Annotated in this window: 48 protein-coding genes, 1 tRNA gene and 1 pseudogene; 17 read left to right on the forward strand and 33 right to left on the reverse strand. The window is 62.4% G+C overall.

Features of this window, described 5'->3' with window-relative positions; translation table 11 throughout:
- Positions 1 to 286: 286 nt before the first annotated feature.
- Both ATY78_RS18610 and ATY78_RS18615 read right to left on the reverse strand, forming a co-directional pair.
- Positions 287 to 1,117 carry an aldo/keto reductase gene (locus tag ATY78_RS18610; protein ID WP_088683799.1) on the reverse strand — a complete coding sequence of 277 codons (831 nt, stop codon included), beginning with the start codon at positions 1,115 to 1,117 and terminating at the stop codon, positions 287 to 289.
- A 235-nt stretch (positions 1,118 to 1,352) separates the two neighbouring features.
- Complete coding sequence (locus ATY78_RS18615) at positions 1,353 to 1,874, reverse strand: L,D-transpeptidase family protein (RefSeq protein ID WP_088683800.1); 522 nt, start codon at positions 1,872 to 1,874, stop codon at positions 1,353 to 1,355.
- Positions 1,875 to 2,042: 168 nt separating this feature from the next.
- Here ATY78_RS18615 and ATY78_RS18620 point away from each other — a divergent pair, with 168 nt between their 5' ends.
- Entirely contained in the window at positions 2,043 to 2,726 is a 684-nt protein-coding gene (locus ATY78_RS18620; protein WP_088683801.1) for a response regulator transcription factor, read from the forward strand.
- 138 nt (positions 2,727 to 2,864) lie between these two features.
- Positions 2,865 to 3,320 (forward strand): cyclic nucleotide-binding domain-containing protein, encoded by a 456-nt coding sequence (locus tag ATY78_RS18625; RefSeq protein ID WP_088683802.1) that lies wholly within the window; start codon positions 2,865 to 2,867, stop codon positions 3,318 to 3,320.
- A gap of 18 nt (positions 3,321 to 3,338) precedes the next feature.
- On the opposite strand, the pseudogene ATY78_RS18630 reads toward ATY78_RS18625, so the two are convergent.
- The 7 genes and pseudogenes from ATY78_RS18630 to tesB all read right to left on the reverse strand — a co-directional run bounded on the left by ATY78_RS18630 (position 3,339) and on the right by tesB (position 11,734).
- Positions 3,339 to 4,124: pseudogene (locus ATY78_RS18630) on the reverse strand (ATP-grasp domain-containing protein).
- Entirely contained in the window at positions 4,124 to 4,927 is an 804-nt protein-coding gene (locus ATY78_RS18635) for an exodeoxyribonuclease III (protein WP_088683837.1), read from the reverse strand. Before ATY78_RS18635 ends, ATY78_RS18630 begins: the two are co-directional and overlap by 1 nt.
- A gap of 151 nt (positions 4,928 to 5,078) precedes the next feature.
- Positions 5,079 to 5,747, reverse strand: a complete 669-nt coding sequence (locus tag ATY78_RS18640) for an outer membrane lipoprotein carrier protein LolA (protein ID WP_088683803.1) — start codon at positions 5,745 to 5,747, stop codon at positions 5,079 to 5,081.
- A gap of 139 nt (positions 5,748 to 5,886) precedes the next feature.
- Positions 5,887 to 8,556 (reverse strand): DNA translocase FtsK, encoded by a 2,670-nt coding sequence (locus tag ATY78_RS18645; protein ID WP_088683804.1) that lies wholly within the window; start codon positions 8,554 to 8,556, stop codon positions 5,887 to 5,889.
- Between the two features lie 279 nt (positions 8,557 to 8,835).
- On the reverse strand, positions 8,836 to 10,260 hold the full coding sequence (locus ATY78_RS18650; protein WP_088683805.1) for an ammonium transporter: 1,425 nt from the start codon (positions 10,258 to 10,260) through the stop codon (positions 8,836 to 8,838).
- A 28-nt stretch (positions 10,261 to 10,288) separates the two neighbouring features.
- Positions 10,289 to 10,639, reverse strand: a complete 351-nt coding sequence (locus tag ATY78_RS18655) for a P-II family nitrogen regulator (protein WP_003543684.1) — start codon at positions 10,637 to 10,639, stop codon at positions 10,289 to 10,291.
- Positions 10,640 to 10,849: 210 nt separating this feature from the next.
- Entirely contained in the window at positions 10,850 to 11,734 is an 885-nt protein-coding gene (gene tesB / locus ATY78_RS18660) for an acyl-CoA thioesterase II (protein ID WP_088683806.1), read from the reverse strand.
- Between the two features lie 84 nt (positions 11,735 to 11,818).
- On the opposite strand from tesB, the gene ATY78_RS18665 reads away from it, so the two are divergent.
- Positions 11,819 to 13,033 (forward strand): ubiquinone biosynthesis hydroxylase, encoded by a 1,215-nt coding sequence (locus ATY78_RS18665; RefSeq protein ID WP_088683807.1) that lies wholly within the window; start codon positions 11,819 to 11,821, stop codon positions 13,031 to 13,033.
- A gap of 14 nt (positions 13,034 to 13,047) precedes the next feature.
- Here ATY78_RS18665 and ATY78_RS18670 read toward each other — a convergent pair whose 3' ends face one another.
- The 4 genes from ATY78_RS18670 to ATY78_RS18685 form a co-directional block, all read right to left on the reverse strand.
- Positions 13,048 to 13,236, reverse strand: coding sequence for a Trm112 family protein (locus tag ATY78_RS18670; protein ID WP_003567459.1), 189 nt, complete (start codon positions 13,234 to 13,236; stop codon positions 13,048 to 13,050).
- A 9-nt stretch (positions 13,237 to 13,245) separates the two neighbouring features.
- Positions 13,246 to 13,932 (reverse strand): LON peptidase substrate-binding domain-containing protein, encoded by a 687-nt coding sequence (locus ATY78_RS18675; RefSeq protein WP_190237490.1) that lies wholly within the window; start codon positions 13,930 to 13,932, stop codon positions 13,246 to 13,248.
- 161 nt (positions 13,933 to 14,093) lie between these two features.
- The gene (gene trxA / locus ATY78_RS18680; protein WP_088683808.1) at positions 14,094 to 15,068 is read right to left on the reverse strand and encodes a thioredoxin; all 975 of its coding nucleotides are present in this window, start codon (positions 15,066 to 15,068) and stop codon (positions 14,094 to 14,096) included.
- Positions 15,069 to 15,225: 157 nt separating this feature from the next.
- On the reverse strand, positions 15,226 to 15,735 hold the full coding sequence (locus tag ATY78_RS18685; protein ID WP_088683809.1) for a prolyl-tRNA synthetase associated domain-containing protein: 510 nt from the start codon (positions 15,733 to 15,735) through the stop codon (positions 15,226 to 15,228).
- A gap of 258 nt (positions 15,736 to 15,993) precedes the next feature.
- Here ATY78_RS18685 and ATY78_RS18690 point away from each other — a divergent pair.
- Positions 15,994 to 16,068 (forward strand) — tRNA-Gly (locus ATY78_RS18690).
- A gap of 74 nt (positions 16,069 to 16,142) precedes the next feature.
- Here ATY78_RS18690 and ATY78_RS18695 read toward each other — a convergent pair.
- The gene (locus tag ATY78_RS18695) at positions 16,143 to 16,757 is read right to left on the reverse strand and encodes a TetR/AcrR family transcriptional regulator (RefSeq protein WP_088683810.1); all 615 of its coding nucleotides are present in this window, start codon (positions 16,755 to 16,757) and stop codon (positions 16,143 to 16,145) included.
- A gap of 167 nt (positions 16,758 to 16,924) precedes the next feature.
- On the opposite strand from ATY78_RS18695, the gene ATY78_RS18700 reads away from it, so the two are divergent.
- The 4 genes from ATY78_RS18700 to ATY78_RS18715 all read left to right on the forward strand — a co-directional run bounded on the left by ATY78_RS18700 (position 16,925) and on the right by ATY78_RS18715 (position 22,615).
- Entirely contained in the window at positions 16,925 to 17,581 is a 657-nt protein-coding gene (locus ATY78_RS18700; protein ID WP_245313601.1) for an NIPSNAP family protein, read from the forward strand.
- Positions 17,582 to 17,751: 170 nt separating this feature from the next.
- On the forward strand, positions 17,752 to 19,194 hold the full coding sequence (locus tag ATY78_RS18705) for a M81 family metallopeptidase (RefSeq protein ID WP_088683812.1): 1,443 nt from the start codon (positions 17,752 to 17,754) through the stop codon (positions 19,192 to 19,194).
- Positions 19,195 to 19,240: 46 nt separating this feature from the next.
- Entirely contained in the window at positions 19,241 to 21,025 is a 1,785-nt protein-coding gene (locus ATY78_RS18710; RefSeq protein WP_088683813.1) for a gamma-glutamyltransferase family protein, read from the forward strand.
- Between the two features lie 255 nt (positions 21,026 to 21,280).
- Positions 21,281 to 22,615 (forward strand): glucoamylase family protein, encoded by a 1,335-nt coding sequence (locus tag ATY78_RS18715; protein ID WP_088683814.1) that lies wholly within the window; start codon positions 21,281 to 21,283, stop codon positions 22,613 to 22,615.
- A gap of 2 nt (positions 22,616 to 22,617) precedes the next feature.
- On the opposite strand, the gene ATY78_RS18720 is transcribed toward ATY78_RS18715, so the two are convergent.
- The 5 genes from ATY78_RS18720 to ATY78_RS18740 form a co-directional block, all read right to left on the reverse strand.
- The gene (locus ATY78_RS18720) at positions 22,618 to 23,655 is read right to left on the reverse strand and encodes an ABC transporter ATP-binding protein (RefSeq protein WP_088683815.1); all 1,038 of its coding nucleotides are present in this window, start codon (positions 23,653 to 23,655) and stop codon (positions 22,618 to 22,620) included.
- Positions 23,652 to 25,319 carry an iron ABC transporter permease gene (locus ATY78_RS18725; protein ID WP_088683816.1) on the reverse strand — a complete coding sequence of 556 codons (1,668 nt, stop codon included), beginning with the start codon at positions 25,317 to 25,319 and terminating at the stop codon, positions 23,652 to 23,654. The genes ATY78_RS18720 and ATY78_RS18725 overlap by 4 nt, the downstream gene beginning before the upstream one ends.
- 63 nt (positions 25,320 to 25,382) lie before the next feature.
- The gene (locus ATY78_RS18730) at positions 25,383 to 26,405 is read right to left on the reverse strand and encodes an iron ABC transporter substrate-binding protein (RefSeq protein WP_088683817.1); all 1,023 of its coding nucleotides are present in this window, start codon (positions 26,403 to 26,405) and stop codon (positions 25,383 to 25,385) included.
- A 203-nt stretch (positions 26,406 to 26,608) separates the two neighbouring features.
- Positions 26,609 to 28,147, reverse strand: a complete 1,539-nt coding sequence (locus ATY78_RS18735) for an aldehyde dehydrogenase family protein (RefSeq protein WP_088683818.1) — start codon at positions 28,145 to 28,147, stop codon at positions 26,609 to 26,611.
- Positions 28,148 to 28,212: 65 nt separating this feature from the next.
- Complete coding sequence (locus tag ATY78_RS18740; RefSeq protein ID WP_088683839.1) at positions 28,213 to 29,496, reverse strand: FAD-binding oxidoreductase; 1,284 nt, start codon at positions 29,494 to 29,496, stop codon at positions 28,213 to 28,215.
- Positions 29,497 to 29,574: 78 nt separating this feature from the next.
- Between ATY78_RS18740 and ATY78_RS29005 the strand changes: the two genes are divergently transcribed.
- The 4 genes from ATY78_RS29005 (at position 29,575) to ATY78_RS18755 (ending at position 32,235) form a co-directional block, all read left to right on the forward strand.
- Positions 29,575 to 29,703, forward strand: coding sequence for a hypothetical protein (locus ATY78_RS29005; protein WP_280950453.1), 129 nt, complete (start codon positions 29,575 to 29,577; stop codon positions 29,701 to 29,703).
- Positions 29,700 to 30,608, forward strand: coding sequence for a LysR family transcriptional regulator (locus tag ATY78_RS18745; protein ID WP_088683819.1), 909 nt, complete (start codon positions 29,700 to 29,702; stop codon positions 30,606 to 30,608). Before ATY78_RS29005 ends, ATY78_RS18745 begins: the two co-directional genes overlap by 4 nt.
- A gap of 69 nt (positions 30,609 to 30,677) precedes the next feature.
- Complete coding sequence (locus ATY78_RS18750; protein WP_003567502.1) at positions 30,678 to 30,914, forward strand: Lrp/AsnC ligand binding domain-containing protein; 237 nt, start codon at positions 30,678 to 30,680, stop codon at positions 30,912 to 30,914.
- Positions 30,915 to 31,059: 145 nt separating this feature from the next.
- Entirely contained in the window at positions 31,060 to 32,235 is a 1,176-nt protein-coding gene (locus ATY78_RS18755; RefSeq protein WP_088683820.1) for a glycosyltransferase family 4 protein, read from the forward strand.
- Positions 32,236 to 32,254: 19 nt separating this feature from the next.
- Here the strand turns inward: ATY78_RS18755 and ATY78_RS18760 are convergent, their stop codons facing one another.
- The 9 genes from ATY78_RS18760 to epmA all read right to left on the reverse strand — a co-directional run bounded on the left by ATY78_RS18760 (position 32,255) and on the right by epmA (position 45,080).
- Complete coding sequence (locus tag ATY78_RS18760) at positions 32,255 to 35,566, reverse strand: alpha/beta fold hydrolase (protein ID WP_088683821.1); 3,312 nt, start codon at positions 35,564 to 35,566, stop codon at positions 32,255 to 32,257.
- A 108-nt stretch (positions 35,567 to 35,674) separates the two neighbouring features.
- Positions 35,675 to 36,853, reverse strand: coding sequence for a glycosyltransferase family 4 protein (locus ATY78_RS18765; RefSeq protein WP_088683822.1), 1,179 nt, complete (start codon positions 36,851 to 36,853; stop codon positions 35,675 to 35,677).
- Positions 36,854 to 36,895: 42 nt separating this feature from the next.
- Positions 36,896 to 39,376 carry a glycoside hydrolase family 2 protein gene (locus tag ATY78_RS18770; RefSeq protein WP_088683823.1) on the reverse strand — a complete coding sequence of 827 codons (2,481 nt, stop codon included), beginning with the start codon at positions 39,374 to 39,376 and terminating at the stop codon, positions 36,896 to 36,898.
- Between the two features lie 16 nt (positions 39,377 to 39,392).
- Positions 39,393 to 40,352, reverse strand: a complete 960-nt coding sequence (locus ATY78_RS18775) for a DUF1839 family protein (RefSeq protein ID WP_088683840.1) — start codon at positions 40,350 to 40,352, stop codon at positions 39,393 to 39,395.
- An 8-nt stretch (positions 40,353 to 40,360) separates the two neighbouring features.
- Positions 40,361 to 41,269 carry an amino acid--[acyl-carrier-protein] ligase gene (locus tag ATY78_RS18780; protein ID WP_088683824.1) on the reverse strand — a complete coding sequence of 303 codons (909 nt, stop codon included), beginning with the start codon at positions 41,267 to 41,269 and terminating at the stop codon, positions 40,361 to 40,363.
- Between the two features lie 5 nt (positions 41,270 to 41,274).
- Positions 41,275 to 42,456 carry an acyl-CoA dehydrogenase family protein gene (locus tag ATY78_RS18785; RefSeq protein WP_088683825.1) on the reverse strand — a complete coding sequence of 394 codons (1,182 nt, stop codon included), beginning with the start codon at positions 42,454 to 42,456 and terminating at the stop codon, positions 41,275 to 41,277.
- Positions 42,456 to 42,707 carry an acyl carrier protein gene (locus ATY78_RS18790; protein WP_003567517.1) on the reverse strand — a complete coding sequence of 84 codons (252 nt, stop codon included), beginning with the start codon at positions 42,705 to 42,707 and terminating at the stop codon, positions 42,456 to 42,458. Before ATY78_RS18790 ends, ATY78_RS18785 begins: the two co-directional genes overlap by 1 nt.
- Before the next feature lie 262 nt (positions 42,708 to 42,969).
- Positions 42,970 to 44,022 carry a lysine-2,3-aminomutase-like protein gene (locus tag ATY78_RS18795; RefSeq protein ID WP_088683826.1) on the reverse strand — a complete coding sequence of 351 codons (1,053 nt, stop codon included), beginning with the start codon at positions 44,020 to 44,022 and terminating at the stop codon, positions 42,970 to 42,972.
- Entirely contained in the window at positions 44,019 to 45,080 is a 1,062-nt protein-coding gene (gene epmA / locus ATY78_RS18800) for an EF-P lysine aminoacylase EpmA (RefSeq protein ID WP_088683827.1), read from the reverse strand. The genes ATY78_RS18795 and epmA overlap by 4 nt, the downstream gene beginning before the upstream one ends.
- Positions 45,081 to 45,228: 148 nt before the next feature.
- Between epmA and efp the strand changes: the two genes are divergently transcribed.
- The gene (efp, locus tag ATY78_RS18805; RefSeq protein WP_008528334.1) at positions 45,229 to 45,798 is read left to right on the forward strand and encodes an elongation factor P; all 570 of its coding nucleotides are present in this window, start codon (positions 45,229 to 45,231) and stop codon (positions 45,796 to 45,798) included.
- Between the two features lie 137 nt (positions 45,799 to 45,935).
- Here the strand turns inward: efp and ATY78_RS18810 are convergent, their stop codons facing one another.
- A complete protein-coding gene (locus ATY78_RS18810) occupies positions 45,936 to 46,610 on the reverse strand; it encodes a GntR family transcriptional regulator (protein WP_088683828.1) in 675 nt (224 codons plus the stop codon).
- Between the two features lie 147 nt (positions 46,611 to 46,757).
- Here ATY78_RS18810 and ATY78_RS18815 point away from each other — a divergent pair, with 147 nt between their 5' ends.
- From ATY78_RS18815 to ATY78_RS18830, 4 genes are read left to right on the forward strand one after another with little or no spacing between them, the layout of a single operon-like run.
- Positions 46,758 to 47,684, forward strand: a complete 927-nt coding sequence (locus tag ATY78_RS18815) for a transporter substrate-binding domain-containing protein (protein ID WP_088683829.1) — start codon at positions 46,758 to 46,760, stop codon at positions 47,682 to 47,684.
- A 9-nt stretch (positions 47,685 to 47,693) separates the two neighbouring features.
- Complete coding sequence (locus tag ATY78_RS18820; protein ID WP_088683830.1) at positions 47,694 to 48,437, forward strand: amino acid ABC transporter permease; 744 nt, start codon at positions 47,694 to 47,696, stop codon at positions 48,435 to 48,437.
- Positions 48,438 to 48,440: 3 nt separating this feature from the next.
- The gene (locus ATY78_RS18825; RefSeq protein WP_088683831.1) at positions 48,441 to 49,241 is read left to right on the forward strand and encodes an amino acid ABC transporter ATP-binding protein; all 801 of its coding nucleotides are present in this window, start codon (positions 48,441 to 48,443) and stop codon (positions 49,239 to 49,241) included.
- Positions 49,242 to 49,292: 51 nt separating this feature from the next.
- Positions 49,293 to 50,489, forward strand: coding sequence for an FAD-dependent oxidoreductase (locus ATY78_RS18830; RefSeq protein WP_088683832.1), 1,197 nt, complete (start codon positions 49,293 to 49,295; stop codon positions 50,487 to 50,489).
- Positions 50,490 to 50,542: 53 nt separating this feature from the next.
- Here ATY78_RS18830 and ATY78_RS18835 read toward each other — a convergent pair whose 3' ends face one another.
- From ATY78_RS18835 to ATY78_RS18850, 4 genes are read right to left on the reverse strand one after another with little or no spacing between them, the layout of a single operon-like run.
- The gene (locus tag ATY78_RS18835) at positions 50,543 to 51,271 is read right to left on the reverse strand and encodes an SIS domain-containing protein (RefSeq protein WP_088683833.1); all 729 of its coding nucleotides are present in this window, start codon (positions 51,269 to 51,271) and stop codon (positions 50,543 to 50,545) included.
- A gap of 17 nt (positions 51,272 to 51,288) precedes the next feature.
- Positions 51,289 to 52,440, reverse strand: coding sequence for an N-acetylglucosamine-6-phosphate deacetylase (gene nagA, locus ATY78_RS18840; RefSeq protein ID WP_088683834.1), 1,152 nt, complete (start codon positions 52,438 to 52,440; stop codon positions 51,289 to 51,291).
- Complete coding sequence (locus tag ATY78_RS18845; protein ID WP_088683835.1) at positions 52,440 to 53,471, reverse strand: SIS domain-containing protein; 1,032 nt, start codon at positions 53,469 to 53,471, stop codon at positions 52,440 to 52,442. The genes nagA and ATY78_RS18845 overlap by 1 nt, the downstream gene beginning before the upstream one ends.
- Positions 53,468 to 54,241, reverse strand: coding sequence for a GntR family transcriptional regulator (locus ATY78_RS18850; RefSeq protein ID WP_088683836.1), 774 nt, complete (start codon positions 54,239 to 54,241; stop codon positions 53,468 to 53,470). Before ATY78_RS18850 ends, ATY78_RS18845 begins: the two co-directional genes overlap by 4 nt.
- Positions 54,242 to 54,450 lie beyond the last annotated feature (209 nt).

The raw sequence follows: 54,450 nt of genomic DNA on the forward strand, positions 1-54,450 counted from the left end.
CCGCCAGATCCGCTTACCTCCCTGCCGGATCGAGATCGCAGTCTCTTTCAATGAAACATCAAGCCCGATATATTGGTCCATGGTTGCCTCCATTCGATGTTTGGGCCCGGTTCAATCGTGAGCCCGTTTTGCCATCTTACCGGGGGCAACCACCCCAGACAGCCATCATCTGATAAATATGACATGGGGTGATCGCGCCGCGATTACCCCATGTTTTGCGATAACGACATGCGTAAAAACAAAGAACTAAAGCGCGAGGAGCGAATCTGAAAGATCGCGACGCGCTTTAGAAGGCCGCCGTCATCGGATCCGGACCCATGCGGGCGGAGGCACTGTCGAGCTTGGCGATCGCGGCCATGTCACCGGCATCGAGCTTGAAGTCGAACACTTGGAAGTTCTCCTCGATGCGCGACGGCGTGACCGATTTCGGGATGACGACGAGGCCGGTATCGATGTGCCAGCGGATGATGACCTGGGCCGGCGTCTTGCCATGCTTCCTGGCGATCTCGCCGATGGCGGGGTTCGAAATGAACTTGCCCTGGCCGAGCGGGCTCCAGGATTCGGTGACGATATTCAGTTTCTTGTGAACCTCCTGCGCCGCCTTCTGCTGGAAGTCGGGATGCAGTTCGATCTGGTTGATGACCGGAACAACACCCGTTTCGCCGATGATTCGCTCCAGATGTTCGGGATAGAAATTCGACACGCCGATCGAGCGGGCCCGGCCCTCTTCCCGGATGCGCACGAAGGCCTTCCAGGTCTCCGTGTAAAGGCCGCGATGCGGCGACGGCCAGTGAACGAGATAGAGGTCGACATAATCGGAGCCGAGCTTCTTCAGGCTGCCGTCGAAGGCGCGCAGCGTATTGTCGTAGCCCTGGTCGGTGTTCCTGAGCTTCGTGGTGACGAAAATGTCCTTGCGGTCGAGACCGGAGGAACGGATTCCTTCGCCGACGCCTTCTTCGTTGTCGTAACCGGACGCCGTATCGATATGGCGATAGCCGGCGGCGATGGCGGTGCGCACCGTTGGAGCAGCAATCTCCTGCGGGGTCTGCCAGACGCCGAGGCCAACCTGCGGAATGGAATGTCCGTCATGGAAAGTGATGATGGGTTGAGCGGTCACAATATATCTCCGGGAGTTTGAAGAATTGGACGAGGCATGAATTGCGCCCCTTTACAGCGCCGCGCGTCTTTTAAGACGCGCAAAGGACGCTGTAACACTTTAATTGCTGCATAATTTGAATCCTTAAATCGATTCCGATTTAAGGAATTAGGCAGATCGGCGGACGTCCCGGAACGCATTTCAGCCTGAGCGTTCGGTCACCGAAAACATATAGGCGGCCGCTTTCACAAAACAATCAGAGCACCCGGACAATCGTACCCTTTCGAAGGTGGGGCAGAAGGCGGCGCATGTCGCGGAGCGCCACCGCCACGCATCCTGCCGTCGGCTCGTAGCCCGGCCGGATGAGATGGAAGAAGATCGCCGAGCCGCGGTTGCGCGCCCGCGAGGAAATGTTCCAGTCCATGACAAGGCAGATATCGTAGAGCCCGTCGCTGCGCCGCATCTCTTCGTGGCTTGCACCAAGCGGCGCCCTGACAAGACGGTTATAACTGGCGTTCTCAGGCTGATCGCACCAGAGCATGTCGGCACGAATGCGGCGAAGAGCAAGCGGCGTGACCAGAAGACCGTTCCGTTCGCCGCGCCGAAAGCCTGATATCAGCCTCATCGATGCGATCGGCGTGGCGCCGTCGCCCTCGCGTTTCATGATGGTGCGCCCGGAGCGGCCGATCGCGGCAGGCACGGTGATCGAGCCGAGCCGGACGATCGCACGGCTCTTCTTTCCCGGCGCCGGGCGCACCATGATCGTGGGCGGCTTCATCCCTCGGTTCCGCCTTGCTTTTTCCATTTTTCTCGCATGTCTTGCATTGCTTGAGGCCTTGATTGAAATCATATGAAAACCTGCCCGGCAACAGCCCCGCCGGCCGATCCTTGCCAAAGCTGCAATTTGGCGTAGGACTAGGGGACTTAACTTTGAGGACGCAACGGCATGACCGCACGCACCATTCTTCTGGTGGATGACGACGAGGACCTTCGCCAGACCCTGACGGAGCAATTGTCGCTTTATGAGGAATTCACGGTTCTGCAGGAAGCCAACGCCGGCAAGGGTGTTGCGACCGCACGCTCGACGCCCATCGACCTCTTGATCATGGATGTCGGCCTGCCCGATATGGACGGCCGTGAAGCGGTAAAGCTCCTGCGCAAGGGCGGCTTCAAGGCGCCGATCATCATGCTGACCGGCCACGACACTGATTCGGACACGATCCTCGGCCTCGAAGCCGGCGCCAACGATTATGTCACCAAGCCCTTCCGTTTCGCCGTGCTGCTGGCGCGCATCCGTGTGCAGCTGCGCCAGCACGAGCAGAGCGAGGACGCGACCTTCACCGTCGGTCCCTACCTCTTCAAACCGAGCCAGAAGCTGCTCACCACCGATAACGGCCAGAAGATCCGCCTGACGGAAAAGGAAGCGGCGATCATCCGCTATCTCTATCGCGCCGAACAGAAGGTCGTCACCCGCGACGTGCTTCTCGAAGAGGTCTGGGGCTATAACTCCGGCGTGACGACGCATACGCTGGAAACCCATGTCTACCGGCTGCGCCAGAAGATCGAACGAGATCCCTCCAATGCCGAAATCCTCGTGACGGAAAACGGCGGCTACAAGATCATACCCTAGGGCATTTCCGCGTTTTCCGAATCACGGAAATGCTCTATCTCTTTGTTTTCATGCAATTCTCGGCAAAAGCGCTTCACGTTTTGCCTGGCAAGACCGCTAGGCACTTTTGCTGGAATTGCTCTAAGGCGAAAAGCCCGCATGGCGCTGACCGACGACATTCACCTGCTTTCCCAGCTTCCGCTGTTCAAGGACATGAGCGAGGACCAGCTACGGCTGATCGCCTTCGGCGCCGACCGGCGGATGATCGCCGCCGGCCAGATGCTGTTCCGCCAGGGCTCGCCGGCCGAAAGCGCTTATGTCGTCATCAGTGGCAGCCTGGAACTGAGCACGACGAGCAGCGACGGCATGCAAAGGGCCGAAGCCGTCGCCGGCCCGGGAACGCTGATTTCGGAGCTCGCGCTGGTCACGCTGGTGGAGCGCAAGTTCACCGCAATTGCGCGCGAGGACACGAGCATCATCCGCATCACCCGCGCCCTCTTCCATCGCTTGCTCGAGGAATATCCGGACGCGGCCCGGCTGATCGAAAACCGCATCCGCGACAACCTCGCCGAACTTGCGGCAAAAGCCGCAAGCCAGTTCCACCGCTTCAGTTGATCCTACTGTATCAAGGCGTCAACTGCGGGATAGGCCGTCGATCGCTGCGGCGAGCTTCATGAGATCAGCGGCATAGAAGCCGGCAGCGTTGAGGCAGTTCGTCTCGAGCAGCCTCAGTCCCTCTTCGGTGCGGCAGATATCGAGGACATAAGCCGGCGAGTAGCCGGGATTGATGTCCACCATGCTTTGCCCGAACGCCAGCGCATCGTCGTCGATCTCATGGCGGTGGACGACACGCGATCCGTCCTTATAGAGCGAATAGGTGACGATCCGCCCGCCGACGGCCCACAGACGCCATTCGCGCATGATACGAACTGGCTTGGTGAGCATCAGAAGCGTGTCATGACGAAGCGATCCGCCAGGGATTTCATCTTCGTCAAGCGCCAGAACCCTCTCTGCCATTCGGATGATCTCGTCGGTCGATTTGACATTGCCCGGCTCCTCCTTGCTGTCATCGACGGGGCGCAGGAACCATTCTCTCCCATCATCCGCCAAGCGGGCAGGGATCTCTCGGAGAGTGAGAAACAGCGCGTCGGCTCCATTCAGGAGATAGGGATGCCATGCTTTTTCCTGGACGAAAGGACGCAGCTTGAACACACCAGGCCAATAGCCGTTCGCCTCGGCGTTTCTCTAAAGCGTGTAGGAACCGAACATGACGACGGAGCTTGGATCGGCGACGACGGGTTTGGGGATGAGCTCACCGACGAACGGCACGACCTTGTGCCATGTGTACGGGATGCCGAGCCGGTCGAGCGCCTCGGCCAGCTTATGGGTGTCGTCGAATTCCTGGAGAAGCCACTGCATCACAAATCGAAATGCGCCGTCACCGGCACATGGTCCGAGGGCCGATCCCAGCCGCGTGCTTCCTTCAGGATCTCAATCCGCTTGAGATGCGGCCCGAGATCCGAGGACGACCAGATGTGGTCGAGACGGCGGCCGCGATCGGCCGCTTCCCAGTCCTTGGCGCGGTAGCTCCACCAGGTATAGAGCTTTTCGCTCGCCGGCACGTGATGACGCATGAGATCGAGCCAGGCGCCGCGCTTCATCACCTCCAGCAGCCCATCGGTTTCGACAGGCGTATGGCTGACGATCTTCAGGAGCTGCTTGTGCGACCAGACGTCGTGCTCCAGCGGCGCGATGTTGAGGTCGCCGACGAGGATGGCTGAGGTGTTGGTCTCGCCATTGGCTTTCAGCTGCTTCATCTCCTCGATGAAATCGAGCTTGTGGCCGAATTTCGGATTGATCGTACGGTCAGGCTCGTCGCCGCCGGCCGGGACATAGAAGTTGTGCAGCCGGATGCGGCGATTGCCGCGCTCGAAGATTGCCGAAATGTGGCGGGCATCGCCGACGCCGCAATAATCCTGCCGGTGATCCTCCGTCAGCGGAATGCGCGAGGCGATCGCAACGCCGTGATAGCCCTTCTGGCCGTGGATGATGATATGATCATAGCCCATCGCCCGCAAAGGTGCGGCCGGAAAGAGCTCGTTCGGCACCTTGGTTTCCTGCAGGCAGAGAATGTCGGGCCTGTGCTTGAGGACGAGCTGCTCGACGATCGGCATGCGCAGCCGCACCGAGTTGATGTTCCAGGTGGTAATCGAAAAGCCCATGCCCATACCCTCTTGCGTCTCATCCCGCATGCCAGCCGAGCCAGAGAACCGTGGCTCGACGCGACGTGCTTCATGAAAGGGCTTTAGAACAAAGGCGCACGAGAGGGAACCGGCCGCTTGCGAAAGCGGCCGAAGATCAACCGAAAAGGCTTCAGTCGCGTGAGGCCGCCGTGCCCGGGATGCTCTCGTAGGGAACCCGGAAGACGCGGTCGTCGAACTGCATGCCCGTCTTGACGTTGAAGATCATCACCGACGTATCCTTGCCCTGGTTGTCGGTGATCGTCCACTGGCGCAGATCATAGGTCTTCGGGTCGAACATCATGGTGATGGTCGAGTTTCCGAATACGGTATTGTTGCCGAGCGCGATCGTCGTCAGGTCCGACTCCTCCTTCACGCCCTTCACCATGCCGGCCGAAAGGTCGATGCGCTGCGCCAGGAGCAGGCTGAGCGGGGTCTTGGAGAGCGGATAGAGATCCCAGGTCTTCAGCTTCATATTGCCGATGGCGACATTCTTGCCGTCGGCGATCACCCGCATCGGCGACGGGTCGTCATAGTTGAAGCGCAGCTTGCCGGGGCGTTGAATGAAGAATTTGCCGCCGGTCTGCTCGCCGCGCGGGCCGAACTGCACGAATTCCCCCTGCATCGTCGTGACGCCGGAGAAATGGTCGGCGATCGCCTGGGCCGTGCCGGAAGCAGGCGCCGCCGCCTGCGCAAAGGCGCCCAAGGGCACGGCACTCGCAGCGGCCGCGACGGCAAAGGCGCCCAGAAGTTCGCGGCGCGTCACGGTCAGGCCGGAGAGGAAGGAATCGGAGTTGGTCATCTAAATCTCCTTTATGCGATCTGCATGCCGCCGAATGGCGGCGTCTTCAAGGCGCCGCGATCGTCCTCGCGAGAAGCAACGGCTTCCATGCTCTCAGCTTCCGCGAAAACCGCCGTATGGGAAATATATGGCTGTTATTTCAGCGGTCGAGGATGTCGGCCTCGGTCGGAACGAGAATTTCGCGCTTGCCGGCGTGATTGGCAGGCCCGATGATGCCTTCCTTCTCCATCCGCTCGATCAGCGAAGCGGCGCGGTTGTAACCGATGCCGAGCCGGCGCTGGACATAGGAGGTGGAAGCCTTGCCGTCGCGCAGCACGATGGCGACGGCCTGGTCGTAAGGATCTTCCGAATCCGACAGGTTCGACGTGCCGGCCGGGCCGCCACCGCCGCCGTAATCGCCGTCCTCGTCGTCATCGGCGGTGATCGCATCGAGATATTGCGGCGAACCCTGCGTCTTCAGGTAGGAGACGATCTCTTCCACCTCGACATCCGAGACGAACGGGCCGTGCACGCGCTGGATACGCCCGCCGCCCGCCATGTAGAGCATGTCGCCCATGCCGAGCAGCTGTTCCGCGCCCTGTTCCCCGAGGATGGTGCGGCTGTCGATCTTCGATGTCACCTGGAAGGAGATACGGGTCGGGAAATTCGCCTTGATCGTGCCGGTAATGACGTCGACGGAGGGACGCTGCGTCGCCATGATCACGTGGATACCGGCAGCACGCGCCATCTGGGCGAGACGCTGGACCGCGCCTTCGATATCCTTGCCGGCCACCATCATCAGGTCGGCCATCTCGTCGATGATGACGACGATATAGGGCATCGGGCTGAGATCGAATTCCTCGGTCTCGTACATCGCCTCGCCGGTATGGCGGTCGAAGCCGGTCTGCACCGTGCGCGAGATCACCTCGCCCTTCGACAGGGCCTGTTCGACGCGGGTATTGAAGCCGTCAATATTGCGCACGCCGATCTTCGACATCTTCTTGTAGCGCTCTTCCATCTCGCGAACGGTCCATTTGAGCGCGACGACGGCCTTCTTCGGATCGGTGACGACAGGCGAAAGCAGATGCGGAATGCCGTCATAGACGGAGAGTTCGAGCATCTTCGGATCGATCATGATCAGCCGGCACTGCTCCGGCGTCATACGGTAGAGCAGCGACAGGATCATCGTGTTGATGGCGACCGATTTGCCCGAGCCGGTGGTGCCGGCAACGAGCAGATGCGGCATCTTGGCGAGATCGGCGATGACGGCTTCGCCGCCGATCGTCTTGCCGAGCGCCATGGCGAGCTTCGCCTTGCTGCCCTCGAAATCCCGCGACGCGATGAGCTCGCGCAGAAAGACGGTCTCGCGCGTCTGGTTCGGCAGTTCGATGCCGATCGCATTGCGGCCGGGAACGACAGCGACACGCGCGGCGATCGCGCTCATCGAGCGGGCGATATCGTCGGCAAGGCCGATAACGCGCGACGACTTGATGCCGGGCGCCGGCTCCAGTTCGTAGAGGGTGACGACGGGGCCGGGACGGACATGGATGATCTCGCCCTTGACGCCGAAATCCTCGAGCACGCCTTCGAGCATGCGGGCATTCTGTTCCAGCGCGTCGGCCGAAAGCGTCGAATCGCGCACCACGTTCTTCGGCTCGGCGAGCAGATGCATCGAGGGAAGCTGGAAACCTTCGGGACGGATGAACGAGCCCTGCGCTTCCCGCTCGACGCGAGCGCTGGGCTTCGGACGCGCAGCCGCGGGAACGACGCGCGGCTCCGGCTTGCCGGCGGCCTTTGCCGGCGCGCGGATCATCCAGTCGTCGTCATCGTCGTCGGGCAGGATATCGGCCGGGCGCGGTGGCATGTCGGAATCGAAAGGCAGGTCGTCGTCATCATCGTCGTCGACGGACAATGACGGCGCGGCGACGATGCGGCGAGACGATGCCGCCCGCGGCTCCATCGACGGCTCCATGCGTTCGCCGCGGACCGTCGGCGCCTTGGCGCGGACCGGCTCATTCAGCGTACCGAACTCGTCGTCGTTGAAATCGTAAGGTGATTCGAAATCGCCCTGGCGACGCTTGCGCGGCCCCATGCCGAAGAGCCGGCGCAGCCGCCCCTGGCTCATATACCAGGCATGCGTCATGGCGCCGCTGAACGCGACCCAGCGGGATTCGTCCTCCTCGTCCTCGTCTCCGACGACGCGGGCTTTGCTTGTCGTATCGGCGAAATCTTCTTCGATCTCCTCGTCGGCATCGCTATGGCCGACGAGGCCCGATGCGAACAGCATCATCCATGCGGTCGGCAGCGAAAAGATGCAGCCGACGACCATGGCGAAGGTGCCTGTGGGATAGGCGCCGACGAAGAGTGCGGGAAAACGCAGGATCATGTCGCCGACGACGCCGCCGATGCCGTTCGGGATCGGCCAGGTGAGCGGCGGCGGAAAACAGCCGATGACGGCGGAGGAAAGCACCGTGCCGGCAAGCCAGGCGCCGGCCCGCGCGGGAATGCGGCTGAAACGGCGGCCCGAGATCAGCGCCAGCGCCCAGGCGACGATCGGCAGCATCGAAACGACACTGGCAAGCCCGAGAAACTGCATGACGATATCTGCAAAGGCAGCGCCGGTGTAACCGAGGACGTTCGTCGGCAGGTTGGCGGTGGCATAGGAATAGCTGGGATCGGCGACATTCCATGTCGCCAGTGCAGCGACGCAGAGCGCCAGCAGCAAAAAGACCGCAAAGCCGATGAGTGCCTGGATCTGCCGCAGCATGAATGCCGAGAAGGAGAACCGATCCGGACGGCCATCCATCGCCGGCGACGTGCTTCTTGCCATGTGTCTAACCCGTCCAATGCCTGAGGGCATGCGAATCACCGAAGCTTCGCCATGCCAAAATGCGTCCGCTCCACCTAACCAGAACCGGGTTAAAGCGATGTTAACCATGCGTGCCGGGACAGGCTTTCCCTCGGAAAAACGAAAAAAGCCCGAACCTTGGAGGGTCCGGGCCAAATGCGGTCTATGGCAGCTTTTTCGGGGTCTAACCCGGAAAAGCTCGAGATAGGCCGCGACGGGCCGTGGAGCGGCGCCCGATGCCCGAGCGCCGCAAAGCCGATGTTACGAGTGGTAGGCGGCTTCGCCGTGAGTCGAGAGGTCGAGACCTTCGCGCTCGGCTTCGACGGTGACGCGCAGGCCGATGACGACGTCGACGATCTTGTAGAGGATCGCCGAACCGATGCCCGACCACAGCAGCGTCGTCAGCACGCCCTTGGCCTGGTTCAAGACCTGGGTTGCCGTGCCGGCATAGGTGGCTGCGAAATCGGCCGTCGAATAATCGACGATGCCGGCGCCGCCGAGAGCCGGGTTGACGAGGATGCCGGTACCGAGAGCGCCGAGGATACCGCCGATGCAATGAACGCCGAAGACGTCGAGGCTGTCGTCGTAGTTGAACTTGTTCTTCACGACGTCGACGAAGAAGTAGCAGACCGGCGAGACGATGAGGCCGAGAACGATCGAGCCCATCGGGCCGGCAAAGCCTGCCGCCGGAGTGATGGCGACGAGACCGGCGACAGCACCCGAAGCGCCGCCGAGCATGGAAGCCTTGCCGCGTGCCAGGCTTTCGACGATGCACCAGGATACGGCGGCAGCGGCCGTCGCAACGAAGGTGTTGATCATGGCGAGCGATGCATAGGCATTGGCTTCGAGGTTGGAGCCGGCGTTGAAGCCGAACCAGCCGACCCACAGCAGCGATGCGCCGACCATGGTCAGCGTCATCGAGTGCGGCGCCATGATTTCCTTCTTATAGCCCGTGCGCTTGCCGAGCATGATGGCGCCGACGAGGCCCGCGATGCCGGCATTGATGTGAACGACCGTGCCGCCGGCGAAGTCGATTGCGCCGTAGGAGAAGATCAGGCCGGCCGGCGCGGTGTAGGAGCTCGGACCGCCCCAGAACCAGACCATGTGCGCCATCGGGAAGTAGATGAAGGTGACCCAGAGCACGACGAAGAGCATGACGGCCGAGAACTTGATGCGCTCGGCGAAGGCGCCGACGATCAGGCCGGGCGTGATGCAGGCGAAGGTCATCTGGAAGACGATGAAGGTGTATTCCGGAATGGCCACGCCCTTCGAGAAGGTTTCGGCGAGCGACGAGGTGTTGACGCCGGCGAGGAACGCCTTGGAGAAGCCGCCGACGAAGCTGTTCAGCGAGCCGCCGTCGGTGAAGGCGAGCGAATAGCCGTAGGTCACCCAGAGCAGCGCCACGACGGCGGTGATCATGAAGACCTGCATCAGCACGGAGAGCATGTTCTTGGCGCGCACGAGACCGCCGTAGAAAAGCGCAAGGCCGGGGATCGTCATCAGCAGCACGAGCGCCGAGGAGACGAGCATCCAGGTATTGTCACCCTTGTCCATGGTGAAGGCGGGCGCAGCGGCAGCAGCAGCGGCTGGCGCGGTCTCCTGTGCGAAAGCGACGGCCGGCGCCAGAAGCGCAGCCGTTGCTGCGCAAGCCAGCGCAAAGGTGGAGGAAAACTTCGAAATTGACATTGGAATAAAGCTCCTTGCTCTGCCGCTCTTACAGCGCTTCAGAATCGGTTTCGCCGGTGCGGATGCGCACGGCATGATCGATCGAATAGACGAAAATCTTGCCGTCACCGATCTGGCCGGTCTTGGCCGACGCCGCGATGGCTTCGACGGCTCTGTCGACGAGTTCGGATGCAACGGCGATTTCGATCTTGAGCTTCGGCAGGAAGCTGACCGCATATTCGGTGCCGCGGTAGATTTCGGTATGCCCCTTCTGGCGCCCGTAGCCCTTCACTTCGGTCACGGTCAGGCCCTGAATACCGATCGCCGTAAGCGCTTCGCGGACCTCATCGAGCTTGAACGGCTTGATAATAGCCATCACAATTTTCATCTGGTTTCCCATCCTTCGTTATCCTCGGCGCGGAGCCGACTCTCCTTGCCGCTGACGTTCCTGAACAGCGACCGGCGATAGACATTCAAAGGGCGTGCCAGATTCGAGACGCGATATAACTTATTGAAAAATAAAGAATTTATGAAAGAGCGCCAATAAACAGGCAAATGATTGGCCAATAAGCGCACAAATAATGCGCAAATTCAAAAATATGCACCTTATTTAATCATTTGCCTTTTTCCGAATCAGACCCTCCTGAGCAACGGAGGCGATCAGGGCGCCCGATCGCGTAAACAGGCTGCCGCGGGTCAGCCCTCTGGCGCCCGACGCCGACGGGCTGTCCTGCGTATAGAGCAACCAGTCGTCGAGTTTGCAGGGCCTGTGGAACCACATGGAATGATCGAGGCTCGCCACCTGCAGGCTCTGGTCGAAAATGGACGTGCCGTGGGCATAGAGCGAGGTATCGAGCAGCGTCATGTCCGAGAGATAGGCAAGCACCGCCGCCTGGTAGAGCCGGTCGTCGGGGACCGGGCCGGTGGCGCGCACCCAGACGTCCTGCCTCGGATCGAGCTTCTCGTCGGAAAAATAATGCGTCAGCGAAACGGGGCGGATCTCGATCGGCCGCTCGCGCTGCCAGTATTTGCGGATCGCTTCCGGCGCATGCGCGAGATACTGCTCCTTGATCTGCTGTTCGCCGAGCAGCGCCTCGGGCATCGCCACATCAGGCACTATGATCTGGTGATCGAAGCCGGGCTCTTCCCCCTGGAAGGAGGCCGAGAGCGCGAAGATCGCCTTGCCATGCTGGATCGCGACCACCCGCCTTGTGTTGAAGCTCGATCCGTCGCGGATTCGCTCGACCTGATAGATGATCGGTACCGAGGGATCGCCGGGGCGCATGAAATAGGCATGCAGCGAATGGACGAAGCGCTCGGCCTCGATGGTGCGCTGCGCCGCCATCAGCGCCTGGCCGATCACCTGGCCGCCGAACACCCGCTGCCAGCCGACCTGCGGGCTGCGGCCGCGGAAGATATCCACCTCGATCGGCTCCAGATCGAGCGTCGAAAGCAGCGTCTCCATCGCCGAAGGCCCTGATGTCTCACGCGTCATTTTGTACGTCTCGCCGTGGTAGGAAGTGAAGTTGCGATGATCTATATAGATCACATCTGAGGCACAAGGTACGGGAGCGGCGCGATGCGGGACATGCTGGTTGTGGGTGGGGGTTATGTCGGCCTTTCCGTCGCCGTCGCGGTCAAGCAGGCGGCACCCCATCTCAATGTCGCCGTCGTCGAGGCGGCGCCCGAACATGTGTGGAAAGGCGATACACGCGCCTCTGCCATCATCGCCGCGGCCTCGAAGATGCTCGAAGTTTTCGGTATCTGGAACGAAATCGAGCCGGAAGCGCAGCCGATCACCAAGATGATCGTCACCGATTCCAAGACCTCCGATCCGGTGCGTCCGGTATTCCTCACCTTCGACGGCGAGGTGGAGGACGGCCGCCCCTTCGCCCATATGATCCCGAATGTCGCCATGGTCGCAGCACTGCGCGGCGCCTGCGAGCGGCTCGGCATCGATATCCGCCATGGGCTGAGCGCCGTGGAATTGAAGACGCAGGACAGCCATGCCACCGTCACGCTTTCGGACGGCAGCACGCTGGACACGCGGCTGCTGGTCGCCTGCGACGGTGTGCGCTCGAAGCTGCGCGATCTCGCCGGCATCAAGACCGTCACCTGGGATTACGGCCAGTCCGGCATCGTCGTGACGGTCGAACACGAGCGGCCGCATGAAGGCTGCGCCGAGGAACATTTCCTGCCGGCTGGCCCCTTCGCCATCCTGCCGCTGCGGAACAACCGCTCCTCGCTCGTCTGGACGGAACGCACGCACGATGCCGACCGGCTGGTCACTGCCGACGATCTGATCTTCGAGGAGGAGCTGGAACGCCGCTTCGGCCATAAGCTCGGCGCGCTGAAGGTCGTCGGCGACAAGCGCGCCTTCCCGCTCGGCCTGACGCTCGCCCGTTCCTTCGTCGCGCCGCGCTTCGCGCTCGCCGGCGACGCCGCCCACGGCATTCATCCGATTTCCGGACAGGGCCTCAATCTCGGCTTCAAGGATGTCGCGGCCCTCGCCGAAACCATCGTGGAGGCCGACCGCCTCGGCCTCGATATCGGCTCGATCAACGTTCTCGAGCGCTACCAGACCTGGCGGCGCTTCGACACCTTCCGCATGGGGGTGACGACCGACGTGCTGAACCGGCTCTTCTCCAACGACGCCACGCCGATCCGCATCGCCCGCGACGTCGGCCTCGGCATCGTCGACCGGCTGCCGCGCCTCAAATCCTTTTTCATCGGTGAGGCGGCGGGAACCACGGCCAAGGACAATCCGCGCCTGCTGGCCGGCCAGACGATTTGAAGCAGGTTTAAAGGCTATTCGTCGAGGCGGCGGGCCTCGGACACCAGCATGATCGGAATGCCGTCGCGGATCGGATAGGCAAGCTGCGCCTTTTCCGAAACGAGTTCATTATGCTCGCGATCATAGGAAAGCCGCCCCTTGGAGAGCGGGCAGACCAGGAGTTCGAGCAGCTTCGGATCGACGCGGCTGAGTTTTTCGTCCATGGCCGAAGTCTACTGCAGAACCGTGTCGGAGTCACCGAAGACGCGCGCCAGCACGATCTCGGTAATGGCGATCAGCGTCTCCGCCCGCGTCTTGAGATCGGGCGCCTCGAGCAGCGCCTGTTTTTCCGCCGGCCCGAAGGGCGACATCATGGCGAGCGAATTGACGAGCGTCAGATTGCTCGCCCGCTCGACGCTCTCCCAGTCGGCCTCGAGCTTGTTGGCGTCGAGATAGGCCTTGAAGGCCGTCAGAAGCGCCGTGCGGTCGACGGCTTCCTCCTCGGCCTCGGCCGAGAGGTCGGCGATGAAGGGAACGATGCGGAAGCTGCGGAAGGGATCGCTGGTCGCTTTCTCCTCCAGCAGGCGGAAGCGGCAGACGCCGGTCAGCGACACGATATAGCGCCCGTCGCCGGTCTCGGCGAAGGAGGTGATGCGGCCGATGCAGCCGACGGTGGCGAGATTGTGCTCGCCGCCCTTGTCCTCGTGTTCGCCGAGCGCCGGTTGGACCATGCCGATCAGCCGGTTTCCGGCAAGGGCCGCATCCAGCATCGCGAGATAGCGCGGCTCGAAGATATTGAGAGGAAGTTGCCCGGCCGGCAGGAGAAGGGCACCGGTCAGGGGGAAGACGGCGATCGTATCAGGCAGATCGCCCGGCTTCAGGTATCTGGCATTCCCGACTTGCATGAAACCGTCCCGCATTCTTGTAACGGGCATGCCCGTCTGACGAGAATGTGGTGCCCCTGTCCAAAAACGCAAGGGCAGATGCTCGAAACTTGGCGGATAACCCCGAAAATCGGAATCGATCGGAAAGGATCGCACCCGAATTCCGAGATTCCGCAACGCCCCGCCGGCACGGCACTCTAGGAAAACAGCATCGCCGAGAGCTTGCGCCGGGCGGCAACCGTCGCCGGGTCCTTGAAGCCCCAGACCTCGAAGAACTGCAGCAGCTGGCGCCGCGCGCCGTCATCGTCGAAAGCACGATCCCTGCGCATGATATGAAGCAGATGTTCGGCCGCTTCGTCGCGCCGGCCTTCGACATTGAGGATCTTGGCGAGCTTCAGCCGCGCCTCGTGGTTATCGGGATTTGCCGCCAGTTCGCCTTCGAGGGCAACGGGGTCACCGAGCTTGCGGGCTTCCTCGATCTGGTCGAGCTTCTTCAGCACCGCCTGGATACCGGCATCCTTGGCCACCTCTTCCGGCAAGTCCGTCAGGACTTCGCGCGCCCGCTGATGCTGGTTTGCGGCGATCATGCATTCGGCCATGCCGGCGAGCGCCTTGGCGTTCTCGGGAGCGGCCTGCATCACGGCGGCGTAAAGCTGGGCCGCCTCATTGATGTTGCCGGCCGTCAGCAGCTCCGCCGCTTCCGTCAGCGCGGCTTCGATCTCGGCCGCCTCATCGGCGCCGGCCGGACCGGCGATGCGGTCGATGAACTGACGGATCTGGGTCTCCGGCACCGCGCCCATGAAACCATCGGCCGGGCGGCCGTTGACGAAGGCGATGACGGCGGGGATGGACTGGATGCCGAGCTGGCCGGCGATCGAGGGATGGTCGTCGATATTCATCTTGACCAGCCGGACCCGGCCGTTGGCTTCGTTGACGACCTTTTCCAGTACCGGCGTCAACTGCTTGCACGGACCGCACCACGGCGCCCAGAAATCGACCAGCACCGGCTGCTTGCGCGAATCCTCGATGACGTCCTTGGAAAAGTTCGCGGTCGTCGTGTCCTTGATGTAGCTCCCGGCCGCAGCCGCGGGTTCCGGCTGAGCGCCGAAGCTTGCCGTCGCCGACATCTGGTTTCCGAAGGAACCGTTATAGGGGTTGTTGCTGCCGCTCATAGGTATCTCCCGCGCCGATCCTGCCGGCATCCTTGCTAAAGCATGTCGCGCAAAAATATGTAGCGGTTTTGCGATAAGGACATACACAAAACCAAAGACCGAAGCGCGGCAAGCGGATCGGAAAGACCGCCACGCGCTTCAGCGCTAAAATCGTATGTCAGGACGTCACTTTCAAGACAAGCGGCTTATGTCCTGTCGCTTCCATGAAACGGATGAGATCGCCGCTCGCAATCGATGTCGTCGCGTCGTTGGAAAGCGGGTGGCAGTTGACGATCTCCTCACGCATCAGATCGGCATCGAGCACGAAGGTGACGCTTTGAGCGGTATCGTTGATGGCGCCGAACGCGGTGACGGCCCCTGGAATGACGCCGAGATATTCCATCAGCTTTTCGGCCCTGCCGAAGGAAACCCGGCCGGACCCGCCGATCAAATTATGTACCTGCTTGAGGTCGACCTCGGCATTTTCCTCCACGGTCAGCAGGAAATACCTGTCCTTCTTGTCCTTGATGAAGAGGTTCTTGGTGTGGCCGCCGGGGATCTCGTCGCGCAGCGCAACCGATTCGGCCACGGTGAAAACAGGCGCGTGATCGAGCGTCTTATGGGCGATGCCGAGCCCGTCGAGGAAAGCGAACAGTTCTTCTCTTGTCTTGGGGGTCTTTTCGGACATCGGGCAATCCATTGGATGGGATAAGGAAAAGTCGAGGCGTCCTGATTAAGTCCGTCCACATCGTTTGGCAATCTTCGGAACCGACGCCCTACCCCCGCATTTGCGGCCTTTCCGCTCCGCTTACGCGGGCATCGGAATTTTTTCTTCGCCTCTTCGTCATTTCCCTGTTGCATTTGAAAATCCGTTAGGTCATATAGCGCCCGTCGCCACGAGGCGGCGCCCACGGTCCAACGACTACCCCGGACCGATGCGGATTGAGCGGGTGTAGCTCAGGGGTAGAGCACAACCTTGCCAAGGTTGGGGTCGAGGGTTCGAATCCCTTCGCCCGCTCCAGTTTTCCTCAGCCAGTACATGCGGGTTCGGTCTCTATAGAACGAGATCCATCTCGCGATTTTTTCTCCGCCAAGTCAGCGCCGGCGATATTTCGCCGTCAGAAGCGTCGCCAGTTCCGCCCGGCACTCGATGAGCGGACCGACATCCTGTCGCGCCTTCGCCATCGCCATGGCGCCGGAATAGGCGGCGATGACAAGTGTTGCGACGCTGTGAGGATCGAGCCCGCTCGCCTGTTTTTCCTCCAGATCTCTCTCAAATTTGGCAGACAGCGCCTCGTGCCAGGCTACGAATACGGCGCTGACGACCTCTCTCATTTCCGCGTCATGGTGGGAAACATCCATTGCCATATTGTTGAGCGGGCAACCGGAGACCCGGCCCTTATCGGTCAATTCATCGATGATGCTTTCAAAGATCGAATCGATGGCGGTCGGCGCGTCTGCGCATGTGCGGAGCGGCTCGATCCATGTTTGCCGAACGGCTTCGGATACCCGGTCACGAATGACCGCAAGCCCGAGGTCGCGCTTTGCCGGAAAATGATGCGCCATGGCGCCGCCGGACACGGAAGCCCTTTCGCGCAATTCCAGCATGCCGGTTGCGAGATAGCCCTGGGTGACGAAGGCGTCATAGGCGGCGTCAACGATCCGGCGACGCACGCCTTCGGGATCATTGATTCTCTTGTTTTCGGTCATGGTTCTCAACTGGTCCTGCTCGCACAATAGCACCTTGACAAAACAGGTCAATTGTCCCGTTATAAAAACAGGATGATCGACCTGTTAGGAAAACCATGAACACGCACGCCGTCTTCGAGCTTCGTCGCTATCGCCTTCTCCCCGAAAGCAGGGAAACGCTGATCCGCTTGTTCGACAGCGAGTTCGTCGACCCTCAGGAGGCGCTGGGTATGCGCGTCGAAGGAGAGTTCCGTGATCTTGACGATCCCGATTGCTTTGTCTGGGTTCGCTCCTTCAAGGACATGGACGCCCGAACGGAGGCGCTCGCATCCTTCTATTCCGGCCCAATCTGGAAAGAACACGGGCGGGCCGCCAATGCGACGATGCTCAATTCGGACAATGTCTTGCTCCTGAAGCCGGCCGGCGGCGTCCATCCGTTCACGCATAATCTGCCGAGGGACAAAGAACTGACGCGCTCGGCAGTTCAAGGTTTTATCAACCTGAACATCTGCTCGCTTGCACCGGGGACGGAGGAGAGTTTTTCGAGGTTTTTCCGCGAAAACGTGCTCCCCGTCATGCGGGATGCCGGTGCGCGCATCGATGGCTTGTTCGTGACGGAGCGAAGCAGGAACGGTTTTGCCAGGCTGCCGGTTCGCGAAGAAGAGACGGTGTTCGTCTGGTTTGAATGCCACGAAGATCAAGACCGCGCGGCCGACTATGAGAACCGCTTGCGGCGCAATCCCATCTGGACGGGCGAGATTTATCCGCAGATGGACAGCCGCTGCTGGCGGAGAATCGACGTCTCGCGCTTGACGCCGACGTCCCGCTCACTTTGCGCCTGGTAAGTGACTTGCCTGCCCTCGCGCGCAAACCGACCTTCACCGGTCGCCGCGCCAATACCGACCGAGATCGATTTTGTGATTTATCCCGGTTGATTGGTTCTCTTTGCGAACTATCATCAGGACCAGACAGCCCATAACGTCCTGATTGCTCCCCACACCAGCCGAGGTTCCCCATGCGCATCGCCGTCGGTGGCATCCATATCGAGTGCAGCACATACAACCCCGTCCTCAACGAGGAGAAGGATTTTCGCGTGGTGCGTGGGGACGCACTGCTGGAATCGCCCTATTTTGCCTTCCTCAAGGACTATGATGCCGAATTCCTGCCGACGATCCATGCCCGCGCGATAGCCGGCGGTCCGGTGTCGCGCGCTACCTACGAAGCCTTCAAGAACGAATTCCTCGAGCGGCTGAAGCCGATGTTGCCGCTCGACGGCCTCTATCTCGCCATGCACGGCGCCATGTATGTCGAGGGCATGGAGGATGCCGAGGGCGACTGGATTGCTGCGGCGCGCGCGCTGGTCGGCGAGGGCTGCACGGTTTCGGCAAGCTACGACCTGCACGGCAACGTCACGCAGCGCATCATCGATACGCTCGACATCTACTCCACCTATCGCACGGCGCCTCATATCGATGTCGAGGAAACGATGCGCCGCTCCGTCTCCATGCTGGTGAGGAGCCTAAAGACAGGCGTGAGGCCGGCCGTTCTATGGGCGCCGATCCCGGTCGTGCTGCCGGGCGAACGCACCAGCACAGTCGATGAGCCGGCTAAGAGCCTTTATGCCATGCTGCCCGAGATCGACGCGATCGAAGGCGTCTGGGATGCATCCCTGATGGTCGGTTACGTCTGGGCCGACGAACCGCGCGCCACCGCCGCGGCCATCATGACCGGCACCGACCGCGCCGTGCTGGAGCGTGAGGCCAAGCGTCTCGCCAAGGCCTATTGGGATGCACGCGGAGATTTCGTCTTCGGCTGCGAGACCGGCTCGATCGAAGAGTGCGTGGCAAGATCGATCGCAAGCCCGACCGCGCCTGTCGTGCTCGCCGAATCCGGCGACAATCCAACCGGCGGCGGCGTCGGGGACCGGGCCGACGTGCTGGCGGAACTGATCGCCAGGGGCGCCACCGGCGTCGTCTTCGCCGGCATCGCCGACAAGGCGGCGACCGAGGCCTGTTATGCCGCAGGTATCGGTGCGGAACTCACCCTCAGCGTCGGCGCTTCGCTCGATACCAAGGGCAGCAAGCCGGTCACCGCCCGCTTCACCGTGAAATTCCTGCACGAAACATCAGATCCCTCCGACCGGCAGGCGGTCGTTTCGATCGACGGCATCGATCTCGTGCTCTCGGTAAAACGCCGGCCCTATCACAATATCGTCGATTTCACCCGGCTCGGCCTCGATCCGCACCGGGCGAAAATCATCGTCGTCAAATCGGGTTATCTCTCACCGGAGCTGGCGCCAATCGCCAATCCGAACCTGATGGCGCTCTCGCCCGGCGTGGTCGACCAGTTCGTCGAGCGCCTGCCGCGGCTGCGCAAGCAGCATCCGACCTATCCCTTCGACAAGGATTTTGCCTTCGAGCCTGAGGTTTTCCTCTCCTCGCGCTCGGCTCAGTTGTAAAGTCCAACCGATTCGCCCAAGGCTCGTTTCCGAGAGGATAGCTGCAATGACCGCATTCACGACCCGCCCGGAAATCCTCGGCACCTTCGGCGTCGTCACCTCGACGCACTGGATCGGCTCGGCCGTCGGCATGAGCATTCTCGAAAAGGGCGGCAATGCCTTCGACGCGGCGATCGCCACGGGGTTCGTACTGCAGATCGTCGAACCGCATCTCTGTGGCCCGGGCGGCGACCTGCCGGCGCTGATCTATTCGAAGAAGAAGGACAAGGTCGAAGTCATCTGCGCGCAAGGGCCTGCACCCGCCGGCGCGACGATCGAGCACTATACCGGGGAAGGCCTGACGCTGATCCCCGGCGACGGCCTGCTGGCCACGGTCATTCCCGGCGCCTTCGACGGCTGGATGCTGATGCTGCGCGATTACGGCACGATGAGCGTGCGCGACGTGCTGGAGCCGGCGATCTATTACGCCGAACACGGCCATCCCCTGTTGCCGCGCGTCTCAGCCACCATCAAGGGGCTGGCGGCTTTCTTCGAAAAGGAATGGCCGACCTCGCACCAGACCTGGATGCCGGGCGGCAGCGTTCCCGAGGGGCATACGAACTTCCGCAATCCGGTGCTGACCGAAACCTGGAAGCGTGTCATCGCCGAAGCCGAGACGAAGAGCGGCCGGGAGGCGCAGGTGGAAGCGGCACGCGACGCTTTCTATCGCGGCTTCATCGCCGAGAAGATCGACGACTACCTGAAGACCGCCGAGATCATGGATGCGAGCGGCAGCCGCCACAAGGGCGTACTGACAGCAACCGACATGGCGAACTGGTCGGCGACGATCGAAGAGCCGCTGACCTATGATTATCACGGCTGGACCATCGCCAAATCAGGCCCCTGGGGCCAGGGCCCGGTCTTCCTGCAGGCGCTCTCGATCCTCAAGGGCTTCGATCTCGCCGCGATGGACCCCGCCGGCGCCGATTTCGTCCACACCGTCGCCGAGGCGATGAAGCTCGCCTTCGCCGACCGCGAAGTCTATTACGGCGACCCGAATTTTTCCGAAATTCCCATCGCGCATCTCCTGTCGGAGGCCTATGCCGCCGAGCGCCGCAGGCTCGTCGGCGCGCACGCCTCGCTCGATCTTCGCCCCGGCATCATTCCCGGCTTCGAGGCGCAGCACGATCTGACGATGAAGATGCTCGGCGCGGAATCGAAGACCGGCATCGTCTACGAGCCGACCATGGCGCATCTTTCCGAAAAGCGCGGCGATACCGTGCATATCGACGTGATCGACCGCGACGGCAACATGGTCTCCGTCACGCCGTCGGGCGGCTGGCTGCAATCCTCGCCCACCGTGCCCGGCCTCGGCTTTTGCCTCAATTCCCGCGCCCAGATGTTCTGGCTGAAGCCGGGCCTGCCGACCTCGCTCGCGCCCGGCAAGCGGCCGCGCACGACCCTGACGCCTTCGCTCGGCCTCTACGAGGGCCGCCCGATCCTCGCCTTCGGCACGCCGGGCGGCGATCAGCAGGAGCAATGGCAGCTCTCCTTCTTCCTGCGCTATGCCCACCACAGGCTGAACCTGCAGGCGGCGATCGATCAGCCGCTGTTCCACACCGCCCATTTTCCGAGCTCTTTCTATCCCCGCACCCGCGAGCCCGGCAGCCTGATGGCGGAGGCGAATTTCGGCGCCGATGTGCTCGATGCGCTGGCGCGCAGGGGCCACAGGCTGACGGTATCAGACCCCTGGACCATCGGCCGGCTGACCGCCGCCCGGCGCGATGCCGACGGGCTGATGCGCGCCGCAGCCACGCCGCGTTTGATGCAGGCTTACGCGGTCGGACGATAGCCATCGTCAGGCCGCTCCACATCGCGTCAACGGAAGCAAGTATTGCTGAAAATAGCCTGTGCCAGACGGGTGAAAACCTGTCCTTTTGCTGCACTGCTTATATTACTTATCCTAGATAGTATTTCACGGATAATTATTAACACCATCCCTGCCGCTTTTGTGTTCTCTTATCCCTACGAATCAAAAAGGTTTGATTTGCCGGGGGACGCCTACCATGTTGAACCATGGGGCGATGCAACAGTTGGGTAGGAGCCTATGCTGCAACGGATTGAAGACATTGATGCCGCGCTCGTCGACAGGCTGCAGCATTCAGCATTCAAGTACTTCCTGAAATATTCCAATCCCGAAAATGGCCTGGTGGCCGATACCTCGATCGACGGCGTGCCGGCGAGCATCGCGGCCGTCGGTTTTGCGCTTTCCTCCTATCCCGTCGGTGTCAAACGCTCCTGGATCAGCCGCGGTGAAGCGGCCGAGCGCACGGTCAACACGCTGCGCTTCTTCGCCGAGGCGCGCCAGGGCACGGAGCGCCACGCAACCGGCCATCGCGGTTTCTTCTACCACTTTCTGCACATGGATACCGGCCACCGCGCCTGGAACAGCGAGCTTTCGACCATCGATACCGCCTTGCTCGTCGCCGGCATCCTGACCGCTGCACAGTATTTCAACCGCGAGGACGACGAGACCGAGACCGAGATCCGCGAGCTCGCCACCTTCATCTACGAGCGCGTCGACTGGCGCTGGGCGCTGAACAAGGGCGACACCATTTCCATGGGCTGGAAGCCCTCTTCCGGCTTCCTGCGCTGGCGCTATCACGGTTTCGACGAGGCGATCATCCTCTATGCGCTGGCGCTTGCCTCACCGACGCACCCTATCCCGCAATCCTGCTACGACGCCTTCACGTCGAGCTATTCCTGGATGATGCACGGCGAACAGTCCTATCTCTATGCCGGGCCGCTCTTCATCCACCTCTTCTCGCATGCCTGGATCGATTTCCGCGGCATTCAGGACAAGCCGATGGCGGAGCGGAACTGGGATTATTTCCGCAATACGCAGGTCGTCATCAATCTCCAGCGCGATTATGCCGAGCGCAATCCCGGCCGGTTCGTCGGCTACAACAGGAATATCTGGGGCTTCACCGCCTGCGACGGCCCGCCGCCGACACGGCGCATGCGCGGCGGCCGCCAGCCGAAGGTTCTGGGCTATGCCGCGCGCGGCGCCCCGCTCGGGCCCGACGACGGCACGATCGCACCCTGGGCGGCGCTCGCCTGCCTGCCCTATGACCGGCAAGCGGCCCTCGACGGCACCAAGGCGCTTCTGACCAGCTATCCGAACCTGCTGTTGGAAGGCGGCTTCCCCGGCGGCTTCAATCCGACGGTCCAGACCAAGCGTCCCGAAGGCTGGGTCGACGACCGCACCGTCGGCATCGACCAGGGCCTCGTCGTCATGACCGTCGAGAACGAGCGTTCCGATTTCATCTGGAAGCTGATGCGGCAATCGCCGACCATCCGTCTGGGGCTCGAACGCGCCGGCTTTACCGGCGGCTGGCTCGAAGGCATCGAGCCGGAAGAGCTGGTGCGCAAGTTCGGCTGAGATCAGCTTTCGAAGACGTGCGCCTTGCCTGAAATGTCGAGGCGGACGAGATCGCCTCGCGCGGGAAGCGCGACGCTCGAGGTCTTGATCCGGATCGGCGGCAGGGCGACGCCGTCGAGCGAGACGGCGACGGTGCAGACCGCGCCGCCGAATTCCACCTCGACGACACGTCCGGCATGGCTACGGTCGCTTTCATCGGCGACGACGCGGATTTGCTCGGGCCGCAGCATGATCTCAGCCTTGCCCTGACGGCTGCCCTCGACGGCGACATGGCCGAGAGCGCAATCCGCAAGACCGTTTCTGATGATGGCGGGAAGCAGCACGGCATCGCCGAGGAAAAGTGCCGTCTCGCGATCCCTGGGATGGAGATACAAGGATTGCGGCGATCCCGCCTGGATCAGCCGCCCTTCCCTCAGCACCACGACCTGATCGGCGAAAGTCAGCGCCTCTTCCTGGTCATGCGTGACGAGGATGGTGGTAATGCCCGCCGCCTGCAGCACGCGGGCAACCGCCTTGCGCATGTTTTCGCGCAGGCCCGTATCGAGCGCCGAGAATGGCTCGTCGAGCAGCATCAGCCGAGGCTTGCGGCCGAGCGCGCGGGCAAGCGCCACGCGCTGCTGCTGGCCGCCGGAAAGCTGGTGCGGGCGTCTGACCAGCATGCCGCGGTCGAGCTCGACCATGTCGAGAAGCTCGAAGATACGCTTCTCGCGGTCCGCAGCCCTTTTCTCGAAGCCGAAGCCGATATTCTCGGCGACGCTCAGGTGCGGAAACAGCGCCCCATCCTGCGAAACGATGCCGATGCCGCGCTTGTGGGCCGGCACCGCATCCGGACCGTCCGCGAGAACCTCGCCATCCAGCGTCACACTGCCGGCATCCGGCTGCTCGAAGCCGGCGATGATGCGCAACAGCGTCGTCTTGCCCGAACCGGAGGGGCCGACCACCGCCGTGCGGCTGCCCGCCTGCACTTCGAGAGAGATGTTCTTCAGCGCCTGGACCGGGCCATAACGCTTGCTGATAGTGTCGATCGTGAGCAGCGTCATTGGCCGGCGGTCCGTTTCGATTGGGCGTGGAGCGTCAATGTGAGCGGCAGCGACAACACGATCATCATGAAGGCATAAGGGGCAGCCGAAACGTAGTCGATCTCGCTGGTCAGCGACCAGAATTTCGTCGCCAGTGTATCGACGCCGTTGGGCGACAGCATCAGCGTCGCCGTGAGTTCATTGGTGATGCCGAGTGCGGCGAGCGCCACGCTGGCGGCGGCTCCGGGGGCTGCAAGCCGCATGGTGATCTGCCGCACGGCCTGGCCCGGCGTGCGGCCGAGGCCCATCGCCGCGCGTTCCAGTTCCACCGGCGCCTGGGCGATGCTGGCTCGCAGCCCCACCATGGCGCGCGGCAGGAAAAGCATCACATAGGCGACGAGCAGGGTTGCGAAGGTCTGGTAGAGCGGCAGCACGAGGCGCACGGTGATCGTCACCAGCGCCAGCGCCACGACGACGCCGGGCAGAGAGCCGACATAATAATGGCAGGCTTCGAGCACGCGCTGGAAGCGGCCGGGCGCACGCACGGAAAGCCAGGCCATGGGTACTGCGGCAATCGTCGCCAGCACGCCGCCGGCAACGGCCAGCACGATCGTCTGCAGGAAAGCGCTGCCGACCTCGATGCGCCAGATCTCGGCGCCGCCGAGATAGAGCCAACGGCCGAGCGTCGCCAGCGGCACACCGAGCGTCAGCACCGCCAGCGCCACGGGCAGCAGGACGGCCGGCACCGTAAACCAGCCGAGCCGCCGGCGGTCTGCCGGGCGCGGCGAACCGCTCCCGACGCGGGCGTAACGTTCGTTGCCGCGCAGCAGCACTTCGAGGCCGAGCAGGAAAAGGCAGCAGCCGACGAGCACACCGCCGAGCATGTTGGAGGCCGGGCTGTTGTAGGAAGACTGGAACTGGTCGACGATCGCGGTTGCGAACGTATCGAAGCGGATCATGACGAACAGGCCGTATTCCGACAGCAGATGCAGCGCGATCAGCAGCGAGCCGCCGCAGATGGCAAATCGCAGCTGCGGCAGCACGGCGCGGAAGAAGACGCGCCAGGGATCGAGACCGAGCGAGGCGGCCGCGTCCTCGATCGCCGGATCGAGACGGCGCAACGCGGCGGCGACCGGCAGATAGAGGAAGGGATAGTAAGCGATCACCGAAACGAAGACGCCGCTCTCGAGGCCGCGCATGCCGGGAATGAGGCTGACCCAGGCATAGCTGTGCACGAAGGCAGGCACGGCGAGCGGCGCGATCGCCAGCCAAGCCCAGAGCCGGGCGAAGGGAATATCCGTCCGCTCTGTCAGCCAGGCAAGCGTCACGGCAAGCGCGATCGAAAGCGGAATGGTTATCGATTCGAGGAGAACCGTATTGACCAGGAGTTCGCCGACACGCGGCCGGAAGACCAGCGCCTTCACCGTTTCCCAGCCGACATCGTAGGTGATCCAGCCGATGAAGCCGAGCGGCACGAGGCTGAAGATCGCAACCACCGTTGCAAGCAGAATCACGGAAGCGTGCGGCACGCGTCCGCGCGGCAAAACCAGTCGCACGGCCTTCGGCGCGACCGGCGCCTCGTTGCCGGATGCGAGCAATCTGTTGTCCTGCAGCAAGGCCGATGCCTTCACACGCTGAAAAAGGAAGGCAACCGCCTTTGAGGGACGGTTGCCGGATATCGTCATGCCCTAAGGTTTTCTTGAGCCAAAAGCAATAGTTTTGGCCGGATGAAGCCTGCGGCAGAAAAGTCAGATCAGGCCGGCGGCCGTCATCAGTTCCACGACCTTCTTGCTGTCGAGGGTCGAAGCTTCGACCTTGGGAGCGTTGAGATCGGCGAGCGGGACCAGCTTGTCGTTGGAGGCCGCATCCTTGCCGACGGCATATTCATAGGAGGTGCCGTCCTTGAGGACAGCCTGACCCGCCTTGCCGGTGATGAACTTCAGGAAAGCCTGGGCTTCCTTCATGTGCTGCGTGGATTTCAGGACACCGCCGCCCGAAACGCTGACGAAAGCGCCCGGATCCTGGTTCTTGAAGTAGTGAAGGCCGACATTCTTGCTGTTCTCGCCGGTCTTCGCCTGATCGCCGAACCAGTAATAGTGATAGATGACCGCCCCTTCGACTTCGCCTGCGTTGACGGCCTTCATGGCGACGCTGTTGCCCTTGTAAGGGGTGGCATTGTCCTTGAGACCCTTCAGCCATGCCTTGGTGGCGTCCTCGCCCTTGAGCTGCAGCAGGGCCGCGACAATCGCCTGGAAATCGGCGCCGGCGGGCGCTGCACCCCAGCGGCCCTTCCAGGCCGGATCTGCAAGGTCGAGCAGCGACTTCGGCAGCTTGTCTTCGGTGAGCTTGGTCTTGTCATAGGCAAAGACCGTGGTGCGGGCGGCAATGCCGGTCCACATGCCGTCAGCCGGGCGATACTGTTCGGGAACCTGGTCCAGCGTTTCCTTTTCGACCGGGGCGAAGAGGCCGGCGCCATCGACCAGCGTCATGGCAGGCGAGTTCTCGGTCAGGAACACGTCGGCCGGAGAGGCGTCGCCTTCCTGGATGATCTGGTTGGCGAACTGCATGTCGCTGCCCTGGCGCATGGTGACCTTGATGCCGGTCTCCTTGGTGAAGGCATCGATCCATTCGCGGCCCAGGCTTTCGTGCTGGGCGTTGTAAACGACGAGACCGTCATCCTGCGCATGGGCGCTGTCTGCGAACGCGGTGGCAGAGAGAAGCGACGCGGTTAGCGCGAGCACATGGGAAAGACGATTGATAGCAACGTTCATGATGGCCTCCGTGGCGATGTCACCCGGGCTACCCGGCGGTGATATGAGGCGTATATTTTTCCTGACTGCCTATTTCAAGTTTGGCCTTGCCGAAAAAGACATCACAATATCTTGACTAAATATTTCAAATTTCAGGGAAATAAATCTCAATTCGGTCAAGAAAGACGCCACTGCGCGAGCAGCGCCTTCCTTCTGCACCGGACTTATTCAACGTCGAACTTGACGCCTTGGGCGAGCGGCAGGGTCCTGCCGTAATTGATCGTGTTGGTGGCGCGGCGCATATAGGCTTTCCAGGCATCCGAGCCGGATTCGCGCCCGCCGCCGGTTTCCTTTTCGCCACCGAAGGCCCCGCCAATCTCGGCGCCAGACGGGCCGAGATTGACATTAGCGATGCCGCAATCCGAGCCGCGCGCCGAGACGAAGGTTTCGGCCTCGCGCATGTCGTTGGTGAAGATCGACGACGACAACCCCTGCGGCACGGCATTGTGCAGCGCCAGCACCGCGTCGAAATCACTGTATTTCATCACGTAAAGGATCGGCGCGAAGGTCTCGTGCTCGACCGGGCCGGTCTGCTCGGGCATTTCGACGAGCGCGGGACGAACGTAGAAGGCATCGGTCAGGCCATTGCCGACACGGTCGCCGCCGGTCACCTTGCCGCCGGCCGATTTCGCCTCGTTGAGCGCTGCCTGCATTTTCTCGAAAGCCTGGCCGTCGATCAGCGGTCCAACGAGCGTGCCGGTTTCGAGCGGGTTGCCGATCGTGACGGAGCCGTAGGCCTTCTGCAGGCGCGGCACCAGCTGGTCGTAGACGCTGTCATGGACGAAGAGACGGCGCAGCGTCGTGCAGCGCTGGCCGGCCGTGCCCATGGCGGAGAAGGCGACGCCGCGCAACGTCAGGTCGAGATCAGCGCTCGGGCAGACGATGGCCGCATTGTTGCCGCCCAGTTCGAGAATGGCGCGGGCAAAACGCTGCGACAGGCGCGGGCCGACGGCGCGGCCCATGGCCGTCGAACCCGTGGCGGAAACGAGCGGGATCTTCGGGTGGTCGACCAGCACTTCGCCGACATCACGGCCGCCGATGATCAGCGTCGACAGATTGGCGGGCGCGGTGCCGCCTTCGGCGACGAAGCGCTTCAGCGCCTTTTCGAACAGCGCCTGCACGGCGAGCGCCGTCAGCGGCGTCTTTTCCGAAGGCTTCCAGACGGTGGAATTGCCGCAGACGATCGCCAGCGCCGCATTCCACGACCAGACGGCGACCGGGAAATTGAAGGCGGAGATGATGCCGACCACGCCGAGCGGATGCCAGCTTTCCATCATCCGGTGTTCGGAGCGCTCGGTGGCGATCGTCAGGCCATAGAGCTGGCGGGAAAGGCCGACGGCGAAATCGCAGATATCGATCATCTCCTGCACTTCGCCAAGGCCTTCGGAGGTGATCTTGCCGACTTCGATCGAGACGAGACGGCCGAGCGCTGCCTTTGCCGTGCGCAGTTCCTCGCCGAGCAGGCGGATCAGCTCACCGCGCTTCGGCGCCGGAACGTTACGCCATTCGAGGAAAGCCTTGTGCGCCTCTTCGATCGCGGCCTTCGTCTCGGAGACGGAATGTTCTCTCAGTTTGCCGATTTCCTTGCCGGTGACCGGTGAGGAGACGGACAGCGTGCCGCCGTGATAGCGACCGGCATCGACGCCGAGTTCGGCAAGCAGCTTGGCGGTTTCGGTGGCGAGATCGAGGACGGCGATGGTCATTGTCGTGTTTCCAATCTTATTATTCCCAGAAGCGTTCATCGCTTCGCGGAAGCGCGTATCGCTTCTCAGAAGCGGGCATCGGCGAAATGGGCGACTTGAGCGCCGGCTTCGTACCATATTTCCTTGACCGCCCGGAAGCTCGGTTCGGTGGGCGCGGTCAGCGGCAGCGGCAGATCGGCCTCCGAAACCCGGCCAAGGATATGCTCTGCCAGCGTCCGGCCGAAGACCGTGCCGGGGGCGATGCCGCGGCCATTATAACCGGAAAAGCCGATGACGCCGGGCGCAAATTTGTGGAAGCGCGGCAGCGCGTTGTCGGTCATGCCGATCTGGCCGTACCATTCGCATTCGAATTCGACATCGCCGATCTCAGGGAAAAGCCGCTTCAACGCGCGCTTGGCCCAGCTCTTATGCACTGTAAGCCCGGTATTGCGCAGCGCCCCGACGCTGCCGAAGACGAGCCGGCCGGCCTGGTCCATGCGGAAGGAGGAGAGGATGTCCTTGGTATCCCATGCGCCCTCCCGTCCCGGCAGGATCGTCTGGCGCAGATTGTGGCCGAGCGGCACGGTGGCGAAATTGAAATAGGGCAGATAGACCTGTTCGTTGCGCACCTGCTCGAACGGGCCGGTGCTGTAGGCATCCGTCGCGACGATGATCCAGTCCGCGCTGACGTCGCCCTTGGCCGTCTTCACGCTCCAGCGGCTGCCGCTGCGCTCGGTTGCAACGACCGGGCTCGATGTGTGGACGGTGACTCCCGCTTTGACCGCGGCATGGGCAAGGCCACGCGCATAGGCCAGCGGCTGCAGCGTTCCGGCGCGCAGGTCGAGCAGCGAGCCGGCATAGGCATCGCTGCCGATGCGTTTGGCCGTCTCCGCCGCATCGAGCAGCGTCACCGGCGCGCCGCGGGCGGACCATTGCGCCACGCGCTCTTCGAGTTCCTTCAGCCCGTCGTCGCCCACGGCGCAATGCAGCGTGCCGTTCCGTTCGAGCTCGCAGGCAATCCCGTGCTTGTCGATCAGTTCCATGACGAGCTTCGGCGCGCTGCCGAGCAGATTGAGCAGGCGTTCTCCATGTACGGGACCGAGCACGCCCGGCAAGTCGTTCGGCATCACCCACATGCCGGCATTGATCAGCCCGACATTGCGTCCCGCGCCGCCGAAGCCGATTTCCTTCGCCTCCAGCAGCACCACCTTCGATCCGGCTTCGGCAAGATGGAGCGCGGAAGAAAGGCCGGTATAACCGCCGCCGACGATGACGACGTCGGCCGAGACCGCGCCTTCGAGAGGCGAGGTCGCCGGCGCTTGCGGAGCGGTCTTTTCCCAGAGGCCGTGGGAGCGCGGATCATTCAGCATGGCTCGGTCCGATCGAATGGAATGGCGGTAGTCTAATGCATAAAACCAGGACTTGAAGCGCCGGCCCGGCACATCCGCATGGAAACGAAGACTTTCGGCATCGGGAGGCTCCGGCTCATTCCGTTTTTGCAGGATGAAACTCTTTACAAGCTCGACAAAGCCGGAAATATCGACATTTCGGAAATAGCTCATTCTGAACCGGAATGACCATGCTCGCCTCAAGACGTTTTCTGCCGTCGATTTCGCATCTCGCCGCCTTCGAGGCGGTCGCCCGCACCGGCAGCGTCACGGCGGCGGCGCGCGAACTCGACCTGACGCAGAGCGCCGTCAGCCGCCAGGTGAGCGCGCTGGAAGAGCAGCTCGGCGTCGAGCTTTTCCTGCGCGAACGCCAGACCATGCGGCTGACGCTTGCCGGCGACGGCTACGCCCGCGAGATCCGCGAGGCGCTGCGGCGCATATCGAGCGCCTCCTTGAACCTGCGCGCCAACCCGCATGGCGGCACGCTCAACCTCGCCATCCTGCCGACCTTCGGCACGCGCTGGCTGGCGCCCAGGCTGGGACGCTTTCTCGCCGCCAATCCCGGCGTGACGATCAATCTCGTGACCCGGCTTTCGCCCTTCGATTTCCGTCTCGATTCGATCGACGCCGCCATTCACTTCGGCCATCCGCACTGGCCGGGCGCCGAACTGACCTTTCTGATGTCGGAACGCACGGTGCCGGCCTGCAGCCCCGATTTTCTCAAACAACACGCGATTTCGAAACCTGAGGATCTGCTCACCGTTCCGCTTCTGCACCTGACGACGCGGCCCGACGCCTGGGAGCAATGGCTCGCCGGCAACGGCGTTGCCTTCGATAGCGTGCACGGCATGCTCTTCGATCAGTTCGCCACCGCAGCACAAGCCGCGATCGCCGGTCTCGGCGTCGCGCTATTGCCGACATTCCTGATGCAGGAGGAACTCAGGCGCGGCGACCTCGTCGCTGCCGTCGACCGTGAAATGGAAAGCCGCGAACGCTATTATCTCGCCTTTCCGTCCGAGCGCGCCGACTATGCGCCGCTTACCGCCTTTCGCGACTGGATCGTCGCGGAAGCGGCCGCCGGCCCCGCCTTATGAGGAACGGCTTGCATCGGCATGGCGGTTTCGACCATTATGCGCCCCAAACAAACCTTTCAGGAAATCCCCATGAAGCCGATCTTCGTCCAGCTCCAATGCGCTCCCGGCAAGACCTATGAGGTCGCCGACGCCATATACCAGACCGAACTGGTCTCGGAGCTCTATTCCACAAGCGGCGACTACGACCTGCTGTTGAAGGTCTACATCGAGGAAGGCCAGGATATCGGCAAGTTCATCAACGACAACATCGCCAATATTCCAGGCATCGTCCGCTCGTTGACGACCCTCACCTTCAAAGCCTTCTGAATTCCCGTCAGATACGGTTAACCCTGTCGCCAAGAATCACCTCTCCACGACACCGCTGAAACCACGCCTTAACGCCTGAGATATCTGGTCGCTGCTATAAAATCCGCGCCAACACGAGCTTGGCACGCGCAGCGATAGGTGAAAAATGGCGATCGTCGAGGCAGACAGGGAGCACGGGAATCCGCAGCCGGAAACCGCTCCGCTGATCGTCCATGTCGTGCGCCAGTTCCTGCCCAATCGCGGCGGCCTGGAAGACGTGGTCGCCAATCTCGCCCGCCAGACCGTCCGCCGCGGTTATCGCGTCCGCGTCGTGACGCTGGATTCGCTGTTCACCGCACCTGAGAAAAAGCTGCCGCCTCGCGAAGACATCGACGGCATCGAAGTCGTGCGCATCCCCTGGTCGGGCAGCAGCCGTTATCCGATGGCGCCACAGGTTTTCCGCCATCTCGGCGATGCCGATCTCGTGCACGTCCACGCCATCGACTTCTTCTTTGACGCTCTCGCCTGGGGTCGGCTGCTGCACGGCAAGCCGATGATCGTTACCACCCATGGCGGCTTCTTCCACACCAGGAAATACGCCGCGATCAAGAAGATCTGGTTCAGGACACTGACCCGCGCCTCGGCGATGGCCTACCGGCGCGTCGTCTGCTGCAGCGCCTCCGATCTCAAGCAGTTTTCCGAGATCGCGCCCGACAGCCTGCTGATCGAAAACGGCGCCGATATCGGCAAATTCGCCGATACCGCTTCGCGCCGGCCAAAGCGCCGCATCGTCACGATCGGCCGGTTCTCGGTGAACAAGCGGCTCGACCACCTGCTCGATGCGATGGCCACGCTGAAGACCCGCGACCCGGAATGGCATCTCGACATCGTCGGCGCCGAATCCGACCTGAACCGGAGGGATGTCGACGGCGAGATCGAAAGCCGCAACCTCACCGGCCGCGTCACGCTGCATGTGTCGCCCGATAACGACACCATCCGCCGCGTCATCGCCGAGGCTTCGCTCTTCGCCTCCGCCTCGGAATATGAAGGTTTCGGGCTGGTGGCGCTGGAGGCGATGAGCGCCGGCCTGCTGCCGGTGCTGAACGCCAACGATGCCTTTCAGACGCTCGCCGCCCGGCATCCCGCCATCAAACTCACCGATTTCACCCGTCCTGAAGCAGCCGCCACGGCGATCGGTTCAGCCTACGAGGATCTTTCGCGCGAACCGGACGTCGTCCGCGCGAGACTTCTCGACGCCGCGCGCGGCTATTCCTGGGATATCGTCGCAGGCCGCTATATCGATCTCTACAGATCGCTTGATATCGCCGCGGAAAGCATCTGATCCCACCTGGAAATCCCGATCATGCCCTGGCAAGACGGATGATCTCGTCGAGCACGAATTTCCGCGACTGCGGCGGCGTCAGATTATGGTCGGCATCCGGCAGCATCAGCAGCCGCACGTTCGGATAGCGGGACAGCTTGGCCCCGCGCGGGCCGAAATGGAAATAGACATGATCGAGCCCGACGTCGCCCTCGCTGTAGATCAGCGTCAGCGGCACCTTGCGCTTGCCGAACTGCGCGAAGGAATGCCGGACTTCGCGGGCGATATGACGCCGGTCCGGAAGCAATTCGAGCAGCGGCGCGACAAAGGGCGACAGACGCCGGCCGCCGGCGATGACGATATTCTGCAGCGCCGACACCACATCCACCTGGCCGCTGATGAGCCGCTTCAGCGTATCGAGCCGCGCCAGGCGCTGGCCGTAATCGTCGAGGCTGCGGGGGACGGAGACGACATGCTCCTTGCGCACCGGCACCTTCGGATCCCAGTAGTAGACGAAGGGATTGATCGAGACGACCGCCTTCAACCGCTCGTCGGCGACGCCGGCGCGGAAGGCAACGTAGCCGCCGCTGCATCGGCCGGCGACCATGACGGGACCGGCGACGAAGCTTTCGAGCAGATCAAGCGCGGCGATCGCATCCTCGGTCTGCGTGCTGGAATAAAGCACCTGCTCCGGCGCATCCGGCCGCGGCGGGCTGTCGCCGACATTGGCGGAATCGAAGCGCAGCGAAACGACGCCCTGGCGCGCGAGCTCGCGCGCCATATCCACCGTCGTCCGTCCCCAGCCGGCATGCCGGTCGTAGGCGGTCGACAGGAAGAGCACGCCATTGCCCTTGATCTCGCCGAGCGGCCGGCTGACGACGCCGACCAGATGATCGTGGCTTCCGAAACGCACGGGCGTTTCCACGAAACCCTCGCCGGCAAGCGGCATGCTGTCGATCGCTGCCGGCGAATGGGCGGCTGACGTTTCGCTGGTTGCCGTCTCGAGCCAAGCCGTCAGGGTCTCAACGACGGCCATCGGCGTCTTGGCAAAAAGCGGATTGGTGACGAGTTCGTCGTAACCTTCGAAAGCCTGCTGTTCTACGTCGGCCCCAAATGTCCGCAACGCATCGGCAAAACCGGTATCCTCGGCCCGGATGGGGCGTTCGAGGATCAGATAGCGGGACGCAGCAAGCCCCTGCGGCGAGGCGATATTGAGCTTGCCGAGTTCGGCGGCGATCTCCTCGGGCATGACGAGCCCGGCGATCTGAACCTTTGCAACGGGCACATGCTCCTTGCCGAGCCCGAGATCGGCGTCGATGATCTTGGACCACATGTTGAGTTCACGCAGATAGGCCCGGCCGCTCAGCACCGGCGCCAGCATGACGAGGCTGTCGATGCCTTCGATCGTGGAGCCGACGCGCTGGGCAAGCGTCGCGCCCAGACCCTGGCCGATGAGGACGACGCGATCGCAGCCGGTGAGCGACTTCAGCTCGGCGGCGGCCGCGCGGATCGAATTTTCCCAGGTTTCCAGGCTTCGCGGCAGCGCGCCGAAATCGAGCGCATCGCCGGTGCCGCGATAGTCGAAGCGCAGGCTCGGCACGCCGATATCCGAAAAATGCTCGGCCGCGACGCGGAAGAATTTGCGGCTGCACATTTCCTCGAAACCCCAGGGGCTGACGAAGAGCACGGCGGCCGAACGTTTTTTCACCTGAGGATTTTCGGGCATGAACAGCCCGACCGTGCCGTCGAAGACGACGGGCAAGGCAGCGCTGCGCCCGGCACCCTCTGCCGGTTCCAGCGAGAATTCGCCCGGCGCGACCTTGGCGCGGTCGGGATCGTCGGGAAGCCGCGGCGCAATGAAATTGATCACATGGCCGGCCGGCCGGCGCAGCACAGACGGCATCTTTTCGAGAAGGGAACGCATGACCTCCACATCCTCGCGCGGCACGGCGCGCAGCACGCGCAGCGCGGCGAAATGGGCGAATGTGCCGGCGATGATCGCAAAGACGAGACCGATCGGGCCGTGGACGAATTCCAGCACTGAGATCGCCGCACAGGCGCACAATACGGAGGCGAGCGTCACCTTCGTCAGGCTTGCGTAGAGACCCGAAAGCTGAGACCCGAATCCTGTCTGTCTGATCATCATCACCGACATCGCAACGAACACGAGAATGCGCACGAGTGCCGCCCCCTCGGCGGCAAGCCTAGGTATGATCAGTAAACAACCCGCTACCATGAGAAGGCCACCTATCACACTGATGTTCAGGCGGGAGCGGGCCCTGTCCATCGATAGAAGATAGAGGCTGAGGATCTGCATGAACGTATAGGCGGGAGCCACGAGCGCGAGCAGCGCGACCACCATACCGCTGCGGCGGAAGGCTTCGCCGAACACGACGAGCACCAGCTCGCTGGAGATCGCGGCAAGCCCGAGGCTCATCGGCAGCACGATATAGGCCATGCTGCGGGTGACGGCGGCGAAGACCTCGACCGGCAACGTCGAATCGTCGCTGCTGTGGCGCCGTTCGGAATAATAGGGCAGCAGGCTGCCGGTCATCTGGATCGGCAGCTGAAGCGCGATATTGGCGATCGACAGGCCGACGGCATAATAGCCGACCATTTCCACCGACCAGAACTGCTGCAGGAAGAGCAGTTCGAGCCGGTTGAGGAAGATGGAATCGATGATGAACTGGATCGACAGGATGACGGAGGAGGAGGCGAGATATTTCAGCGAGACGCCGCACCAGTCGCGCCGCGCCAGAAGGATCGGCAGCGTCGCGAAAAACAGCACGAGCTGGCCGAGCGCATAGCCGACGAGAACGCCCTCGACGCCGTAGAACACGGCGCCGCCGGCGACGCCGGCGAGCTGTATGACGGAGACGGCGACCGTCAGCTTGAAGAAGGTGCCGAGCTTCTTTTCGCCGATCAGGTAGAATTTGACGAAAGACCCGATCGCCTGGACGAAGAACAGCGCACCCGTGACCAGGGCGACAGTAGGCGCGGTTTCCGCCCAGTGCATCTCCTCGGAGGTGAGGAAAAACAAGGCGTAGAGCGCCAGCAGCACGACGGTCGAAAACATCATGAAGCTGACGAGGATCGCGGCAAAACCCCGCCGGCGGCGCGCGTCATAGCCCTCCGCCGAAAGCTGCGGCAGCGTCTTCAACAGCGTGATGCTGGAGCCGAGCTCGGCGATCGAGGCGCCTGTCACCACCAGCCACAGCGAAAAAGCGACGATGCCGTTGGCTTCCGGCCCAAGCAGCCGCGCCGTGATGATCGAGGACACGAAGCCCGTCAGCAGCAGCAGCATGCCTGCGGCCGCATTCATCACCGAATTTGCGATAATACCCTTCGACATCCATCCATCCGCCGGGATCGGCCTAAAGCGCGCTGCGATCTTTCAGATTCGCATGCCCGCTATCTCTAATGTGAAAATATTAAAATAAAGCGGAGTGGCGACCTCACCTTAGCTGGCCTGCATCGCCGCCAGCTTCTGGAGCGCCTTCTCGTAACTGTTCTCCGCGAGGTAGCGCAGCAGGAACTCCCGCGCCTTCTCCGCCTTTTCCCGCGCCCGCTCGGGCGCACGGAAGATATCCCTCAGATGCGCGGCCGCGATTTCGGGAGAGGGATCGGCCCAGACCGCACCCGGCAACCCCGCGAATTCGGGATGGGTATCGACGACCGGAATGAGGGGAGAGGCGACGAGCCAGCTATTCTCGGGGTCGCAGAAATCTTCCGTGCCCGACCAGGCGGTTGATATGACCGGGGTGCGATGCATGATCGCCTCGGCAACCGTCAGCCCGAAACCTTCCGAGCGATGCAGCGAAAGATAGGCATCGGAAGAGCGGATGAGGCCGTTGATGTCAGCGTTCGAGAGCTTGTCGGTGACGATCCTGATGCGGGTATCGCCGGCGACCGAAGCGATCAGTTCGCGCAGAGCCTCATCCTTGTCGATATTGCCGCTGGCCTTCATCAGCAGGAAGGCGCTCGGGCATTCGGCGGCGAATAGCCTGAAGGCTTCGATGACGGCTTGCGGGTTCTTCCGGTTGATCGAGGAACCGGCGCTGAAGATGAAGCTGACGAGAAAGGCGTCCTTCCCGATGCCGAATTTTTCCCGCATGCCTTCGCTCGCGGCCTTTTCCGTGACGGGATGGGGAACCACGATGACGGGTGCTTTGGTCAGCGGCGCGATCGTCCGTCTGGTAAATTCCGAGGGCACGAAAACGGCATTCATGTAACGCAACCCGTTGCGCCACTCCGCCGGCACGACTTCGAGCTCCCAGGCGAAATAGCCGATGTTGAAGGCGCGCGTGAAATTCGCGAGCCCCTTCTTCAGGATGGCGCGCGGCAGCATCGGCGGATTGAGATGCCAGATACGGCCTCCCGGCGGTTCGGTCGAAAGGTGCGACGACACCCATCCGGCAAAGGATTTTTCATCCGGGTGCGTGCTGACGTCCGAGAGCAAAATCGCCCGTCCCGCCTCCGAAAGCGCGCCGGCACAAAGCCTTGCCGATTCGCCGATACCGACCGGCATCGAGAGATAGCCGACGATTTCCACCGGCTTGCGCGGATTGAAGGCGACGCGCGACCGCGGGATCAGCCGCTGCAGGACATGGGCGCGTAAAAAGCGGTATGCCGTTCTCAAATCACGATCTTTCCGGTGGGTTTGCATCGTCGCTCGCGAGCCTCAGCCCGCGAGCCCAACGCGACGTGAACTGCCTAGACTTCTGATTTCGCCCGTCGGCGGAACATCGCTCTCCGTGCCGGACAGCGCGGAGAGCTTGACGCGCCGCACTGGGCCGGGAGCAAGGTGGAACCAGTCGTCGTCGGCCCTGTAGCCTTCGACGTCGATATGGACCGATTGCGCCAGCAGGTCGGTCCTGAGATCGACGACCCAGCTGTCCCCGTCTCGGCCGAGCGACGCCTCGATGCCGGCGTCGTACAGCGCTTTTCCGCGTCCGCAGGGGAAGTGGAAGCTTTCCGCGAGGATGGCGCCGTCGGCGAGCGAGCGCAGGCGCGCCACGCTGGCATCATGCGACGGCGGCCCGAAACGGAAGGCATAGGTCGTGTCGAAGAAGGCGCCGAAGAGCGTGGTCGAGGCAAAACGTTCCGCGCCCCTTGCCGCCAGCTTGAAGGCCATGCTGCCGCTGACGACCTGCTGCCTTCCGTCGCGCAGGCAGGCGACTTCCAATTCCACGTCGAGGGCGGCGTCCGTCTCGTTGACGACATGCACGTCGAGACCGTTGGTTCCCTCGTCGGTGAAGATGGCCTGGATCGGCCGGAACGCACGGCGCATCGCATACCAGACAGGCTTCGGCTCGCCGGTGGAATCGATCACGCCCCAGCCGGGGCCGGGCAGGAGATCCTGCAGCGTCCAGACGAGCGCACCGTTGCAGGCCGAACCCTTGCGCCGCCATTCGGCGAAGGTTTCCTCGATCACCTCGCCGGTGACGGCGCGGGAGAGATCGAGATAACGTTCCGGATCTTCGCGGCGCAGCCGGGCCGGATCGAGGCCGTAGAGAAGCTCCAGGTAGAAGTCGCGAACGTCTTCGAAATCCCACGATGCGCTGCGGTCGCGCGGCACGCGCGCTTTCCAGAGCGGGCTGTGGACTGGGGGCACGTCGAGATGACGCTGCAGTGTTCTTTGCTGCGGCACATGCGCGAAGGCGAGGCTTTCGGATGCGAAGCGCACATCGGCACGGCGCGCATCCGCAATCGGGCGCATATAGGCGCCGACACCGTAATAATGCGCAATGCCTGAATTGGGCGAAAACGGCATCGCTCCGCCATAGGGCGAATTCGGAACATAGGGCACGTCCGGGCGCATGCGCGAGACGATGGCCGGGATGATTTCGTCGGTAACAGGCCCGCTCCAGAATTCCATGGGCAGGCCGAGCATCGCCGCCTGCTGATGGATCTCGCTGCCGCCGCAGAGCACGGCAAGCGACGGAGACGCCTGGACACCGTGCAGGAACTCCTCGACCTCGGCATGCACATGGCCGAGGAAGGTCTTGTCGCTGCGGGGATAATCGAAATTGGCGAACATGAAATCCTGCCACGCGAGCAGGCCGAGCTCGTCGCAGAGCGCGAAGAAATCGGGCGTCTCGTAAGCCATGGTGCCGCCGATGCGGATCATGTTCATGCCGGCTTGGGCGGCAAGCCGCAGGAACGGCTCGTAATCCGCCCGCCCGCCGGGCAACCGCGCGATATCAGCCGTCGTCCACACCGCTCCGCGGCAGAAGATACGTTCGCCGTTGATGAAGAGCGCGAAATCATCGCCATCGGCGCCACGCTCGACTTCGATACGCCGGAAGCCGGTCTGCCCAAGAGGATAGTCCGCACCGTCGGAAACCAGCGTCAGATCGTAGAGACGAGGAGCCCCATGTGTATGCGGCCACCAGGGCTCGATGTCGGGAAGCTTGAGGATAGCCGAGTAATGATTGTCGCCGATCTTCTCGAAGGGCTGCTCCATGCCGCCGCAGCGCAGCAGCATGACCGGATCCTCCGCATTGCTGTGCAGGGAGACGCTGAGACGGCCGACGCCGCTCTCCTCCAGGATCGCCCGGATGGAGACATTGTCGATCGAGACGGGATTGCGCCGCACGAGCGAAATCGGCCGCCACGGCCCGACCGCATGGATATCGGGGCACCAGCCGGGCATATGGCCGAGCAAAGTCGTGCGGAAATTCTTCAGGCCCGCCGGCGTGATCATCTGCGGCCGCCAGCGCGCGCGGGGGCCGGGCTCGGAGAGACGAGGGCCGAGCGCCCGGAAGCACAGCGCCAGCTCGTCGCCGCCCAAAAGCGTCACCGGGATCTCATGCGCCGTGAACATGCTTTCGGAAAAGAGGATTTCCTCGCCGTTGAGGAAGACGTGGCATAGCGTGGCGAGCCCGCCGAAACGCAGGATCGCTTCGCCGGGTTCGGCATCGAACAGCCGGCAGAGATACCAGGCGTCCTTCGTGTTCAGCGGCTCGGGATTGTCACGGTCGAAGAGCCCGGCTTTTTCGAGCGCTGCGGCAACGGTGCCGGGAACCGGCGCGGGAATGAACTGCGCGGAAAGATGAATGTCGTGCGGCACCGCGCAGGCGCCCGGCTCCGTCAGGATCAGGTTCCAGCCTTCGGAAAGCAGGCTTTCCCAGGCTCCGATGCTTGCCAAACGCCCCCGCATGGTCAGATCTCCGGCCTCAGATTCGCTCCGCAAGCGATGCCATCATGGAATCCCATGCATCGGCGGCCGGATCAAGTGCCGCCTGCAGCGGCTCGAACTTCCTGCGGGCAACGGCGCGGGCAAGCTGGAACTGCACCGATTTCGCCGCATCCGAGATGCGCCGGGCATCCTCTGCGGCCGCCGCGAATTCGGGAGAGAGCCAGACCAGGTGATCGGCCGCCAGCTCGAAATTGGCCCCCACCTGGCGAAGCGTGTTGAAGGCGTATTTGTGGAAGAAGCCGAATGGCCGCTCCGCCACTGCTTCCACCTGCTGCGGAAAGACGCTGGCGAAGGCGCGGATCGGGTTTTCGCGTGGACGCCTGGAGAAATGAAAACCGGCGAGCCGCCGCGCGGTCACGCGCAGATGCGCTTCATCGGCGGGCTTTTCCGGAAACCGCGCAAATTCCGCATAGGGCAGGAACGGCGGATCGCTCTCCGTCAGATGCTGCTGGAATAGCCCATCGAAATCCTCACCTTCCAGGCGAAAATAGCCGGCATTGTGAAAATACTCGACGCGCTTTGCCGCCACATCCAACCGGTTGATCGCGACCGTCGTCTTGCCATGCTCCTGCCGGTAGGCGGTACCGCGCGTATCCGGCATATAGAAGGAATCCATCTCGATCAGGCAGAGACGGCCCCGCGCGATCTGCACCTCGACATGCCGTTCGACACGGTCGTAGATTGCAAGCTCTGTCGCGCGGATGCCGTAGAGCGCTTCGAGATCTTCGAGCGGCACCTTGAAGAACGTGAACTGGTCGCCCTCGAAGTCCTGCGCCAGGGTAAAACCCAGCATCGCCTCGGGTGCTGCGCCCGAGCTGTTCAGCACCTCGATCCAGAGATCGACATAGCAGTTGGTTTCCGGCCATGCACGCTCGCCGGAATGCAGCGCGTGCTGCCGGTAGCTTTCCGGGCTGATCGCCGGGAAGACCGATCTCATCGACGTCATCAGCCCCACAGCGTTTTCCGTACGCTGGCCGGCCACTCCTTCACGTCGAGCCCGTGGTGGTGGAAGAGGGCGAGCGCGATGCGCTCCAGACCGAAGCCGACGCAGGCCGTGTGTGCCACGCTGCCGTCTTCGAGGTTCAGACCCCACTTCAGGCCGAAGGAATCCTGGTGGTAATTGAAGCTCATGCAGGCGGTCGGATTTGCGGCCGACGTGATCGGGATCAAAAGCTCGAACTTCAGGTTCTGGTCGCGCTGGTTGTTGACCATCATCTTGCCGGCACGGCCGAAGAACGGATCGTTGGCGACGTCGATGGTCACATCGAGGCCGAGCTGCTTCATCATCTCGATACCGCGATCCATCCATTTCTGACGGAAATCGGTGACGTGCTGCTCGGTGCCCATGCAGACATATTCGCGCATGCGGAACAGCTGCTGGCGGGCGGGGTCCTTCGAAGGCTCGTGGCGGAAGCAATAGGATTGCAGATCGAAGAGGCCGCCCGTCTTCGGCAGGTTGCCGCGCTTGGCGACCGTCGGATAGAGCGGATAGCAGGCAGCCGGCGTCAGCACGATATCGGTCGCCTTCTGGTCCTTGGTCCAGTCGTCGCCGACTTCCATGCATTGCAGCAGGCTCATATGGTCGAGCTCGCTGCCGCAGAAACTGTGCACCGTGCCGGCAAGCTGCGGGAAGCTCTTCATGTAACCGCTCTTTTCGAAGAGCGCGACGTTCATCCCGGGCGGGAAGCGCATCGCCTCGGCGCCGTCGGCGCCGCCGAACGCATCGATCAGCCGTTCGAAAGCGGTGATGACATCTTCGAACTGGCCGCTGCGGCCATAGAGACCGTCAACGCCGGTATCGATCAGCAGGCCGGACTCGAAGAGCCGGTCCAGAAACGAGGTTTGCATATCCATGACTGTCACCCCAGTAGGCTAGTGTCCTGCTTGTGGACGAGAAGCATGCTCGACGTATTGCCGAGGATGCGGTCGTTCGAGATCATGAGCTGTGCGGAATGCGCATCGCGCAAATGACGTCCGAGGCTGAAGGGCGTACCGTTCTTGTAGCCCATGATGCCGCAGATCAGCATGGCATGATTGACGATCTCCAGGATCGTCTCGGAAGAGGCGATCTTGACGTTGTTCATCGCCACCGCAAAGCCCATCGACGACAGCCTGTCCGGATCCGATTTGGCGTCCTCATAAGCCTTCAGCCCGGCAACGACGTTGGATTTCACCATCTGCAGCAGGTTCGACACCTCGGCGAGGCGCAGCGCGCCCGGCGGCTGGGCATCCGGCGCCTTGCGCGCGGCGGCGCGCACGAAGGCCTGGGCGCGGGCGACGGTATCGACCGCGATGCCGTACCAGACGCCACTCCAGAGCAGATGCGAGGAAGCGAGCATGGACTGCGCCGCGATCTCGGCGAAAGGCTTCGGCAGGATCTGCCGCGCCGGCGCTTCCCCCTTGAAGAGGAAACCGTCGGAGCAGGTGCCGCGCATGCCGAGCGTATTCCAGGCATGCGTCTTTTCGAGTGTGTACTGGTCCTTGAGGAAGGCCGTCAGCACCTGATCGGAAGAGGCTGCCTGCGGATGGCTGCGCGAAGTGATGAGGATGGCGTCGGCATGCGAGCCGTAGGAAATGACGGTCGCGTCCTTTTCGAGGCGGCAGGTATCACCGTCGACTTCGACCGCGCAGATGCTGTTGCGCAGGTTGCCGCCGATGCCGCCCTCGGTGGTGGCCGAGGCGATCAGCAGCTGGTCGGCAGCGATGCGGAGCATGAAGTCACGATGCCATTCGCTGTCGGCGCCGTGTTCGACGAGGCTCGACAGCTTGATATGGTGCATGGCGAAGACCATGGCGCTTGCAGCGCAGGCCTGGCCGAGCATCGAGCACAATTCGGCGATTTCGGTGGTCGAGGCCGATTCACCGCCGAGATGGCGGGGCACCTGGATGCCGAGCAGCCTTTCGGCCTTCATCGCATCCACGGCTTCGCGGGGAAAGCGGCCCTCGGCATCGACGGCATCGGCGTGTTTGGCCGCCACTTCGGCAACGCGGGCGACCCTTGCGACAAGACCGTCCTGCATGATCTTGACGGGGAAGTTCATCAGGCGACCTTCCGGCTGTCCTGGATGATATCGACCGTCTTGGCGATGGCCGAGATGCTCGCGAAGGATTTGCGGTTCAGGAGATTGTCGGGAAATTCGATATCGAACGCTTCTTCGATGCCGAGCATCAGCTGCACCGAGGCAAAGGACGTCAGACCCGCCGCATAGAGATCGGCATCGTCGGCGACCTGGTCGATTGCGACAGGAAGCTTGCCGAATTTGGCTACGAGGTCGCGAATTGTCTTATTCATCCCATCACTCCAAGATTCTCATGATCCCGAACCGGCGTTCATCGCCTTGTCATGAGCGTTCTTTTAGTGCGGAAAACAGAACATTCCGCTAATTTGTTGGGTTAAAGATGATTGTTCCTCATAGTTAGGATTTTAGCGATCCTTCCTGCGAAAGCAGAAATACGTATTTGATCTCAATATGTTGATGAAATTTCATCGCCCGTGCCTAATGTGGTTTCCGGTGTGGCGAGTACAGAAATGACACGGAAAGTAGCGTTTTAGGTCAATCCGCGGGCGGATAGGAATGTTCGCCGCCGCGATAATCCGAGATGGAATAACATCCATCGCCCGTTGCCCTAACGGTGCTTCCGCTGACGACGGCCTTGCCGTGACCGCCTGGGATATCGAGAATGTAGGTCGGCTGGCAGAGACCGGAAATCCGCCCGCGCAGCGCCGCCACGATCCTCTGCCCCTCCTCGATCGTCGGCCGAAAATGGCCAGTGCCCGGTGCAAGATCGGGATGATGCAGGTAATAGGGTTTCACGCGGATCTCGACGAAGGCCTTCATCAGCTCGGCCAGCACGTCCGGATCGTCGTTGATGCCCTTGAGAAGCACCGACTGGCTGACCATGGCGATGCCGGCATCGATAAGGCGGGCGCAGGCCGCGCGCGCTTCCACCGTCAGCTCCCTGGCATGATTGGCATGAAGCGCGACATAAACGGTCTTGCCGCTCGCCTTCAGCGCCTCGATCAGCGCCGCATCGATCTTCTCGGGATCGACGACGGGAACGCGTGTGTGGAAGCGCACGATCTTCACATGCGCGATGTCCCTGAGTGCTTCCATGATCTCGCGCAGCCGGCGCGGCGAAAGCACCAGCGGATCGCCGCCGGTGAGGATGACCTCCCAGATTTCCGGATGGCTGCCGATATAGTCGAAGGCCGCCTCCATCGTCGCCGCATCGAGTGTGCCGAGACCCTGCGGCCCCACCATCTCGCGCCGGAAACAAAAGCGGCAATAGACCGGGCAGACATGCACTGCCTTCAGCAGCACACGGTCGGGATAGCGGTGCACGATGCCTTCGACCGGGCTGTGGGCATGATCGCCGATCGGGTCGGCGCGTTCTTCGGGCGCGACCGTGAGTTCGGCCACATCGGGCACGAATTGCCGGGCGATCGGATCATTGGGATCGGCGCGATCGATCAGCCTGGTGACGGCAGGCGTCAGCGCGATCGCGTAACGCGCAGCAACCGCCTCGAGCGCGGCACGTTCTGCAGGCGCGGCAAGCCCCGCCTTCACGAGATCGTCGACGCTCTTCACCGGTTTGACGGCATTCATCTTCCATACTCCGCAACCGGCGCCCACAGCACCTGGTCTATCCGCGAAGCCCCCGTCGCCAGCATCACCAGTCTGTCGAAGCCGAGCGCGATGCCGCTTGCCTCGGGCATCAACGACAATGCGGCGAGGAAATCCTCGTCGATCGGATAGGTCTCGCCATAGATCCGCGCCTTCTCGGCCATCTCGATCTCGAAGCGCCGCCGCTGTTCGCCGGCGTTGGTGAGCTCGCCGAAGCCGTTGGCAAGCTCGACACCGCAGGCATAGAGCTCGAAACGCTCCGCAACCCTGGGGTCGCGAGCAGAAGGACGCGCAAGTGCCGCCTCCGAAACAGGATATTCGTCGAGAATGGTGATGCGGCCGAAACCGAGATGCGGTTCGATCTTTTCGACCAGCACCCGGCTGAAAAGATCGGCCCAGCCGTCGTCATCGGCGACCCGCATGCCGACGCGCCTGAGCTCCGCCGCCAGATGATCGCGATCGGTCGAACCGTAGGCAGCGACCGAAGCGAGAAGATCGATGCCGGCATGCCGCTCGAAGGCTTCGGCGACACTGATCCGCTCCGGCCCGGCGAAAGGATCACTTTCAGCGCCGCGATAGGTGAGCTTCGGCGTTTTCACCGTTTCTGCGGCCAGCGCCAGGAGCCGCACGCAATCCATCATCAGGCTCTCGTAGCTTTCGCCGGCCCGATACCATTCGAGCATGGTGAATTCGGGATGGTGCAGCGGCCCGCGCTCGCGGTTGCGATAGACATGGGCAAAACACGAGATGCGCTCCTCACCGGCGGCAAGCAGCTTCTTGCAGGCGAATTCCGGCGAGGTGTGCAGATAGAATGGCGCCGTCTGACCGTCCGTCGTCACCGCTTCCGTCGCGAAGGCATGCAGATGCGCCTCATTGCCGGGGGAAACCTGCAGCACCGCCGTATCGACCTCGATGAAATCCTCGCGCGCGAAAAAGCCGCGCAGCGCCGCCTGGATCGCATTGCGCCCGATCAGGAACGGGCGGCGATCGGCATGCACGGACGGGGTCCACCAGGGGGACGCTTTCGCCGAAAAGTTCATTCCAAGCTTTCTTCGCCGGAGAAGCCGGTATGGGGGTGGCTATTTCCCGGATTTTAGGTTAGTTGCGCCCCCAAAGAAAAACATTTGCGTCTTCGGGGCGTCTCGACAGTCATCTACGACGCCGAAAGCCGAGTTACAAGGAAGTCTTATGGTCAAGGTCATCGCCTCTTCGGTCCGCAAGGGCAACGTTCTCGATGTCGACGGCAAGCTCTACGTCGTTCTCACCGCCCAGAACTTTCATCCGGGCAAGGGCACGCCGGTCACCCAGGTCGACATGCGCCGCATCGTCGACGGCGTGAAGGTCTCCGAGCGCTGGCGCACCACCGAACAGGTCGAGCGCGCCTTCGTCGAAGACGTCAACTTCCAGTACCTCTATGAGGACGGCGAAGGCTTCCACTTCATGAACCCTGCGAACTACGACCAGGTGGTCGTCAGCCAGGAAACCATGGGCGACCAGAAGGCCTATCTCCAGGAAGGCATGACCTGCATCCTGTCGATCCATGAAGGCATTCCGCTGGCGCTCGAACTGCCGCGCCACGTCACGCTCGAGATCGTCGAGACGGAACCGGTCGTCAAGGGCCAGACGGCATCCTCGTCCTACAAGCCGGCCATGCTCTCCAACGGCATCCGCACCTCGGTCCCGCCGCATATCGACGCCGGCACCCGCGTCGTCATCGCGACCGAAGACAATTCCTACGTCGAACGCGCCAAGGACTGATCCTGGTTTTCATCCATTCAGGAGGCCGGCTCACGCCGGCCTCTGACTGGAATGTGGAATGCAGGCAAGTATCCATGCCGCGTCCACGCGCAACGCGCGATTGTCAGCTAAGCTGCACCCAATTCCAAGAGCCGAATTCAGATAACCTTTCGGACCTCGCTCTCGAAGCTCATGACATGAGCCATCGCGATCTTTTCGGCCTCATCGGCATCCCCTCTGCATACCGCCTCGAGCATGAGGACCTGATCATGCAAGACGTCCTCAAGACGCGGCACCAGCGTCGGAAACCGTTTCATCGCGACATACAGGATTCTCAGCGACAGATTGTGGTAGTGGTCCAGCGTATCGAACAGGAAAGAATTCTTCGCCACCTTGTAAATGAAGCGGTGAACCCGGCGATCCAGGGCAAGGATGTCTTCCAGCGCCATCGGACCGATTGTTTGCTTGAGCTCATCGATCAGCTGCCGCGCTTCCTGCCGCTCGAACTCGCGCAGCCTTTCCGCAGCTAGCCGGGTCGCCCAGGATTCGATCCGTGCCCGCGCCTCGTAAACGGCGGTAAGATCATTGATATCGATCTTGCTCACGAATGTGCCGCGTCGCGCGCTGACGACCACGAAACCATCATATTGCAGACGCTGAAGCGCCTCCCGGACCGGCGTGCGCCCGACTTCCATGCGCTTCATAAGCTCGGCCTCGCGCAGAAGCGTGCCTGGAGGAAGCAATGTCGTAATGATGTCGTCGCGCAGCCGGATGTATGTCCGCTCCGCCAGCGTTGATTCCGCCGCTTCGTAATCCACTTCGAATGCCGACATATTCACCGCGTTCCTCTCTGTCCATTTCCGCATAGCTAGAGGCTGTTGCGCCTAGAAAAAAGGCGCTCAACGAATCTGCTTGACTTCATATAGTGTCTGCATATTCTCAATATATCAGCAATATATAACCACAAAGAGGGGTTTCAAATGAAACATGCTGAATTGACGAAAAAATCGCAGGCGAATGGGCTCATTGCCTTGGCGATGTTGAGTTTGGGGCTGTTCGCGACGGCCATGCCGTCCGCGGCCAATGCCGACGATCTGGAGCTGATAAAGCCGGGCACGCTCGTCGTGACGGTCCAGCCCTACATGCCCTATACGGCGGTCAAGGATGGAAAGCTCGTCGGGCTCGATAGCGACATCCTGACAGCCATCGCCGATAAGCTCGGCCTCAAGATCGAAATCAACGTCACCGATTTTCCGGGCATGCTGGCTTCCGTCCAGACACAACGGGCAGACATAACCATCGGCGGAATTGCATGGTCCGACACTCGCCAGAAAGTCGGCCTGTTCACCGACCCGCCGTATTATTCGCCGCCGGCCATGGCCGTAAGCGGCACGGCGAGCTTTCCCGATGTTGCGAGCCTGGAAGGCAAAAATCTCGGCACCGTTACCGGCTATGTCTGGGCGAAATCCATCGCGCAGGTGCCTAACGCATCACCCCATACGTTCCCGAGCGCCGACAGCGTGTTCCAGGATATTTCCGCCGGGCGGCTCGACGTCGGCTTTCTCGATCCGCTGCTGATCACCTATCAACAGCAGCAGCGCCCCGACATGAAGGTCCGCATCGAATACCTGAAGCCGCCGACAGACGAGCAGGTCGCCGCGCACCCCGATTACAAATATTTTCAAGCCTACATGACCGGATTCTACCTTCCCAAGCAGTCGCCGAAGCTGGCCAAGGCCGTTTCCGATCAGATCGACGGCATGTACAAGGATGGCTCCCTTGCGGCTTTGATCACGAAATGGGGCGGCGATCCCCAGCAGTTCCTGGTTCCTTCACCCGAGATGGCGGCACAGCGGCGCGGCGTCGACAGGCCCGCCGACTGGAACCCGCCTTCCATCGCGAAGTGAGATCGAAGCATGACGGCGTTGTCATCCTTCACCGATATTTTCCAGGTTCCCTGGAACGACTACGTCGGAAACATTGCCGGGGGTCTGCTCAAGACCCTCGGCTACATCGTAGCCAGCTTCATCGGCGCAACGATCCTTGGCCTTGTCCTTGCGTTGATGAGGCTCAACCGGCTGCGACTGGTCCGCATTCCTGCGGCCTTCTACACCGAGCTTTTTAAAAACGTACCGCTTCTGGCGATCATCTTCCTCACCTATTTCGGCCTGCCTTCCGTAGGCGTCAGGCTGGAGGTTTTCGAAGCGGGAGTCTTGAGCCTGGTGCTCTTTTACGCCGCTTACCTCTCCGAGATCTTTCGGGCGGCTATCGCCGGCGTACACAGAGGACAGCAGGAGGCATCTCAAGCTCTCGGGCTGGGACGCGGCAAAACGTTCAGCCATGTCATCCTGCCGCAGGCGGTGCGGCTGGCGCTTCCCGGTACGAACACGATGTTCGTCGACCTGATCAAGTCGACCTCGCTGCTCGTGACGATCTCCGCTGCCGAGTTGATGACGCAGGCGCAGTTGATCGCCTCGGAAACATTCCGGGCGCTTGAAGTGTATCTCGTGATCTCGACCCTTTATTTCCTTATCTGCTACCCGGTTTCACAATGTCTGCTTCTGCTGGAGCGCAAGATCCATGCCGGCGTGCCGTTGTCATTGGCCAGAAGGCGTCGGCTCAAATTAGCCAGGACCTATCTCGTCGAAGGGAAAGCCTGACCGATGACCACCACCCCTGCTCAAGCTGCCTTCGTGTCAAAACAACCGGTCGGTCGCCCTGCCGTCAAAATCAGCGGATTACGCAAGTCTTTCGACGGACGCCTGGTGCTTAATCACGTCGATCTCGAGGTTCTCACAGGCAAAATCGTCAGCATCATTGGCCAGAGCGGTGGAGGAAAGACCACCCTCATGCGCTGCGTCAATTTGCTGGAACGTCCCGATCAGGGAACGATCATCGTCGGCGATGAGACGATCTTCGCCGATGGCAAGATCACCTGCCGCAACCTTGCAAAGCTTCGGCAGCGTGTCGGCATGGTATTTCAGCGCTTCAATCTGTTCCCGCATCTGACGGCTGTGGAAAACGTCGTTCTCGCTCAGATGCATGCAGCCGGGATTGGTGAAAGAGAAGCCGTGGAACGGGCCGTGAAACTTCTGACGAGGGTAGGCCTTGCCAAACGGGCGATGGCTTATCCGGAACAGATGTCGGGCGGCGAGCAGCAGCGTGTGGCGATTGCGCGCGCCCTGGCGCTGGAACCAACGGTGTTGCTGTTCGACGAGCCGACGTCGGCGCTCGATCCTGAATCGACCGGCGAAGTTCTCCGCGTCATGCGGGAACTGGCGGCCGACGGCATGACGATGATCCTGGTCACCCACGAACTGCCCTTTGCAAAGGAAGTGTCGGACTGGGTCGTGTTCATCGATGGTGGCCTCATCATCGAGCAGGGAACCGCCGGAGATGTGCTCGACCATCCCAGAGAAGCACGCACGGCTGCCTATGTCGCGCGCTACGCTTCCCCAGGTTAGCCCTTGAACGGGCATCCAAGCCTCGTTTCTCTAAAGATAAATCCACCTCCGATGAACAAGCTAACAACAGATATCGCCGTCATCGGCGGCGGCGTGATCGGCGTGGCAACCGCTCTGCGGTTGCGTGCCGACGGCCGCGATGTCGTCGTGATCGAACCGAACAAGCCCGGTTCGGGCGCGTCTTACGGCAATGCCGGCACGATCGCCGATTATGCAATCATTCCCGTCGGCACGCCCGCTGTCCTTAAAAACCTGGCCTCGCTGCTTCTGAATTCCGACAGCCCGCTATCCATCCGCAAGGCGGCATTGCCCACCTTGTTTCCATGGCTGATGCGTTTTGCCTACGAATCCCTCCCTCACAGATACAGGGACAATACGAGCCGAATCGCCGGCCTCCTGTCCGACGCTTCATCGGAATGGCTCGAACTCGCAGCAGAGATCGGCGCATCCGATCTCTTGAGCGCGAAGGGATGCCTCTATCTCTACCAAACGCCTGAGGCCTTCAAGGCAGCCGCTTCGGATGTCGAGCTTCGCCGAAACTACGGGATAGCGCAGCAGCTCCTCACCCCCGACGACGTGCAAAGCCTGGAACCTCAGCTGCCGCAGGTCCATGGCGGGGGGCTTTTCTTTCCGAAAGCGATAAACTTCACCGATCCCGGCGAGGTCATGAGCGTGATGGAGACCGCCGCCAGACGAGCGGGCGTCGAGTTCGTCCGAGACGCCGTGACGACTATTTCCCGCGAGCGGAATGGAGTGAGAATGATGGCTTCAGCCCACAGCATTCATGCCCGAGCGGCCGTCATCGCTGCCGGCGCACATTCCCGCGGGCTAGCTCTGCAGCTCGGAGAGCGGGTCCTGCTGGATACCGAGCGGGGTTATCATCTCGAGTTCGATATGGAAACGCTGCCGGTGGAACGACCGGTATGCCCGACGCATCATGGATTTTACTTTTGCCCGATGCGTGGCCGCCTGCGCGTGGCCGGTACCGTGGAACTCGGAGGCATCGCCGCGCCTTCGAACCCAAGGCGCCTGGAAGTGTTGCTTGCAAATGCGCGCAGGATTTTCCCGACGCTTGGCGAACCAAGCCGGAGCTGGATGGGCTTTCGCCCTTCCATGCCCGATTCCGTTCCCGTCATCCGGCCTTCAAGAGGAGGAAGGGACGTCGTCTTTGCCTTTGGACACGGGCATATCGGCTTGACGCTGGCGCCGCGGACGGCCCGCATGGTCAGCTCCATTCTCGCTGCTTGATCGCGTCACGAACCGCGCTTTGTGACGACGGCAAGCCCATTTATCCGCGATCATCAAAGATGTGGGTTGCGCGGCCGGTATTTCTTGACGAGCTTCTGGTTGATCTCGGCAGCCCCCGGCATGTTGGCGCTGAGATAAACAGGCGCATCGCCGGATTTGGAAAGCTCCGAGGCGACTTCCGCGAAGATCGCATTGATGACCGTCACCCCGACCGCCGTCGAGACCGGCCCGACCCGAAGCCCCGTGCCTTCGAGATCGATGACGGCGTCGCCCGGCGGCAATCCGTTGTCGAGCACGATATCAGCGACTTCGGCGAGCCGCCGGCGGCCATTGGCGATCGCCGAGGAATAGGCGATCGAGGTGATGGCGATCACCTTTGCGCCGATTTCGTGCGCATAATCGGCGGCCTCGATCGGCGCGGCATTCACACCCGAGTTGGAGGCGATGATGATGACGTCGCCCGGCTGCATGCCGTAGCGCTCCAGCATCGGCCGCACCAGGCCTTGGGTGCGCTCATAGACCGAGCTGATCACCGCCCCCTCGTGCAGCATGGCCGATCCGACGAGCACCGGCACGGTGAAGGCGAGCCCGCCGGCGCGATAATGCACCTCTTCCGCCAGCATATGCGAATGACCGGTGCCGAAGACATAGACGCGCTTGTCGCCGCGGGCAGCATCGAGGATGACATCAGCTGCCTGCGCCATCGGCTCGGCAAGCGCCTGCTTCAACGTCTCCAGCCGGCCGATCAGGTTGGAGAAATAGGCATCCGTGATATTAGTCATTCCTTGGCTCCTCGATCTCAGGCCGCCTCGCCGGCAAGCCAGGTGGCGGTGACGGCAAGAGCGTCGGTGAGATGCACGAGATCGGCACGCGCCCCCGGCGAGAGATGGCCGCGGTCGGCAAGCCTGAGGAAGCGGGCGGGATAAAGCGTCGCCATGCGCAAGGCCTCGGCAAGCGTCAGGTCGAGATAGGTGACGCCGTAGCGGATCGACGAGATCATATCGACGTCGGAGCCGGCAAGCGTCCCGTCGGAAAGCACGAGCTTCGAGCAGAAGCCGCCCCGCTCGCGCCGGACAGTGCGCCCGTTCAGCGTGAACGAATCCTTTTCCGACCCGACGAGCGACATCGCGTCGGTGACGAAGAACAGCTTGCCCTCGCCGCGCTTGGCCCGCAGCGCCGTGCGCAGGGCCTTGGGATCGACGTGATGACCATCGGCGATGATGCCGCACCAGACCGCGGGATGATCGATCGCCGCACCGACGAGGCCCGGCGCGCGGTGCCCCATCTGGCTCATGGCGTTGAAGAGATGCGTGACCCCACGCGCGCCGGCATCGAAACGCTCCTCCGCCGCCTCGCTCGAACAATCGGAATGGCCGATGCTGACGGTGACGCCGCCTTCCGCAAGTTCACGCACCTGGGCGACCGTCACCTGTTCGGCGGCGATGGTGACGAGCAGCGTCCCGATCGCCTCGCGCGCCCGAATGAAGGCCTTGACGTCGCGGTCGTCCACCGGGCGCATCAGTTCAGCCAGATGCGCGCCCTTGCGGGCGGGCGCCAGATGCGGACCTTCGAGATGCAGGCCGGCGACGCCGTGGTTCACCCTCACGGCTTCCTTCGCCGCCTCGATGGCAGCGGCGGAGGCTTCCGATGTATCGGTAATCAGCGTCGGCAGCAGCGATGTCGTGCCGTAGGGCCGATGCCCGCCGGCAATGATATCCATCGAAGCGGCGGAGGGTTCGTCGTTCAGCATCCGGCCGCCGCCGCCATTGACCTGCGCATCGATGAAGCCCGCCGACAGCACACCGCCTTCAAGCGTCACCATCTCGCCGTCAGGCAGCCCGTTTCGCGCAACGATCGCTTCGACACGGCCGTCGGCAACGATGAGTGCCTTGTCGTCATGGAAGCGCTCACCATCGAAGATGCGGGCGCCGACGAAGATCTTGCGCCTCATCAGACCGTCTCCGTCACCTTGAGCAGGTTGGCCGGCCGGTCGGGATCGAAGCCCTTGCGGCGCGTCACCGACTCGATCAGCCTGTAGTAGACGAGCAGCGACACCAGCGGATCGACGAGGCCGTTGCCCGTCGTCGGCACGCGCAGATTGATGCCGGAGAGCGGCTGCGTGGAGAAGCCGACGGTGGTGGCGCCGAGCTTCTGCAGACGCTCCAGCGCCTGGCCGTTATTGGCGAAGGCCGCGTCATCGGGCGCGAAGGCGACGATCGGAAAGCCCGGCTGCACCAGGCGCATCGGGCCGTGCATCAGTTCCGCCAGCGAAAAGGCCTCGGCATGCAGGCCCGAGGTTTCCTTCGCCTTCAGCGCTGCTTCGAGTGCAATGGCAAAAGCGGGGCCGCGGCCGGCGGTATAGAGCGACGTCGCGTGGAAAAGCACGTCTTCGGCCGCCGCCGTATCGATCCCGGCGGTTGCCGCAAGCGCCTCCGGCAATTTTTCCAGCGCTGCCTGCAGGCCGGACGCGCCGCCGATCGCGGCCGTCACGCCGGAAAGGGCTGCGACGGAAGCGATGAAGGATTTCGTCGCAGCCACGCTCTTTTCCGCGCCGGCATTGAGGCCGAGAACGATATCGGCCTGTTTGGCAAGCGGGCTGTCGGTGACGTTGACGACGGCGATCGTCGTCGCTCCGCCCTTCTTCGCCGCTTCCTGCAGCGCCACGATATCGGGGCTCGCACCCGATTGCGAGACGGTGAAATGAACGCCGCCCTTCAGGTGGAGGGCAGCACCGTAGACGGAAGCGATCGACGGACCGACCGAGGCGACCGGAACGCCGCAGGTGATCTCGAAGAGATATTTGAAGAAGGTGGCGGCGTGGTCCGAGGAGCCGCGCGCCGCCGTCGTCACCACGCTTGGGCGGGCAGACGAAAACAGGCGGGCGATTTCGGCAAAGACCGGCTTTTCCTTTTCGAGAAGCGTGGCCACCACCTCCGGCGATTGGCCGGCTTCCTGCAGCATCAGCGACTGGTTCTCACTCATAGATCATCTCCAATTCTCAATTCGGCAACGAAATCATAGGCATCGCCGCGATAATGCGAGCGGGTGTATTCGACGACGCGCTGGTCTTCCAGGCGCGAGACGCGTTCGATCAGAAGCGCCGGCGCGCCTGTTTTGACGTTCAGCATCGCGGCGTAGGACGCATCGAGCGTCACGGCCGTCAGCCGCTGCAGCGCGCGCACCGGCCTGTGCCCACTGGCCGCCAGCGCATCGTAAAGCGATCCTTCGCCGCCGGCATCTTCGCCTAAGAACTTGACCGGCACCACGGCGCGCTCGATCGCCAGCGGCAGGCCATCGGCGAGACGCAGCCGGTCGAGCCTCAGCACCGGCTCATCGCCGCCGAGGCCGAGCAGGAAGGACTCCTCCGGCGACGGCCTGTTGACCTCCCGCGACAATATCCGCGCAGCCGGCAGACGCCCGCGTGAACGCATGTCGGCCGAGAAGGAGGAAAGCCGCCAGAGCGACTGCTCCATGCGCTCCACCTTGCTCGATACGAAAGTACCGCTCCCGTGTCGCGATTCCAGTGCGCCCGAAGCCATCAGGTCGCGGTAGGCGGTACGCACGGTGACGCGGCCGAGCTGCAGGGCCTCGGCAAGGTCGCGCTCACCCGGCAGCGCCGTGCCGGGCTTCAGCAGACCCTCCTGGACGAGGCTGGTCAGCGCCTGCGCCAGCCGCTTGTAGAGCGGGCCGGCCAGCGCTTCACCGCGCAGGCCGCGCCTGTTCAGTTCTGCTATCAGACTGGTTCTATCCATGGACACGCAATAGAACCTATATAGGACCAATCGGCAAGCCTGAATCGGAAGACGCAGAAGAAAAAAAGCCCTCTCCGGCAAGTGAACTGACCCCCGAAAGTTGGACACCCAACTTCGGGGGTTTTGCATGTCCAAATACAGCACGTCGTTCAAGCAGAGTGTTGTGGAGTTTTACAGCGGCGGCAAGCGTAGCGTGCGTGAGGTGAGTG

Origin of the sequence: Rhizobium sp. R635, from assembly GCF_002211285.1 — a bacterium.
Classification (GTDB): domain Bacteria; phylum Pseudomonadota; class Alphaproteobacteria; order Rhizobiales; family Rhizobiaceae; genus Rhizobium.

Bases quoted from the DNA above. Each gene is read 5' to 3' on its own strand.
- ATY78_RS18615 (WP_088683800.1), bottom strand. From the start codon at position 1,874: ATGAAGCCGCCCACGATCATGGTGCGCCCGGCGCCGGGAAAGAAGAGC.
- ATY78_RS18620 (WP_088683801.1), top strand. From the start codon at position 2,043: ATGACCGCACGCACCATTCTTCTGGTGGATGACGACGAGGACCTTCGC.
- ATY78_RS18625 (WP_088683802.1), top strand. From the start codon at position 2,865: ATGGCGCTGACCGACGACATTCACCTGCTTTCCCAGCTTCCGCTGTTC.
- ATY78_RS18635 (WP_088683837.1), bottom strand. From the start codon at position 4,927: ATGGGCTTTTCGATTACCACCTGGAACATCAACTCGGTGCGGCTGCGC.
- ATY78_RS18640 (WP_088683803.1), bottom strand. From the start codon at position 5,747: ATGACCAACTCCGATTCCTTCCTCTCCGGCCTGACCGTGACGCGCCGC.
- ATY78_RS18645 (WP_088683804.1), bottom strand. From the start codon at position 8,556: ATGGCAAGAAGCACGTCGCCGGCGATGGATGGCCGTCCGGATCGGTTC.
- ATY78_RS18650 (WP_088683805.1), bottom strand. From the start codon at position 10,260: ATGTCAATTTCGAAGTTTTCCTCCACCTTTGCGCTGGCTTGCGCAGCA.
- ATY78_RS18655 (WP_003543684.1), bottom strand. From the start codon at position 10,639: ATGGGAAACCAGATGAAAATTGTGATGGCTATTATCAAGCCGTTCAAG.
- tesB (WP_088683806.1), bottom strand. From the start codon at position 11,734: ATGACGCGTGAGACATCAGGGCCTTCGGCGATGGAGACGCTGCTTTCG.
- ATY78_RS18665 (WP_088683807.1), top strand. From the start codon at position 11,819: ATGCGGGACATGCTGGTTGTGGGTGGGGGTTATGTCGGCCTTTCCGTC.
- ATY78_RS18670 (WP_003567459.1), bottom strand. From the start codon at position 13,236: ATGGACGAAAAACTCAGCCGCGTCGATCCGAAGCTGCTCGAACTCCTG.
- ATY78_RS18675 (WP_190237490.1), bottom strand. From the start codon at position 13,932: ATGCGGGACGGTTTCATGCAAGTCGGGAATGCCAGATACCTGAAGCCG.
- trxA (WP_088683808.1), bottom strand. From the start codon at position 15,068: ATGAGCGGCAGCAACAACCCCTATAACGGTTCCTTCGGAAACCAGATG.
- ATY78_RS18685 (WP_088683809.1), bottom strand. From the start codon at position 15,735: ATGTCCGAAAAGACCCCCAAGACAAGAGAAGAACTGTTCGCTTTCCTC.
- ATY78_RS18695 (WP_088683810.1), bottom strand. From the start codon at position 16,757: ATGACCGAAAACAAGAGAATCAATGATCCCGAAGGCGTGCGTCGCCGG.
- ATY78_RS18705 (WP_088683812.1), top strand. From the start codon at position 17,752: ATGCGCATCGCCGTCGGTGGCATCCATATCGAGTGCAGCACATACAAC.
- ATY78_RS18710 (WP_088683813.1), top strand. From the start codon at position 19,241: ATGACCGCATTCACGACCCGCCCGGAAATCCTCGGCACCTTCGGCGTC.
- ATY78_RS18715 (WP_088683814.1), top strand. From the start codon at position 21,281: ATGCTGCAACGGATTGAAGACATTGATGCCGCGCTCGTCGACAGGCTG.
- ATY78_RS18720 (WP_088683815.1), bottom strand. From the start codon at position 23,655: ATGACGCTGCTCACGATCGACACTATCAGCAAGCGTTATGGCCCGGTC.
- ATY78_RS18725 (WP_088683816.1), bottom strand. From the start codon at position 25,319: ATGACGATATCCGGCAACCGTCCCTCAAAGGCGGTTGCCTTCCTTTTT.
- ATY78_RS18730 (WP_088683817.1), bottom strand. From the start codon at position 26,405: ATGAACGTTGCTATCAATCGTCTTTCCCATGTGCTCGCGCTAACCGCG.
- ATY78_RS18735 (WP_088683818.1), bottom strand. From the start codon at position 28,147: ATGACCATCGCCGTCCTCGATCTCGCCACCGAAACCGCCAAGCTGCTT.
- ATY78_RS18740 (WP_088683839.1), bottom strand. From the start codon at position 29,496: ATGCTGAATGATCCGCGCTCCCACGGCCTCTGGGAAAAGACCGCTCCG.
- ATY78_RS29005 (WP_280950453.1), top strand. From the start codon at position 29,575: ATGGAAACGAAGACTTTCGGCATCGGGAGGCTCCGGCTCATTCCGTTT.
- ATY78_RS18745 (WP_088683819.1), top strand. From the start codon at position 29,700: ATGACCATGCTCGCCTCAAGACGTTTTCTGCCGTCGATTTCGCATCTC.
- ATY78_RS18750 (WP_003567502.1), top strand. From the start codon at position 30,678: ATGAAGCCGATCTTCGTCCAGCTCCAATGCGCTCCCGGCAAGACCTAT.
- ATY78_RS18755 (WP_088683820.1), top strand. From the start codon at position 31,060: ATGGCGATCGTCGAGGCAGACAGGGAGCACGGGAATCCGCAGCCGGAA.
- ATY78_RS18760 (WP_088683821.1), bottom strand. From the start codon at position 35,566: ATGTCGAAGGGTATTATCGCAAATTCGGTGATGAATGCGGCCGCAGGC.
- ATY78_RS18770 (WP_088683823.1), bottom strand. From the start codon at position 39,376: ATGCGGGGGCGTTTGGCAAGCATCGGAGCCTGGGAAAGCCTGCTTTCC.
- ATY78_RS18775 (WP_088683840.1), bottom strand. From the start codon at position 40,352: ATGAGATCGGTCTTCCCGGCGATCAGCCCGGAAAGCTACCGGCAGCAC.
- ATY78_RS18780 (WP_088683824.1), bottom strand. From the start codon at position 41,269: ATGGATATGCAAACCTCGTTTCTGGACCGGCTCTTCGAGTCCGGCCTG.
- ATY78_RS18785 (WP_088683825.1), bottom strand. From the start codon at position 42,456: ATGAACTTCCCCGTCAAGATCATGCAGGACGGTCTTGTCGCAAGGGTC.
- ATY78_RS18790 (WP_003567517.1), bottom strand. From the start codon at position 42,707: ATGAATAAGACAATTCGCGACCTCGTAGCCAAATTCGGCAAGCTTCCT.
- ATY78_RS18795 (WP_088683826.1), bottom strand. From the start codon at position 44,022: ATGAATGCCGTCAAACCGGTGAAGAGCGTCGACGATCTCGTGAAGGCG.
- epmA (WP_088683827.1), bottom strand. From the start codon at position 45,080: ATGAACTTTTCGGCGAAAGCGTCCCCCTGGTGGACCCCGTCCGTGCAT.
- efp (WP_008528334.1), top strand. From the start codon at position 45,229: ATGGTCAAGGTCATCGCCTCTTCGGTCCGCAAGGGCAACGTTCTCGAT.
- ATY78_RS18810 (WP_088683828.1), bottom strand. From the start codon at position 46,610: ATGTCGGCATTCGAAGTGGATTACGAAGCGGCGGAATCAACGCTGGCG.
- ATY78_RS18815 (WP_088683829.1), top strand. From the start codon at position 46,758: ATGAAACATGCTGAATTGACGAAAAAATCGCAGGCGAATGGGCTCATT.
- ATY78_RS18820 (WP_088683830.1), top strand. From the start codon at position 47,694: ATGACGGCGTTGTCATCCTTCACCGATATTTTCCAGGTTCCCTGGAAC.
- ATY78_RS18825 (WP_088683831.1), top strand. From the start codon at position 48,441: ATGACCACCACCCCTGCTCAAGCTGCCTTCGTGTCAAAACAACCGGTC.
- ATY78_RS18830 (WP_088683832.1), top strand. From the start codon at position 49,293: ATGAACAAGCTAACAACAGATATCGCCGTCATCGGCGGCGGCGTGATC.
- ATY78_RS18835 (WP_088683833.1), bottom strand. From the start codon at position 51,271: ATGACTAATATCACGGATGCCTATTTCTCCAACCTGATCGGCCGGCTG.
- nagA (WP_088683834.1), bottom strand. From the start codon at position 52,440: ATGAGGCGCAAGATCTTCGTCGGCGCCCGCATCTTCGATGGTGAGCGC.
- ATY78_RS18845 (WP_088683835.1), bottom strand. From the start codon at position 53,471: ATGAGTGAGAACCAGTCGCTGATGCTGCAGGAAGCCGGCCAATCGCCG.
- ATY78_RS18850 (WP_088683836.1), bottom strand. From the start codon at position 54,241: ATGGATAGAACCAGTCTGATAGCAGAACTGAACAGGCGCGGCCTGCGC.